At 34.3% G+C, this 57,671-nt stretch carries 52 protein-coding genes and 1 pseudogene (1 of these 53 running past the window's edge); 25 read left to right on the plus strand and 28 right to left on the minus strand.

Annotation, left to right across the window (positions count from 1 at the left end; all coding sequences use genetic code 11):
• Nucleotides 1-428, minus strand: a pseudogene (locus tag CJF42_RS28550) (transposase); the annotation flags it as partial.
• A 603-nt stretch (nt 429-1,031) separates the two neighbouring features.
• Between CJF42_RS28550 and cutA the strand changes: the two are divergent.
• The 5 genes from cutA (at nt 1,032) to tatC (ending at nt 5,993) form a co-directional block, all read left to right on the plus strand.
• The gene (cutA, locus tag CJF42_RS09560) at nt 1,032-1,343 is read left to right on the plus strand and encodes a divalent-cation tolerance protein CutA (RefSeq protein ID WP_095366473.1); all 312 of its coding nucleotides are present in this window, start codon (nt 1,032-1,034) and stop codon (nt 1,341-1,343) included.
• Between the two features lie 688 nt (nt 1,344-2,031).
• The gene (locus CJF42_RS09565; protein WP_095366474.1) at nt 2,032-4,473 is read left to right on the plus strand and encodes a hypothetical protein; all 2,442 of its coding nucleotides are present in this window, start codon (nt 2,032-2,034) and stop codon (nt 4,471-4,473) included.
• Between the two features lie 218 nt (nt 4,474-4,691).
• Nucleotides 4,692-4,922 (plus strand): twin-arginine translocase TatA/TatE family subunit, encoded by a 231-nt coding sequence (gene tatA / locus CJF42_RS09570; protein WP_095366475.1) that lies wholly within the window; start codon nt 4,692-4,694, stop codon nt 4,920-4,922.
• 2 nt (nt 4,923-4,924) lie between these two features.
• Entirely contained in the window at nt 4,925-5,242 is a 318-nt protein-coding gene (gene tatB, locus CJF42_RS09575) for a Sec-independent protein translocase protein TatB (protein ID WP_095366476.1), read from the plus strand.
• On the plus strand, nt 5,232-5,993 hold the full coding sequence (gene tatC, locus CJF42_RS09580; RefSeq protein WP_095366477.1) for a twin-arginine translocase subunit TatC: 762 nt from the start codon (nt 5,232-5,234) through the stop codon (nt 5,991-5,993). Before tatB ends, tatC begins: the two co-directional genes overlap by 11 nt.
• 283 nt (nt 5,994-6,276) lie before the next feature.
• Here tatC and CJF42_RS09585 read toward each other — a convergent pair whose 3' ends face one another.
• The gene (locus CJF42_RS09585; RefSeq protein WP_141235524.1) at nt 6,277-8,409 is read right to left on the minus strand and encodes a winged helix-turn-helix domain-containing protein; all 2,133 of its coding nucleotides are present in this window, start codon (nt 8,407-8,409) and stop codon (nt 6,277-6,279) included.
• A 182-nt stretch (nt 8,410-8,591) separates the two neighbouring features.
• On the opposite strand from CJF42_RS09585, the gene CJF42_RS09590 reads away from it, so the two are divergent.
• The 4 genes from CJF42_RS09590 to CJF42_RS09610 all read left to right on the plus strand — a co-directional run bounded on the left by CJF42_RS09590 (nt 8,592) and on the right by CJF42_RS09610 (nt 14,443).
• Nucleotides 8,592-11,219: a TonB-dependent receptor gene (locus CJF42_RS09590; protein WP_095366479.1), complete on the plus strand. Its 2,628-nt coding sequence runs from the start codon at nt 8,592-8,594 to the stop codon at nt 11,217-11,219.
• Between the two features lie 712 nt (nt 11,220-11,931).
• The gene (locus CJF42_RS09600; RefSeq protein ID WP_095366480.1) at nt 11,932-13,467 is read left to right on the plus strand and encodes a methyl-accepting chemotaxis protein; all 1,536 of its coding nucleotides are present in this window, start codon (nt 11,932-11,934) and stop codon (nt 13,465-13,467) included.
• A 228-nt stretch (nt 13,468-13,695) separates the two neighbouring features.
• Entirely contained in the window at nt 13,696-13,923 is a 228-nt protein-coding gene (locus CJF42_RS09605; RefSeq protein WP_141235525.1) for a hypothetical protein, read from the plus strand.
• Nucleotides 13,924-14,116: 193 nt separating this feature from the next.
• A complete protein-coding gene (locus CJF42_RS09610; RefSeq protein WP_212668798.1) occupies nt 14,117-14,443 on the plus strand; it encodes an AAA family ATPase in 327 nt (108 codons plus the stop codon).
• A 402-nt stretch (nt 14,444-14,845) separates the two neighbouring features.
• Here the strand turns inward: CJF42_RS09610 and CJF42_RS09615 are convergent, their stop codons facing one another.
• Nucleotides 14,846-15,367 carry a superoxide dismutase family protein gene (locus tag CJF42_RS09615; protein ID WP_095366483.1) on the minus strand — a complete coding sequence of 174 codons (522 nt, stop codon included), beginning with the start codon at nt 15,365-15,367 and terminating at the stop codon, nt 14,846-14,848.
• 199 nt (nt 15,368-15,566) lie between these two features.
• Between CJF42_RS09615 and CJF42_RS09620 the strand changes: the two genes are divergently transcribed.
• On the plus strand, nt 15,567-16,124 hold the full coding sequence (locus CJF42_RS09620; RefSeq protein WP_141235526.1) for a hypothetical protein: 558 nt from the start codon (nt 15,567-15,569) through the stop codon (nt 16,122-16,124).
• 69 nt (nt 16,125-16,193) lie between these two features.
• On the opposite strand, the gene CJF42_RS09625 is transcribed toward CJF42_RS09620, so the two are convergent.
• The 15 genes from CJF42_RS09625 to CJF42_RS09695 all read right to left on the minus strand — a co-directional run bounded on the left by CJF42_RS09625 (nt 16,194) and on the right by CJF42_RS09695 (nt 35,798).
• A complete protein-coding gene (locus CJF42_RS09625; protein ID WP_095366485.1) occupies nt 16,194-19,538 on the minus strand; it encodes a type VI secretion protein IcmF/TssM N-terminal domain-containing protein in 3,345 nt (1,114 codons plus the stop codon).
• Nucleotides 19,535-20,686, minus strand: a complete 1,152-nt coding sequence (icmH, locus tag CJF42_RS09630) for a type IVB secretion system protein IcmH/DotU (protein ID WP_095366486.1) — start codon at nt 20,684-20,686, stop codon at nt 19,535-19,537. The genes CJF42_RS09625 and icmH overlap by 4 nt, the downstream gene beginning before the upstream one ends.
• Before the next feature lie 11 nt (nt 20,687-20,697).
• Nucleotides 20,698-22,032: a type VI secretion system baseplate subunit TssK gene (gene tssK / locus CJF42_RS09635; RefSeq protein WP_170940550.1), complete on the minus strand. Its 1,335-nt coding sequence runs from the start codon at nt 22,030-22,032 to the stop codon at nt 20,698-20,700.
• 19 nt (nt 22,033-22,051) lie between these two features.
• Nucleotides 22,052-22,555 (minus strand): type VI secretion system lipoprotein TssJ, encoded by a 504-nt coding sequence (gene tssJ / locus CJF42_RS09640; protein WP_095366488.1) that lies wholly within the window; start codon nt 22,553-22,555, stop codon nt 22,052-22,054.
• Nucleotide 22,556: 1 nt separating this feature from the next.
• Nucleotides 22,557-23,615: an FHA domain-containing protein gene (locus CJF42_RS09645; protein WP_095366489.1), complete on the minus strand. Its 1,059-nt coding sequence runs from the start codon at nt 23,613-23,615 to the stop codon at nt 22,557-22,559.
• A 19-nt stretch (nt 23,616-23,634) separates the two neighbouring features.
• Entirely contained in the window at nt 23,635-24,342 is a 708-nt protein-coding gene (locus CJF42_RS09650) for a transporter substrate-binding domain-containing protein (protein ID WP_095366490.1), read from the minus strand.
• 8 nt (nt 24,343-24,350) lie between these two features.
• Entirely contained in the window at nt 24,351-26,957 is a 2,607-nt protein-coding gene (tssH, locus tag CJF42_RS09655) for a type VI secretion system ATPase TssH (RefSeq protein ID WP_095366491.1), read from the minus strand.
• 4 nt (nt 26,958-26,961) lie between these two features.
• Nucleotides 26,962-27,969, minus strand: a complete 1,008-nt coding sequence (locus CJF42_RS09660) for a type VI secretion system baseplate subunit TssG (protein ID WP_095366492.1) — start codon at nt 27,967-27,969, stop codon at nt 26,962-26,964.
• On the minus strand, nt 27,960-29,765 hold the full coding sequence (gene tssF, locus CJF42_RS09665) for a type VI secretion system baseplate subunit TssF (RefSeq protein ID WP_170940551.1): 1,806 nt from the start codon (nt 29,763-29,765) through the stop codon (nt 27,960-27,962). Before tssF ends, CJF42_RS09660 begins: the two co-directional genes overlap by 10 nt.
• Nucleotides 29,758-30,171 (minus strand): GPW/gp25 family protein, encoded by a 414-nt coding sequence (locus tag CJF42_RS09670; RefSeq protein WP_095366494.1) that lies wholly within the window; start codon nt 30,169-30,171, stop codon nt 29,758-29,760. The genes tssF and CJF42_RS09670 overlap by 8 nt, the downstream gene beginning before the upstream one ends.
• 2 nt (nt 30,172-30,173) lie before the next feature.
• A complete protein-coding gene (locus tag CJF42_RS09675; RefSeq protein WP_095366495.1) occupies nt 30,174-31,571 on the minus strand; it encodes a type VI secretion system contractile sheath domain-containing protein in 1,398 nt (465 codons plus the stop codon).
• Between the two features lie 316 nt (nt 31,572-31,887).
• Nucleotides 31,888-33,366 (minus strand): type VI secretion system contractile sheath large subunit, encoded by a 1,479-nt coding sequence (gene tssC / locus CJF42_RS09680; RefSeq protein WP_095366496.1) that lies wholly within the window; start codon nt 33,364-33,366, stop codon nt 31,888-31,890.
• Nucleotides 33,366-33,869, minus strand: coding sequence for a type VI secretion system contractile sheath small subunit (tssB, locus tag CJF42_RS09685; protein ID WP_095366497.1), 504 nt, complete (start codon nt 33,867-33,869; stop codon nt 33,366-33,368). The genes tssC and tssB overlap by 1 nt, the downstream gene beginning before the upstream one ends.
• 25 nt (nt 33,870-33,894) lie before the next feature.
• Entirely contained in the window at nt 33,895-34,425 is a 531-nt protein-coding gene (locus CJF42_RS09690) for an Hcp family type VI secretion system effector (RefSeq protein WP_095366498.1), read from the minus strand.
• A 41-nt stretch (nt 34,426-34,466) separates the two neighbouring features.
• The gene (locus tag CJF42_RS09695) at nt 34,467-35,798 is read right to left on the minus strand and encodes a type VI secretion system protein TssA (protein ID WP_095366499.1); all 1,332 of its coding nucleotides are present in this window, start codon (nt 35,796-35,798) and stop codon (nt 34,467-34,469) included.
• 565 nt (nt 35,799-36,363) lie between these two features.
• Between CJF42_RS09695 and CJF42_RS29060 the strand changes: the two genes are divergently transcribed.
• The gene (locus CJF42_RS29060) at nt 36,364-36,489 is read left to right on the plus strand and encodes a hypothetical protein (RefSeq protein WP_286203487.1); all 126 of its coding nucleotides are present in this window, start codon (nt 36,364-36,366) and stop codon (nt 36,487-36,489) included.
• A 54-nt stretch (nt 36,490-36,543) separates the two neighbouring features.
• Here CJF42_RS29060 and CJF42_RS09700 read toward each other — a convergent pair whose 3' ends face one another.
• Nucleotides 36,544-39,711, minus strand: coding sequence for an HD domain-containing phosphohydrolase (locus tag CJF42_RS09700; protein WP_095366500.1), 3,168 nt, complete (start codon nt 39,709-39,711; stop codon nt 36,544-36,546).
• Between the two features lie 291 nt (nt 39,712-40,002).
• Between CJF42_RS09700 and CJF42_RS09705 the strand changes: the two genes are divergently transcribed.
• On the plus strand, nt 40,003-41,124 hold the full coding sequence (locus CJF42_RS09705; protein ID WP_095366501.1) for a pyridoxal-phosphate-dependent aminotransferase family protein: 1,122 nt from the start codon (nt 40,003-40,005) through the stop codon (nt 41,122-41,124).
• Between the two features lie 107 nt (nt 41,125-41,231).
• Nucleotides 41,232-41,462, plus strand: coding sequence for a DUF2805 domain-containing protein (locus CJF42_RS09710; protein WP_095366502.1), 231 nt, complete (start codon nt 41,232-41,234; stop codon nt 41,460-41,462).
• Nucleotides 41,463-41,488: 26 nt separating this feature from the next.
• Here CJF42_RS09710 and CJF42_RS09715 read toward each other — a convergent pair whose 3' ends face one another.
• Together CJF42_RS09715 and CJF42_RS09720 are read right to left on the minus strand one after the other, a co-directional pair.
• Entirely contained in the window at nt 41,489-42,361 is an 873-nt protein-coding gene (locus tag CJF42_RS09715) for a TIGR01777 family oxidoreductase (RefSeq protein WP_252097576.1), read from the minus strand.
• Between the two features lie 152 nt (nt 42,362-42,513).
• Complete coding sequence (locus tag CJF42_RS09720; RefSeq protein WP_095366503.1) at nt 42,514-43,050, minus strand: peroxiredoxin family protein; 537 nt, start codon at nt 43,048-43,050, stop codon at nt 42,514-42,516.
• A gap of 195 nt (nt 43,051-43,245) precedes the next feature.
• Between CJF42_RS09720 and CJF42_RS09725 the strand changes: the two genes are divergently transcribed.
• Nucleotides 43,246-43,479, plus strand: coding sequence for a hypothetical protein (locus CJF42_RS09725; protein WP_095366504.1), 234 nt, complete (start codon nt 43,246-43,248; stop codon nt 43,477-43,479).
• On the opposite strand, the gene CJF42_RS09730 is transcribed toward CJF42_RS09725, so the two are convergent.
• The gene (locus tag CJF42_RS09730; RefSeq protein ID WP_353651678.1) at nt 43,456-44,085 is read right to left on the minus strand and encodes a MipA/OmpV family protein; all 630 of its coding nucleotides are present in this window, start codon (nt 44,083-44,085) and stop codon (nt 43,456-43,458) included. The genes CJF42_RS09725 and CJF42_RS09730 overlap by 24 nt on opposite strands.
• A complete protein-coding gene (locus CJF42_RS28555; protein ID WP_252097574.1) occupies nt 44,086-44,223 on the minus strand; it encodes a hypothetical protein in 138 nt (45 codons plus the stop codon).
• 796 nt (nt 44,224-45,019) lie between these two features.
• Here CJF42_RS28555 and CJF42_RS09735 point away from each other — a divergent pair.
• From CJF42_RS09735 to CJF42_RS09760, 7 genes are all read left to right on the plus strand, one after another.
• Nucleotides 45,020-45,301 carry a hypothetical protein gene (locus CJF42_RS09735; protein WP_095366505.1) on the plus strand — a complete coding sequence of 94 codons (282 nt, stop codon included), beginning with the start codon at nt 45,020-45,022 and terminating at the stop codon, nt 45,299-45,301.
• Between the two features lie 846 nt (nt 45,302-46,147).
• Entirely contained in the window at nt 46,148-47,425 is a 1,278-nt protein-coding gene (locus tag CJF42_RS09740; RefSeq protein WP_095366506.1) for a lipopolysaccharide biosynthesis protein, read from the plus strand.
• A 144-nt stretch (nt 47,426-47,569) separates the two neighbouring features.
• The gene (locus tag CJF42_RS09745) at nt 47,570-48,721 is read left to right on the plus strand and encodes a PQQ-dependent sugar dehydrogenase (protein ID WP_095366507.1); all 1,152 of its coding nucleotides are present in this window, start codon (nt 47,570-47,572) and stop codon (nt 48,719-48,721) included.
• A gap of 91 nt (nt 48,722-48,812) precedes the next feature.
• Nucleotides 48,813-49,013 carry a hypothetical protein gene (locus tag CJF42_RS09750; RefSeq protein ID WP_095366508.1) on the plus strand — a complete coding sequence of 67 codons (201 nt, stop codon included), beginning with the start codon at nt 48,813-48,815 and terminating at the stop codon, nt 49,011-49,013.
• 143 nt (nt 49,014-49,156) lie between these two features.
• A complete protein-coding gene (locus CJF42_RS27385; protein WP_170940552.1) occupies nt 49,157-49,321 on the plus strand; it encodes a hypothetical protein in 165 nt (54 codons plus the stop codon).
• Complete coding sequence (locus tag CJF42_RS09755) at nt 49,308-49,730, plus strand: CIA30 family protein (protein WP_095366509.1); 423 nt, start codon at nt 49,308-49,310, stop codon at nt 49,728-49,730. Before CJF42_RS27385 ends, CJF42_RS09755 begins: the two co-directional genes overlap by 14 nt.
• Nucleotides 49,711-49,926, plus strand: coding sequence for a TIGR02450 family Trp-rich protein (locus CJF42_RS09760; RefSeq protein WP_095366510.1), 216 nt, complete (start codon nt 49,711-49,713; stop codon nt 49,924-49,926). Before CJF42_RS09755 ends, CJF42_RS09760 begins: the two co-directional genes overlap by 20 nt.
• Before the next feature lie 15 nt (nt 49,927-49,941).
• On the opposite strand, the gene CJF42_RS09765 is transcribed toward CJF42_RS09760, so the two are convergent.
• Nucleotides 49,942-50,655 (minus strand): SDR family NAD(P)-dependent oxidoreductase, encoded by a 714-nt coding sequence (locus CJF42_RS09765; RefSeq protein ID WP_095366511.1) that lies wholly within the window; start codon nt 50,653-50,655, stop codon nt 49,942-49,944.
• Complete coding sequence (locus tag CJF42_RS09770; protein ID WP_095366512.1) at nt 50,630-51,055, minus strand: thiol-disulfide oxidoreductase DCC family protein; 426 nt, start codon at nt 51,053-51,055, stop codon at nt 50,630-50,632. The genes CJF42_RS09765 and CJF42_RS09770 overlap by 26 nt, the downstream gene beginning before the upstream one ends.
• 91 nt (nt 51,056-51,146) lie before the next feature.
• Here CJF42_RS09770 and CJF42_RS09775 point away from each other — a divergent pair, with 91 nt between their 5' ends.
• Nucleotides 51,147-51,467: a hypothetical protein gene (locus CJF42_RS09775; protein ID WP_141235528.1), complete on the plus strand. Its 321-nt coding sequence runs from the start codon at nt 51,147-51,149 to the stop codon at nt 51,465-51,467.
• A 197-nt stretch (nt 51,468-51,664) separates the two neighbouring features.
• Nucleotides 51,665-52,000 (plus strand): hypothetical protein, encoded by a 336-nt coding sequence (locus tag CJF42_RS09780; protein ID WP_095366514.1) that lies wholly within the window; start codon nt 51,665-51,667, stop codon nt 51,998-52,000.
• Between the two features lie 709 nt (nt 52,001-52,709).
• On the opposite strand, the gene CJF42_RS09785 is transcribed toward CJF42_RS09780, so the two are convergent.
• Nucleotides 52,710-54,170 carry a Gfo/Idh/MocA family protein gene (locus tag CJF42_RS09785; protein WP_095366515.1) on the minus strand — a complete coding sequence of 487 codons (1,461 nt, stop codon included), beginning with the start codon at nt 54,168-54,170 and terminating at the stop codon, nt 52,710-52,712.
• 443 nt (nt 54,171-54,613) lie between these two features.
• Entirely contained in the window at nt 54,614-55,201 is a 588-nt protein-coding gene (locus tag CJF42_RS09790; protein ID WP_095366516.1) for a pilus assembly FimT family protein, read from the minus strand.
• A 383-nt stretch (nt 55,202-55,584) separates the two neighbouring features.
• Between CJF42_RS09790 and CJF42_RS09795 the strand changes: the two genes are divergently transcribed.
• Together CJF42_RS09795 and CJF42_RS29280 are read left to right on the plus strand one after the other, a co-directional pair.
• The gene (locus CJF42_RS09795; protein WP_212668799.1) at nt 55,585-55,824 is read left to right on the plus strand and encodes an IS630 transposase-related protein; all 240 of its coding nucleotides are present in this window, start codon (nt 55,585-55,587) and stop codon (nt 55,822-55,824) included.
• 606 nt (nt 55,825-56,430) lie between these two features.
• Nucleotides 56,431-56,577, plus strand: coding sequence for a hypothetical protein (locus tag CJF42_RS29280; protein WP_353651679.1), 147 nt, complete (start codon nt 56,431-56,433; stop codon nt 56,575-56,577).
• A 968-nt stretch (nt 56,578-57,545) separates the two neighbouring features.
• Here CJF42_RS29280 and CJF42_RS09800 read toward each other — a convergent pair.
• Nucleotides 57,546-57,671, minus strand: partial view of a metal-dependent hydrolase family protein gene (locus CJF42_RS09800; RefSeq protein ID WP_095366517.1) — the end only. It continues 1,179 nt past the right edge of the window; only the last 126 of its 1,305 coding nucleotides appear in the window; its start codon lies off the right edge, out of view; its stop codon occupies nt 57,546-57,548.

A 57,671-nucleotide genomic window follows, 5' to 3' on the forward strand; every position in this document is an offset into this window, starting at 1 on the left:
ACGGGTTATTGAGGTGTTACGTTTATTCGCTTGACGCTTTTGATAACTATAGTAATTGTTACTTTTTACACCCAGTACATGGCACATTAAAACCACAGGCCAGATCTTCTTATGTTGGGCAATAAACGAATACTTTACTTCGCTTATTTGGCAAAGAAGACCGTCGCTTTTTTTAATATCTCGCGCTCCATTTCGAGACGTTTCACTTGAGCTTTTAGGTTGAGGGTTTCTTCTTGCTCTGGTGTTAGTTTGCCGTTACCACGAAAAGCGTGCCCATCATCATTGTCTGACCCTTTTATCCAACGACCAAGCATGTTGGGATTAACACCTAAATTTCTAGCCGCTTCAGCCTGAGAATAGTTTTGGTCAACAACTCATGCTATGGCATCGAGCTTAAATTCTTTTGAATACTTTTTGCGTTTTGTCATTTTCTATCTCCAGTTAAGTTTATTATGCGAATCTAGGTCTCTTAACTGGGGTAGTCGAATCCATTAAACCACGTCAGCCTGTTTTATTTGGCCTTCAGAAGCAAGATGCATTAAAATCGGACACTTTCGGCTAAAGTCATCCGTACACCGGAATACTCCTCTACAGCCCTTTATTTTCAACTACCATAAAGACGGTTTATGATCGGAAACGACAAAAGCAGTTGTCTTGGGTGGATATGAAAGCTTTGGTAAAATAATCGTTGAAAACCTTACAAGTATAGAAGCTATAGCTATATTTATTGTTGGTTGAAATTTAACTAAATCATCGGCTGTTGGCAAGATGCTTATGGCTGCCAAGCTTTTAGGCCTATAATCAAAAATATTATTTAAACTCACGCTATTGAGTGAGCATTATTGAATAATATCTCTGGCGGTTACGCAGAGTTTGACTAAACTCAAAAAATACATTAGTTGATAGGTTAATTTTAGATGAAAAAAATCATATTTACTAAGATTCAATGCGTTTCTTTAAAGTTAATGTGACGATACTCATAAAAGTAAGGTATTCAGATTATAACTGCTCTTAAACTGAAGGAGTTTAAAATGTATCAAGCGACTTTATGTACATGCCCAGACTTAGAAACGGCAAACAATATTTCCAAACTTATTATTGAAAATAAATTAGCTGCTTGCGTCAATATTTTACCTGACATAACTTCAATTTATTCTTGGCAAGGAAAAGTGGAAAAAGACAGTGAAGTTCTATTATTAATCAAGGGAATATCTGCTAACTTTGAAAAACTATCTTTATTGATTTCAGAATATCATCCATATGAGGTACCTGAACTTATTGCTTTAGATATTCAAAAAGGAAATGATCAATTTTTTAAATGGATTGATGAAGTGGTTAAGTAAAACTGTCAATATTAAACGTATTATAATAGCGGTAAATCGCAAACACTCAGTCATTTGAGTCTTGCTAATAATATCTTTTGTGATTAATTTAATTGCAAATATTCAATAATTACTGTGGGTAGTTACTATGATATTGCGATTTGTATCGACAGATATAATGAGCTTTGAGGTCGCGTTTGTTTTTATTTCACATTCTCTAGAGATGAAGGTGCATCTGCTTTTAAATGTTGCCTGACACATTCAAAAGCAATCAACTTTGTTAAATCATGCACCAGTCCCATCAGATAATAATAAAACTAATTTATATTTTTAAAGTTAATTGTTTGTATAGTTGGTCACTTAATCTAAGAAATTGTAATTATTGTTCTATCTTAGGCTATAAAACGCACTAAATTATTACTAGTTAACAAAACTATTTTTCAGTAGCGTAACAATGGCGATAAAACCTCAAGATTAAATTCTTTATTTTTAGTTTTAAAACAATTGCTTGAGCTTTATTTTACGGGTGATAGCACCTCATTTAATTGTTGTTGGGTTGTTAATTTATTGTAAGTAGATGTTTGCGCGTGCGTAAATGTTTGTGTACTTTTGAAATTCACGAAGTCTATTCGTTAGAAGGTATTATATGACGCCTTCATTGAGATAGAGAGAAGTGAAGCAACTTTAAATTAACAAAGGTAAACTTACAATGAGCAATAAAGAAGCAACTCGTCACTATAGTTTTACATTTAATACGTTAGATGAAGCAAACCAAGTATGTAATAAAATACAGCATATTTTTAAGCCTGATAACGGCACTATATTCGTTGATGGTTTATCTCTTTACATATTAAAAGAAAACTCCTTATCACATCAAATTCATAAACATGTTAGTGAGCTAAAGAGGAATCCTGATTTTAAAATTGAAAAGCGTATTGCACTAAAGAAAACTTTATTTACGTCAGCTATCCTTGCATCTACTGCAATAATTCCCTCCTTCCCTGTTTTTGCCAATACAGAATTATTTATCGGAGAATGGCAAACGACTTACGGTACTTTACGCATTTCTCGATTCTCAGAGGACACTGACTTACTTGTTGGTATTTACGGTGACAATGATAATAATCGCATAATTGGTTCTGTTCAAAATAATGTTTTTTCTGGTATGTGGTATAGAAGTGAAACTGATACATTGGATGGTTTAAATGAATTCGATGATGAAACCTCTGGATTATTCATTTTTGTGATAGGCAGTGAGAGACAGTTTGATGGCGGTTGGGTACGCCACGGGCGTGAAGATGAAGCGTCAACCTTATCCGAGGGGGATTACTGGAATGGTGTTCGCACAGGTGTACCACACACTAATGTGACAGATACAGTAACACCAGTAAGCATACTATTTAATTCAACTTATGGTGATATCGACTTACAGCGGCAAGGAAATTTTCCGGGATATGTTGGGACTTATGATAATGGCGATGTGATTCTGATTAAATTGGGTCTTACACTAGGTGGCCTCTGGTTACATAACACAGGTAGGTTTGGTTCATTGGCGTTGGCTAATACGACTGAAGGCACAAATTTAATTGGAAGATGGGACTATATTCAAGGCGCTATGCGAGGTGGAGAATGGAGATTTGAACCAAGAGATGAAATTTTGGAGACTTCCTATTCGCCTTATGCATCAGTAGCAGCCAATGCTCAATGGTTAAAAGGAGAAGGCCATACCCATGCAATAAATTATACCGGAACAAATAGAGATACGGGAAGTACTGGTGGAAAATTAGATCATAGTCAATTAATGAGCGTATTAAATGAACAAGGACATGCATTTGTTGGATTAACTGGCCATGAATGTTACCCAGGAGAACATCGTATACCTGGATATAGAAACTCCCCTGAAATTGATTCAAATGATATACCTGATGGCTTTACCCCATTTAAAGTACTTGAAAACCAGGTGAGAGCTACTGAGCCTAATTGGCCTGAAAATAATCCACACAGCGCACGGTGGGCACCTATAACAAACGGTGATGTTCATCGTATCTATCTTGATACTGATCGTGATGTAGGTTTTATAATGGGCCACCCTGATTATTACCCTGGTATAGTTGTAAATGGCCAAGTAGATCAAGCAACCAGTCGTGGACAAAGAATGTTAGGTGTTGAAGTCTATAACCGCTATGGTGATGATCGTTGTCCTGCAGATATTGAATCTTTGGGCAGTAAAGGTGCTAATCCGTATGGATTTGAATTTTGGGACAATCAACTCAGTTCAGACTCTCGTGACTACCCAATTTGGGCATTTGCTGGTGATGATAGTTTTTTACATAAACACGGTCGTCAAACTAGTGAAACTTCACTTAGTACTGCACTTGATGCTGCCCCAGCGGTTAAATACCGTAATGATAAAGGGTTTCTTATTACTGCATTGCCTGATGATTTTAATGAACAGGATTTAGAAAACAGGCAAAATGAAGTTACCAACAGTCTTACCTCTGGAAAATTTTATGCTTCAGGTGGAAAAAACATTCGCTTCAGTAATATTTACTACGACACTAATAACCATACATTGAGCGTCACCGCTGAGAGACCTGTTAATTGGTATGTTTATTGTAATAATCAACAGCTAAGATTAGGTATTAATAATGAATCAGGCCATACTTCGATAGATTATAGCGCAGGGAGTTTTACTCAAAGTACAACATCGGCTGATATTATCACTCAGCCTAGAGGATATACGCGACTAGAAGCGAGAATTTCGGAGCAGGTAACAATATCTAACAGACTTTCTGTGACTACTTCCTATCGAGGTATATCTTGTCTCCCAGTTGTGGTATCAGGAGATGTCAGTGATTTGGCAACCGAGGGAGAGTTTTTATACTTTGTTAATGAGAGGCACCAACCCGCAGTTATTGTACAAAGTGAATTTTCGGAGGCAAATAATGAAACAACAATCTATATATTAAATGATGGTGGTGGCCAAACAGATAGTAGGATGAATCCTAATAGATATCTGAATTATCTAACGGTTGGTGATACGATGAAATTTGTACAGCGAGCATGGTTGCAACCTGCATGGGCAAACCCAAGTGATGACTTTAATAGTGTTGTTGAGCAATTAGAGGCTGCAACAGTCGGTAGTCGCTAAGACATTTATTTTGTTAAATCGAGTCTATCTTATGATAGATTCGATTTATATCATAGCTAGTAATGGTGTTATGTATAGGGGTTATCGTTTCAAAGTAATAAGTGACATAATCATTACTGGTTTTAGTGTGGCTAGGCGTAAACTTTAACGTATAAACAGCAAGTTTTGCGTAGAGCAGTCTAAATAGATTAAGTTTTAAATCTTAAGAGGAGTATTTCATGGGTATTAGCGGTGTTGGAATTTGGAATTTATTAATAATATTAGCCATTATTTTGCTTTTATTTGGTACTAAGAAGCTAAAAAATATTGGCGGTGATTTAGGTGGTGCTATAAAAGGCTTTAAAAAAGCAGTTTCAGATGAAGATAAAAAAACTGAATCAATTAATCATCATGAAAAACAAATTCTTACAAGTTCTGATGTAAAAACGAAAGAAAAAGATAAGGCTTAACTATGGGCGCTTGGGAACTGGTTATTGTTTTTATCGTGGGTCTAATCGTTTTAGGCCCTGAGCGCTTACCTGTAGCAATACGCACAGTAAGTAGATGGCTCAAAACAGCCAAACAATTTGGTCAATCTGTCCAGTCTGAAATAAATGAAGAGCTTAGAGTCCACGAGTTTCATAATAATTTAAAAAAGGCTGAAGAAAAAAGTATGAAAAATTTATCGCCGGATCTTCAAAGTTCGCTAGGCGAACTAAATCAAGCAGCCCAATCTATCACCCATAGTGACAAACAAACAAATGTAAAAGAACCTAAAAATGACAAATGAGAAAAACGCTTCACAAAGCCAGTCAGGGTTTATTGGTTATCTAGTTGAATTAAGAAACAGACTTGTTCACGCAATTTTGTCAATTTTAGTCATATTTATTGGCTTAGTATATTTTGCCAATGATATTTATAGCTTTGTTGCTGCACCTTTAATTTCAACTTTGCCGCAAGGCACTAGCATGATAGCAACAGATGTGACTTCTCCATTTTTTGCCCCTTTTAAACTAACATTATTTGTTTCGTTGTTTTTGGCTTTCCCGTTCATTCTACATCAAATTTGGGGCTTTATTGCACCTAGTTTATACAAAAATGAAAAACGTATGCTAATACCGGTTTTAATTTCAAGCATTTTACTTTTTTACTCGGGAATCGCTTTTTGTTATTTCATCGTATTACCAATTATTCTCGGGTTTTTCACTGGTGTAGGCCCTGATATGATGACGCTAAGCCCAGATATCAGTAGTTATTTAGGTTTTGTATTAAAATTATTTTTTGCTTTTGGCATAACGTTCGAAATTCCTGTAGCAATTATGCTACTGTGTTGGAGTGGTGCAACAGATGTACAAAGCTTAAAAGAAAAGCGTCCATATATAGTTGTGGCAGCTTTTGTTATCGCTATGTTTTTAACACCGCCAGATATTTTATCTCAGACATTATTAGCTATTCCAATGCTAGCATTATTTGAGTTAGGGTTACTTTTGGCATCATTTAAGAGTAAAAATAAACAGCAACTGAATAGGGAAATTGAATGAAAAAATTCACCTTATCTTTATTGGTGCTATTATCCGCTAACAGTTTTGCTCAAAAGGTTAATACTCAAGCATTAAAAGCCTGTCTATGATAGTTAAAAAACTTGTTCGTTACGACCAAATAAAAGCGGAATAAAAAAACTGAAAAATCAGTGAACGCTCAACGAATTTTAAAAGTGGCTGGATAAATCTGTGATTCATACGCCCCCACAACTGCCGTAGACAAACTAATTAATTTACACCTCGAATCAATGGGCAAAGTTGATCTACTATGGATATAACAGAGTTAATGTTCTGCTTTTTTTTTGTGAAGTATAATATCCATTTCAACGCCTTCAACACGAGAATAAACAACGTATTTAGCGTCTTTTGAGCTGGAAACAGTTAAAGGTACATTGATATCGTGCTCGTAAAACCCTAATTGATTAATTTTTATATTTTCTCTGCTTTCAAATAAGTAAAGATATAAAAATAACTTATGCCCTTGCTGTAAAACATAATAGATCCCAATATCTGTTATTGCTGGCCTATACAAATGTAGTGAAGAAGGTAAGGCATTTAATATAATAAAGTCATCAATGTTTTTGGCTAAAAACTCATGTATTGATTTTCTATAAAGGGTAAAAGATGGGTTCAATTTTTTTATATCTTTTAACGTTAAATTAGTGATAGGTGCTATCGATATTTTTTCTTCTTTTAAGTAGCTGCTTGCCAGCTGTAAGTCATATGCCCATTGTAGCCAGTTTTGTCCGGGCTGTTTTGTATTATAATAGATTTCACGTCCATTATCTGACCATAAAACTTGTTCTAAATCTTTAAAACCAGAAATAATAGGTACCAATTTACGAGAAAACGTATTGATTAGATATATGTTATGATCCGTATCAGCAACTAATAAGTTCTCTCCACTCGGTGACCATAATAAATAACTGACTGTTATATTTTCAGGTAAATTAGCAAGTACAGTAGCCGTTTTTTTTTGTTTGTTCTTCAACCAGATTTCAATATAACGAAAACCATCTAACCCTCGCCTTTGATATGATACAAATGCTGTTTGTAATCCGTTATCTGATATTGCCGGTAGTACATCTAAGCGTGCTGAAGAAGATAGTTGTAATTGGTTATTGTTAATTTGCTTTTCAAACTTTTGCAGTGTTAAATCATACAAGTTAACGCTTGCCATACCCTCACTGTGAGCAACATCACCTGTTATTGGGTTTATGGCTAAATCAGCTATAAACCCCACAGGTTGATGCACTAAATTCATATTGTTGAAGTTTTTGTAATGTCTTAATGCTTCATTTCCAATCCAAAATCCAGTTTGTTGTAAGTCCCAATTAACGCCCCAAAATACTTGTTTCGATTCTAATAAAGGCTCTGAACTATGTGTCTTTAAATCAACTCGACTTAGTTCAAATGCTTGGTTGTTCTTTTGAACTATCAGCATGTTTTGTTTCGCATTAATATCCATCTCAATAGGTTGATATTGATTTAATAATCGACGACTTTTTTCTTTGGGATAGGTTTTATTATCTAAAGTGATTTCCACTAACTTTGGGGCACCTTGATGCCATTCAGTACTATATAAAGTAGATTGAATAGGCCAGTGAATTTTACTTCTTCTAAAGCCCGGTTGGCAGTCAGCCATATGAAAATCAGGGCTCAAGCGCCAAGTTTCTACAGGGGTACTTACCGACATAATACGAACTGTGCAGCTAATTGGGTTATGACGATAATACGCAAGCCATTTACCATCAGGCGACCATACAGGGGCTTGTTCACTGTAACCTGAACTTTTTATTGAGTGTAATGCTTTGCTTTGAGCATCAAATACTACCAAATCCATTTGGCTTCGATTACTTGCTGTTTGGCTAAAAGCTAAATATCTCCCGTTTGGAGAATAACGTAAAAACACTTCAGCACCAGGAACTGATGTTAGCCTGCTTTGATAATCATAATTATTTTTTGGTGGCGTTTCTTTAGTTAGTAGGTGCCACGTAAAGCTAATAGCTAAACCTAGGCACAAACCGATAGACATGAAAATGCCTAAGGTCGATTTTCTAATTACAGATGAGTTGTCTGTTTTTTTTGTGGTGATTTTTGCTATCAGTTGATAACCAGTTCGAGGCACTGTCTTGATGAATTTAGGGCTATCTTTCTCATCATGTAATGTTTTGCGTAACTGAGTGATAAGCTGGCTAACAGAGTTGTCACTTACTATGACATTAGGCCAAATTTCTTGCATTATTTTATCACGAGAAATAGCCTGACCATAATTGTTTAATAATAGTTTTAATAATGCGATTTGTTTTGCTTCTACCCCATACCAAACTTTGTCGATTCGCACTTTTAAAGCAGCAAAATCAACCTTAATGTCATTTAGTTCGACTTGGTTTGATAAGTTAATAGGTATACCCAACAATATTTACATTCGTTATCGACTGGTTAATTAGCTAAACACAGAGTATTATGGTCAAGCGTTTATTTTATGCTTGTTCTGTTTTCATATCAATGAATTCTAACATTAAAAACAAGCACTTATAATTAATAGAAATAATAACGCCTAAGTTAAGTGTAAATGATAATAATAGAGGCGATACAATGACAAATCTTTCAAAGTACTTATCTGTATTTACCTATTTGATTTTTATATCTTTTTCATTTGAATTGTTTGCTGAAAAAAAAATGACAACATCTAAAAATAAAGAATTAAAAAATACCTTAGAAACAATTCAAATTAGGGGCGTTCATGACAGCGTTGTCAAATCTTTAGGTGGTAAACGTATTTCGGCTTCTATTTCGGATGTGATCAGTGCTGAAGATATTGGTAAATTTCCAGATAAAAATGTTGCCGAATCATTACAAAGAGTCACAGGTATTTCATTAACACGTGTAATGGGGGAAGGTGAGCGTATTGGTGTTAGAGGTACAACACCTGGGCAAAATAAAACTTATTTAAACAATCAAAATATAGCCTCTGCAGATTGGTGGATTTCTTCACAGCCAAATCGCGGATTCAATTTTACTATGTTACCGTCTGAATTGGTATCGACTTTAGAAGTTATAAAAACGCCACAAGCTGATCAAGATGAAGGCTCATTAGGTGGCTCAATTAATATCAAAACGCATCAGCCTTTAAGCACTGATGATGGTCAATTTATTTCAACATTACAATATCAATACAACGATTTATCCGATAAATTTGATCCTCAATTATCTACATTATATAACTGGCATAATGATGCCCATGATTTAGGTATTTTAGTCACTTTTACCCACCAAGAACGTAGTTTACGCCGTGATGGTTTGGAGTCTTGGGGTTGGCATGACGAAAACTATAATATTAACGAACAAGGTAATTTAATACCTACAGATGATAAAATAGCCGATTTAACCAATATATGGACACCAAGTGGTGGTGGCTCTGCTATTTTTAAACAACAACGCAAACGTACTAGTGCCACTATTAGCTTCGAATATCAACCTTCAGTAGAGTGGCATTTTAAAGTCGACGCGCTTTATTCTGTTTTAGATGCTGACAATACCAATCAAAATTTTTTATGGCAGCCTAATAATGTATATGCCCGAGGTGGCTATGTAAGTGATTATGAAATAGTTGACAATACATTAGCTTCGGCAACTTATTCTCAAGTTCCTTCTGAACATGCAAAACCTTTTAACACTTCAATGGAAGCTATTTGGCGTAAATCGAACATAGATACTTTAAATATCGCTTTACAATTAAGTCATCAAAATACCTTTTGGCACAACCAGTATCAAATTGGTTTTACAAAAGCGACCGGTGGTACAAGCGAAGATAATACTTCACAATGGTCCGCTAATACTGCTTTTTCGGTTGATACGCGAGATTTTAAAAATATTCAAACCGACTATGAAGTTTCGCCAACAGATCCCTCTATGTGGTTTATATCTCAAGTAAGAAGAGATTCATTAGATTCGCAAGATCAAGAGTGGTATTTTCAAGGTGACTTTGAACGTCCTGTTGATCATAGTGTGATCAGTGCCATTAAATTTGGTGGTAAATTACGTATGCATCAAAGAGAGTTCATTCGATATCGCTCTATTAATGGTAACTATAATAATATTAAAGATAAATTGAATTGGACTTTAGCTGATTTTTCCGCGCGGATGCCTGCGGATTATTTATCTGGGATTGGCAATGAAAATACGTTAAAAAACTATGCTTATGCAAATACAACACAGTTAAACTCAGCATATCAAAATATTAACTTTATTAGTATAGATGAAAAAGTCAGTCGATTTGATATTAAAGAAAATACCAGTGCTTTTTACAGCAAAATTAACTTGGAAGGTGAGCTTTATAACGCCAATTTAGGTTTTAGATTGGTAAACACTTACCAAGTAGCTGCGGCTTATAAAAGAACGGCTTCACCAGGAGACATGAACGATAACTTTATTTGGCAAGAAACCGATAAAAATTATAATGATTTTTTACCGAGCATTAATTTTAATTTTGATTTAACATCAGATATACAATTACGGTTTTCTGCTGCAAGTGTAATGGCTCGCGCCCAATATCATCACTTAATGCCCTCTACTAATTACAATGTTACTCAAGCTCATGGCCAAGGTGGTAACCCCCTTCTTGAGCCATATCGCGCTAATCAATATGATGCTTCTTTTGAATGGTACTTTGAAGATGCAGGTTTATTTTCTGTAGCTATTTTTAATAAAGATGTTACTTCATTTATTGAAATTGTACGACATAAAGAAATACATGAAGGTATTTTGATGACAATTGACCGTCCTCAAAATGGAGCCGGTGGTATGCTTAGAGGCTTAGAGCTTAGTTTTCAAAAAGAGTTTTTATATGGTTTAGGATTTATAACTAATTATACTTTAGTTGATGGTACTCGCCATGCCAGTAGCTTAAATAATTATGTTCCAGGGACGTCAAAACATACCTTTAATATTACAGGCTATTACGAGAATGAATCTTTTAGCTCTCGTTTGTCATATAATTATAGAACTGAATTTTCGACTGGTGTCGGAGAGCAAATAACTGATAATTTTGGTCAATTAGATGCCAATATTTCTTATAGTCTCAATGAGCATTTTTCTTTAGTATTAGAAGGCATAAATCTAAATAATGAAATAACTTATATTTATGAAAGAAATCACTATGCGCCAGTCGGTTTGTATCAAAATGGCCGTCGTTTTTATGTCGGTGTAAGGGTTAAGTATTAATTAAATACAAATCATAATGCGGTTCTAATAGGTTTAAAAAATCATATTCAATCTGTTAGGCTGATTTGCATTTAATTTATAAATGCGATTATGCCCATCTCTTTTTACTTTTATTATCACTCTCATCATTTTTTAACTTTTCATCTATTTATACCCAAGCCACTTCAAGATGTGAGGTTCAGGACTGCTGAGCAATTCATGATCTAGGCGCATCTTTGCATTAATGGTTACTCCCTTAAAAAAAGATGGAACAACGAGCATGATTTGCTCAGAAGTCCCTGTAAGGTTGGTTTATAAATACTTTATGCAGCGTTATTGATTTTGAAAAGGGAATAACCATGTTCTTCAATCAATGCCTTGCCTAAAGCATTTCTAATTCCAACTGAATCCTGCATCTTGAAGTGGTTTGGGTATATATGTTTATTCTGCATTCAGTTTACTGATATAAAAAAATGATAATAAAAAATAAGTTTAATGTGTATAAAATCTATAAATTCAGTACTTTAGTGCTATGTACTGCACTATCACCAATATGTAGTATATATTTTTTATCAATAAGTTAGTTATTTTCTTTTTTTAATTATCAGTTGCTTAATATTTACGAGAGAGCCTAACTTAAATGTAATTAACTCATATGCAATCAAAAATAGCGTCGTTGATTGTGGTTTGCTATACGGGATAGTAAATCATTTCTAATAGGAAATTTGATAATATGGCTATGTCATCACAACAGGAAGTAACATTTTTAGAAAGTGAACAGCTTATTTCGGTTACGGATGTAAGCGGTATTATTACATATGTGAATGATCATTTTTGTAAAGTATCAGGGTATTTAAGAGAAGAACTGATAGGGCAGCATCACAATATTGTACGTCACCCAGATATGCCAAAGGCAGCATTTGCTGATTTATGGAGCAAACTAAAACGCGACGACTCTTGGCGTGGTATGGTTAAAAATAGATGTAAAAATGGTGCTTATTACTGGGTTGATGCTTATGTTACCCCTGTTTACGAAGCAAATCGAGTTATCGGTTACCAATCTGTTAGAAATAAACCGACTCAAAAGCATATTAGCTTAGCCACAAACCTATATGATAAATTAAACAATGATAAATCATCAGGTTTTTCATTAACGACAAAACATAGAGTCGCTATTTCAGCTGTTCTTACTGTACTCTTTGGTTTTTTTATATTTTCACTTTCGCAAAGTTTTATTACGACAGCTTTATTTTTTGTTTTTACAGCATGTATTTTTGCATTATTCGCCAATTTATCTTTACCTTTAAGTACTTTTACAAAACAAGTATCAAAAGAGTTTGATAGTCCATCTAGGTTGGTTTTTTCAGGCAAAGGTCTAACGGGTTTACTTGATTATCCAAGACATTTATTACAAGCAAAAATAACCACTATTTTAGGGCGTTCACAAGATCAAAGTGATCAACTTAAAGGGATTGCAGACGAATTAATAATCAATTCTTCAACGGCGCTAAATGGCCTTCAAGACGAGAATTCACACTTAGATCAATTGGCTACAGCCATCAAGCAAATGAGTGCTACCATAGAAGAAGTGAGTAAAAATACAACAATGGCATTTGAAAATGTAAACGATGTTCAAAACCGATGCAATACGGCAATTAGCGTGATTGAAAATACACACCAAAGTGCGACTTCCTTGGCTCAAGAAGTAGGAGAAGCGGCAGGCAAAGCGGACTCTTTAGTAACAGATGTAACCCAAATATCAAGTATTATGACTGAAATACAAGGTATTGCAGATCAAACAAATTTATTAGCACTAAACGCGGCCATTGAAGCTGCTCGTGCTGGTGAACAAGGTCGAGGTTTTGCTGTTGTAGCTGATGAAGTAAGATCTTTAGCGAGTCGTACTCAAGAGGCAACTCAACAAATCCAAGACTCTGTTGTTGGTTTACAAACAACGTTATCTCAATGGCAGCAATTAATGTTGGCAAGCCAAAATAAAGCGAAGCAATCTCAAGCGCAATCAACAAATGCTAATGAAGAAATGCAAGGTGTGATAAAGGTTATGAATAATCTTAACGACTTAACATCTCAAATAGCGACAGCAGCTGAAGAGCAAAGCGTGGTTGCTGAACAAATAAATCGGAGTGTGCATGTGATCAGAGATATTTCTTATCAAAATACTGAAATCGTATCTCAAGTTAATATATTAGGTGAACAAGTTACTTGTAGTGTGAGTGAATTACATAACCTATCGACAACATTTCGGTAAATAGATATGATTTATTATTTTAGCCATTTATATAAAAAGCAGTTAGGTTATGAGCGTTATATTTGTGCTTTATAAAGTATACCCAAACCACTCAAGATGCAGGATTCAGTTGGAATTAGAAGCACTTTAGGCAAGGCATTGATTGCAGAGAATGGTTATTCCTTTTCAAGATCAATAATGCAGCTAAAGCGCTTCTAAACCAAACCATAGGGGAGTTCTGAGCAAATTATGTTCGTTGTTGCCTGCATGGATGTAGGTACTAGAGCAATGCAGGAGCATATTGCCGGTCCATCATATTTTAAGGGAGTAACCATTAATACAAAGATGCGCCTAGAACATGATTTTATCAGCAGTCTTGAAACTCGCATATTGAAGTGGCTTGGGTATATCAACAAAGCTAATCAGCTGCTTTTAAACTATTGTTGTTATAAGACTAAAGTGAAGATGTCTTGTTGATGAAAGTACCTTTTAGGGTAAATAATGAATATTTGCATTTATTTACCATATCAGAGCCTTACGCCCTGATTTGTCAAAAATCATTTCAGAAAAATGCGTTGTATCGGGTAGAAAATGGTGAGATTTAAACTTACCAGATGTAGCAATGCAGTAATTAAAAAATATTAAAGGTTGGATTAAACACGGTCATACTTTGGCACAAGATAGGGGTTTAGCTAATAAAATTCGCCCTAGTTATCGTGCCTTGTTTCATGGTCCTCCAGAAACAGATAAAACCATGACAGCTTGTTTGTTAGGAGAATCAACTGGATCAGATTTTTACCAAGTTAATTTGTCTTTGATCATTTTTAAGTATGTTGGTGAGACGGAGAACAATGTCGAAAAAGTCTTTTCAATGGCAGAGCATAAATCGTGGATTTTATTTTTTGATGAAGCCGATGCGTTGTTTGGTAAACGTGCCCAAACCAAGAGTGAAAATGATCAATTTTCTAATCAAAACGTTGCCTATCCAATGTACTGATCTTTGATGCAACTTCTGATTTATTGGTTTTATATTTTATCATCCACTAAGTGAGGGTAATATGTTGGCACATATACCCATGCTACTTTATGAATAGATTTTTTTCATAGTGATATCACTTAAAAAGAGATTGACGCTCAAAGAATAATAAATGTGAATAATACTTATCCATATGCTTTCTCCTAGATTTAACTAGTAAAAGTATAGGTGGTGTACTTCTATTTTGAGTGTGGGCCTTTTCAAATCAAAGAGAAATTTATGCCTGATGTCTATTTTTAATTTTCTAAATGGATAGCCCTTTATTATATACAGTATAGCAACAATTTAAGGGACATAGCCATTTTAAAAACTTTTCATGATTTTGCCCTAGGCATTCATAACGCGGCTAATAGCGTTGTACAATTAATGTATGGTACCGCAGGTGATTCTCGCCCCACCGCCACCCAGAGGAGTTGGAGAATCTGAGTGATTATCACCACCTTCATGTAGCATTAAAGCGCGCCCCGGTAAATCGATCACCTTAAGGCGAGGAGCAAGTACAAATTGCCTGATTGAGCCTGATTTATCTGCATATACTGGTGGAAGGTCACCCAGATGGCCATCACCCCAAGGCATACCGTGTTTATTTGATTTTAATGGATCGTAATGACCGCCTGCCGCTAAACCAGGAATGATGTTACCTTTTTTTCGTTTAGCTTCGCAGCTGGCATACTGGTGCAGATGAAAACCATGCATACCTGGACTAACCCCATCTGATGAAATACTAAACACGAGCCCGTAAGGCGACTCTGATACAACAATATCACCTAATTGCTGGCCAATCCCTTGTTTATTAACAGCATGAATTTTAGTTGTAACACGCTTAGTATTAGCCGTGGCCGTACTGACTAATAAGGTGAATAAAATTACAAGAATATATTTCATATTAACGTCTCTCGTTTATTGTGTGTTTTCGTTTATATCATGCACTGGTCGGCATCACAGTTGATGTTATCAACGTTTTTATTAGCCGGTTGTTGCCAGGGCAATCGCATTAAAATATTTGTAGCACTTTAAGTAAGTAGTCATTATCCCAACCTGCCATTTGCCGCTTAATTTTGATTTAGCTTTATATGGTAATCAGTTGCTCAATGAGCAAAGTAAAACGCGCTTATTTAATCCCGAAAATTCATACAGCTGGCGTGTTGGCAAGGTACCCGTTACTAAAGAAAAAAATATAAACGTTCATATGTATGATGGTCAGTTTGATGGTTATAGCTCGATGATGACACGTTTTATAGGTGATAAGCATAGTATTATCATCTTAAGTAATGTGGGAATAAGCTATTTCTTAAAGCAACAACTTACTTTTGATATTGCTGATGTATTGTACAATGAACCACTCAAAAGCCGTGAAAATGATGTATCTCTGATTTTAATAAATAGCCTGATATCAGGAACTTTTGAGCAGACCCTGGCTGGTTTAGAAGCTAAGAAAGGTGAGTATAGTTTTAATGAGACAAGTTTATCTGTGCTGGCTTATCAAGTACTTTGGAGCGGCATTGGCAATGAATCTCTTCAATTATTTTCTTTTATTAGCAATACCTTTGGTGATTCCTTGAAAGCGAAAAGTAATCTTCAACTCGCATGTAATCACCGTATAACGAATGATTCATTAAATAAACAACACTTTTGTAAATAACCTTAATCAATATCTCTATTAATCTCAGAGCTTAACTGACACCGAGGTTAATAGAGGCTTAAGTTGATTTTAAAGTAGCTTCTTAGGAAGTTTTATCTTACTAAAAAAACTTGGTTCAAATGGATTATTCTCCCCTTCCACTAATAAGGATAATGTTACTTGAGATTGGTCTTCAATAATTTTTATTTGGGTATTTTCATTATCCGCTTGATAAAACTTGTAAACTAAACGCAGCCATGCCCAATCACTTTGATATTCTTTCGTCACTTTATTATTTTGTGTATCAGTAAAAATGGTTAAAAGTGGATTTTTAGCGGTAAAATCAGGCCAAATGTAATTTTCCCAAAGCTTTGGGCCATGCTCATAATTAAATAAAGTTCTTTGTGAGAATAGCTCAAAGTTTAATAAACTAGATGACATTGAGCTGGTCTTTAACTGAAAGGCGATAGCTGCTTGGTTGCCATTTTCTTGGTAAAGTGTATGTTGAATGACCTTTAGGTCGCTAAATTTTTCATTTATATTCGAAGAAATATTTAACTGACTATCGAGTGTAAAGCCATTTAAAGTTAAACCACTTTCTGTTTGAGTAAATTTATTTAAAATTAGATTATTAAACTCATCAAATGCGCCTTCAGGTTTAAAGTATTTATTAAACAGTTTAAAACTTACATTACTTTGACTACTTAAATTAAATGGGAACTTATTAGCAAACTGTAAGCTAAATGGACCTTTAATTTTCGTTTGCCAAATTTGATTAACGTGCCCAGCAACAGATGTATTTACTTCTTGGTTTATAGTGTTAATTATGTCAGAAATATGTAAATTAATTTTAGGAACAGATAACTGCATTTGTGCTAATCGATATAAGCTTTGATCTTTATTATTTGAAGTCAGTTGATTAAATAAATAAGAACCGATATCTTTATTATCTTGAATATCTTTATACCAAGAAGCAACTTCAGTGATGTTATCGTGTAAATGGACTAACTCACTTAATCCTTTATCATCTTTTTTGACAAATCTATGGTAAACAGCAAACTCAGTTTTTATATTGTTTGCCATAATAGTTTGTTCATTAGTAGGAGCTAATAATACTGTAACGGCTTCTTTTTCGGATTTATCTTCTTTTTTAGTAAAAATTTGAGGGGAAGTGTAATAGCTTAAGGTTTCATATAAGCGATTTTGCGGTGCATTCGTTTTAGATGACATTAAAGATAATGCATGTATTAAGTTTTCATTTGAAATTGGTTTGAGTGTAATCTTATCCATAAAACCCACCCAGTATCGCACATACTCTCTTTGGTAATATCTTTGTAAACTTTTAGCGATATTATCAATTTCAAAATCATTTAATGAATGGCCCAACAATGATTTGTTATTATCAATAACACTTTTCATTAAGTCAGAGTTGGCAGATAAATTCATGCCAGCAAAGCCTAGAGGAGTAAAAATAACCGGCACAAATTGATTGGGTGCATTATTTTTAAACTCATACAAACTAGAGAAGTTATTGCCCAGCTCACTGCTAATATCTACCATAGATGAAAACTCAGATAAATCATTTATATATTCAAACAATACTTTAGTAGTATTTATTTTATTGATACTGGCTTTAGATTGACTGATCAGTGCTCGGTTCAAGTTAACTTTAGGTACGCCAAGTTCGTGTAAATCATCCATTAAAACTATCAAGTTTTTTAAAGAATTTTCTTCTGAGTGTCCTTCTTTAATAAAGGATTGAGTATAATAATACTTTAAATGCTCCCATGATTTCTTATCATGAAGTTGTAGTTCTTCATTTAAGTTTAATAATTTCGCTGTTTTTAGGCTGTCGCCTAATGTTTCATAGACAAACAGTTCATCCTCTAAATAATGTATTAAAGAAGGGAGTAAAATGTCTTTAAGTTCATTGTGATAAGCGTCTTTCACCGACTGTGATAGCTGCGGATTTGGGATCAGATCAGAAATATAAAAAGGAGTAGGCTTATTGTATGCTAAGTAGATATTGCGGATCATCTGTAAGTTATTTACATTTATAGCCAGTTCTTCAATATCGTATGGCGACTTTCTAACGACATTTTTATATCGTTTTAGCTGTTGTATTGCTTTTTCATTTAATGGTTGGTAATAATCAAAGTTGACTTTTAAAAGTGCTATGGCTGATATAATGATAGCTAAAATAGTGAAGCTATAACTGATTTGAAAACCCCAAAAAAGACGCTTACTATTAATATTAATGCTTGCTAAGCCTGCTTCAGGGCGGATCAACTTATCAAATAAGTGGTTGATAAAAATACTATGTGGTAATTTTATATTATCACTTTGCAGCATTTCATTAAAACCTAGCTGATAGGCGACTTGTTTGGTTAATGGATCTGTTGCTTGAGACACTTGTTGTGTATTGGTAAAAAAGAAGCCTCTAAACTCATAGCTTTTAGCATTACTTTTTACTACAAAAAGTTGTTCTAAAAAATAGCCAATATCAGGTTGGATTTGCTTCAACTGCACCGGCGCAGCTACAACGGAACGTCTAAACTGCTCACTTAGTTGGCTATCTAATGCTGTTAAAACCGTTTGCCCCATTCGTTTACAAATACTGTCATAGGCTTTTTCAAACCAGTTCACAGAGAACTTACCTAAATTAGCATTTTTTACATTTAATGCGCCAAAACTACCATTTAGTTGCTCTTCATCTAAAGATGCAAAAAATTGACAAAAATCGGACAAACCGGCCATTTGATTAAATAAAACATAAATAGGTAGTTTTTGACCACATAAGCTTTGTGTTTCATCAATAACTAAGCGTAAATCACTGGTGATTTGTTGTGCGTTATTTTTATTGTTACTGATTAAATTGTCTACTGATTGGCTTACCATAATGCCATTTAAGGTTTGACGAGATCGAAATTTTTTTGTTTGTTTTAATAGCAGCTTTAGGCAATTTAATGAACGTCTGTCTTGATCTGATATTTCAACAGTTAATACTACAGCATCATTTTTCAACCAAATTTTAATGGGTAATTGTTTACTAATGGCTACGTTTGTATTATTCCTAAAGCCCATTTGTGTTAAAACGGCATCATCACTTTTGAGGTTATTTGTGACAAATAAATACCAAGGTAAATGGTATTTTCTTTTGTTCATTCCTCTGTCTTTAAGCCCTGTCATAAATAGCGAAAACATGGTTTTAACTAGTTTTCCGTCTTGCTTTTCTAAATTTTTCTGCTGCTTTATAGTGGTGCTATCACGGTTTAAAAACCATAAAATACTGCCCGAGATTAAAATTAAAATAGCTGTTGAAGCGAATATCCAACCAAGGTTAGAAGTAAACCACCAAGCCAGAGACACCCCTGTGAATAAAGAAAGTAAAATACCACCGATAAGGTGTTTTTTTGTAAGCGTAAAAGTCATCATTTTTGGTTACCATTATCTGAAACCTCAACTCTGATAGTTGATATTTGGTAATTATCCTTAAAGTATTTTTGCTGCGCTTTAGCATTGCTTAATGTTTGTGCTGTGCTATAAACAATGAAATATGAGCCAATAGGCATGATTGAGAGTGAATAATTGCTTCCGACCAATTTAATGAGATATTTGTTAGCATTGGCTTGTGATGAAAAAGAAGCGAGTTGCACTCTAAATTTATCAGACTGACTTTGTTTGATATCAGTTAAATCTAGAGCATTATATTTATGAGCAGTTTTAATGTTTGAAATAGCGAGTGATTCTTCATGTTGGGTTAAGTTTTTAACTGCGTGAATGTCTTCATCGGTACTAATATAAATGATCTCTTTGGCTTGTGTATTTAAAATGTGGTTTTCGGTCACTTTTTGTAATTCATTAAACTCTTTTGAGCGTAGATCGTAGGTTTCTTTAAACCAATAATCTAAAAAGGTAAAAACTAAGGTTAAAGTGAATAATATAACAACAGTAAATGAAAAATATCGAGCGCCATTTTTTAAAAAGAGAGACTTTGTAATGGGCGCATCTTTTATTAATATACCTATATCCAGCTCTTGATTATCGATAGATTGATGAATTTGTTTGGTAATAACACCTAATTGCTCAGATTGCCTAGAGCGGTATCTGCCTTTAAAACCCATTTGTAAAAATACATAACTCAATTCAAGGATATTTTTCATTTTTATCGATTGTTTCAATGCTTTATCTGTAATGGTGAAAAATAGGTCCCCACCATTTTTCAACCCAAAGAGTTCACTTAATAAAGTGTTATTTTCCCAACCTGCATCAGCGCCCCAGGCACCATGAATGATAAATTCATCTAATACAATACAATGTAAACAACACAGTTTATCTATTACAGCTGACGGGTAATCAAGGTTTTTACCTTGCTCACTCAAATCAACAATATGCTGTTTTAATAAGCTTTTAAATAGCGATAAATTCTCCGGTTTAGGTAAGCGAGATAAAGTTAAAATGATAGATAAAAGCGGTACACTTAAGTTATAGAGTACATTATTATTATAATTAAACAATAACGTCTCTTTTTGTACTTTATCGCTAAAGTTTATGGGAATTGTTGGGTAATCTATATCAGGCATATTTTTCTACTTTAACCTAATGACAATGCAAATAAGGTCACTTTTAAATCAGGTATGCGATTATCAATATGCATATTCAGTGTTTCGCCTTTTTTGAGCATATCTTGCCATAAATTATTTTGGGTATTCACTTCAAAATAGGTTGCGGTTGATTTTGGTTTTAGTTCGTTGGGGGCAACCATAAGGTGCATCAACTCAATCCCTGACATAGCGTTCCTAACTAACTCAACAATATTGCTATTACCCGCTAAGGTTGCGGCCTGTGGCATATTTTTCGCTATTTCATCATTCGAAAGAGATGATTCTATACTCATTACAAAACGACGGTTACCCATGTTATCTGGTTCATTGATTATAGTACGTAATAACCTGCGCTTTTCAAATAATTGATCGTCCCATTTAAATTCAATAACTGAATCTTGCTGTACCATGCTTAACTGACTACGTAATTTCATAAATATAGGACTAAATACACTATATAAGTCATCATAGTTAAGAACTGGGAATGAATGTGGTAGTTCAGGTGTTAGTCCTGAAAGTTCAGCTGACATAGTTGTAAGATCGCGATAAAGTTGATGGGTAGTATATTGCGTATCTTGCTCAACCCAATCGCTCCAAGGTAGCCATCTATTTAATGTTTGCAGCCATAAGAAGTCTTTATATAAAGTTTGCTCGCTTTTACTTTCTTGGCCAACAGCAATGCGCTTATGAACTTCTTTTGCTCTGATCTGCAACAGGCTTTGTAACATTTTGATTTTATCAAACAAATAAATAGATGCTTGAAAATGAATACAAGCGGGAATAAAACTACTATCAAATACTACTTCACCAGTTTCGCGGGTTTCTAATATGCGTGCAATAGGAAACGATACATAGCCTGCCATATCGGTTTTACCAATAGATAAACATACGTTATCTTTGGCAACTTCTAATTCTACAGAGTCACTTTGTGCTGAAGTATTGTTATAACTTGTTATGGTTTGACATAAATATCGCGTTACTTCAGTACTTGTCTCACCGTATGCCAGTGCACCTTTTAATGCTAATGGTATTGAGATATATACCGTCTTTTTTACGGCGTCTTCTGGTACATCAATAACGATTTCCTCATCAAGTAAAAAGTAATGTCCATCAGGAAATAAGCCATTACAAAAGGTAACGGCTATTTTGCCAGTTTTAAGTAAATCTGTATTTACTGTGATATCACTTAAACCATAATGACCAGAATAACCAATAGTACCTGCATAATTTTGCATATAGGATTTAATATGTAATGTTTGTTGCTGAAAGTGCTGTGGGCAAATAAAACTCCCTTCTTTCCATACAACTTGTTTAACTAGATCCAAGTTTAATCTCCTAAATTTGTTACCACGACCAAAAGCTTTCTTGTTCAATTGATTGTATATTTACGGTTAATGAGTCGATAGAGATAGTGATGTTTTTTATATCATCTAAATTAGATACATCTAACCAAGCTCTGGTTTTTGCTTGTGAGTAATTTGAAAATTGTACAAAAACAGCCAAATATTTGGTACCTGAAAGTAACTCTATATTTAATTTCCTTTTTTCTTTAGGTATCAAACTTGTGAGCGTTTTCTTTTTTATTAAGCTATCGGCTAACACTCTTGTATCTTGTTGATATAAATCAAGTGCTTGAGCTGACTTGAAAGTATCAATTGAATTTAATTGATATAACTTTATTACAACAGGGTTTGCAGTACTCAATTTTGATGGGTTTGCATGTTCCCCTGCACTTAATATAGTCGAAATATAGATAGGTTCAGGCTCATCTAAACCAGAAAAAACACTACAACCAGTTATAAAAAATACACTGCAGCATAATACAGTGGTAAAAAAGAACTTAATCATATCAATCCTTACTCTGCATATTTTCAAGTAATAATGCCTTAAAAAGTCGGTGGTATTCACCTTTATCTAATCGTCTATTAAATGATTTACGATATAATCGCCAATATTGTTTTTCTTTAGAGGCAAATAACGGCGTACCAAAATCACTAAAAATATCTTCAAGGTGCGCTGGTGAAAACTCTTCGATAAAAGTAGTTAAAGTTTTATCTAATGCCTTAAATAATTTAGATTGTTGTTCACTGGCACTCACTATTTGTGTATCTAATAGTCTAACCAAATGATCTATCTGGTTATTGTTTACGGAATTATTACTTACAGTACTGTTAACTGAATTATTAGTTACTGTATTACTGTGTTCTTTTTTTTCATTTTGCTTTTGAATACTATGATTCTCAAAAATGGCACTATTGTCTTCTTCGAACTCAGGTGTTATTTTTGTGAATTGTCCCGATTCTTGTTCACTGCTTATTTTAGCTGTGGCGGGTATTTCAGATTTTAAGCTGATCTCTTCATCTTTAAATGGGTCTTCATCAAAAGGATCATCAACAAATACACCATTATTCATAAAATGAGGTAGCTGATCTTCTTCGTGAGGCATTTGTGCTCCTTGGTTGATATGAAGCTCACTGGTTTTCATTTTTATATTTTCATCAAAGTCATCATTATTCAACCCTGCTAATGAAAAATGAACATCTTTCATTTTAGTGTTTATATTTGTATCACTGTCTTCTTCAGCTTCAATGTTTCTAACTAGGCTAACTAACATCGTGTAATCAGCAACTTCTATTATAGAACCATCTTCAATAGGAAAAAGTCTGCCGGGCGCAAGAGATGAACCATTTATTGTAATTTTGTGGTTATTTAAAACTTCTATCATCATGTTACTTTTATCAGCAACAAAGCGTCCGTGTGTTGCTGCTACTTGACCACTTCTATCCGGTAACTCAATAATACAGTCAAATGAAGATCCAAAAGTACCGCCTTGCTTTGGTAAAGAAAACACTCGGTTTGTTACATGCTCATTTTGTGGTATTTCGGTTAATTGTATCGTTATTGCCATATTTTTTATCAATATTACCTTATTGCAAACAATCTGTAATCGCTCGATTAAATTCATTTAAAAAATTTGGATAGTTATTTATGAAATCTTTATTAAAATAAACACCTAAAGGTTTTGTTGCCACTTCTTTACTTCTCAATCCGCTTGCTAACATCCCTTTCTTTTTCAGCGCAACTTGCATGGCAAGCTCATCAACTAAAACAGCATCAACCTCGTTATGCATTAACATGTCTAATAATGTTTTAATATTTCTCGGCTTTTTTACAACCTCATATTCCGAATTATGTAAATGAAACCATTTATTTGTGCCAAATTTGGCACTGACTTTCCATTGTTTTTTATTACTTTCATTCAAAGTGGTATCGGATAGTGAATTGGAAAAATACCAATACCAGTGATGATTAATGATAGGTTTAGAGAAAACCGCATACTTATCTCTTAAAGATGTTTTCTCTGCGACAAAAAAACCGTGTTGTTCATTATCTTGTACTTTGAGCTGTGCGTTTTCCCAGCTTGTCATTGTTAACTGATAGGGTTGCTCTAGTTGTCTCAATGCACATTTAACCCGAGTAACAGTAAGGCCAGCGATGGTATCAGATGAGTAAGTTTGATACGGCGGCCATTCCTGAGTTGTTAATAATAATCTTTTTGGACCGATACTTGCCATAGACAAGTGTGATATCAGGCATAAAATTAACACCAGAGATTTAATTAAATATTGAGACACAACGACTCCTAAGATTCTATGATGACTTCAAAATCATCTTTATCTGCGCATTTTACCGTCACTTTATTAATCTCTTTGCCTTCACTTAATAAAGTGATGCATTGTTCTGCCAGTCTTGGCATCAAAGAGCGATTAATTATTTGTTCTATACCGCGAGCACCCGTTGTTGGGTCTGTGTTTTTAGTTACCACATATTGCACAAAGGTATCATCATAAGTAAAGCAGGCTTTATATTGCTCAACCAGTTTCTTACGAATACGGTTAAGGGCAATATCACAAATTTTACCTAGTTCTTCATCGTTTAACGGGTAATAAGGTACAACTGTGGCACGACCTAAAAATGCTGGTTTGAAATATTGCTGAAGTGCAGGGCGTATTTCTTCTACAAGTTCTTCGTTTGGTAAGCGCTCTTCATGAATGTCACAGACATCACATATAGCTTGATCGGCTGCATTTGAAGTCATAATGATAATGGTATTTCTAAAATCAATATGACGCCCTTCGCTGTCTGCGATAGATCCTTTATCAAATATTTGATAGAACAAGTCATGTACACCTGGATGTGCTTTTTCCATCTCATCTAATAAAATCACCGAGTATGGATTACGACGTACAGCTTCAGTTAAAACACCACCTTTACCAAAACCAACATAACCTGCTGGTGCACCTAATAACATTGAAATCTTATGCTCTTCTTTAAACTCAGTCATATTGATAACAGTCATATCATTACTGCCACCATATAATAAATCAGTTAAAGCGATAGCAGTTTCTGTTTTACCCACGCCGCTTGGACCACACATTAAAAATACGCCAATAGGCTTTCTACTATCGTTTAATCCTGCACGAGATATACGAATGCTTTTTGCTAGTTCACTAATTGCGGTACTTTGACCAATGACGCGTTTATGTAGGTTTTCTTCAATAGATAATAGCTTTTTAACTTCATCACTGAGCATATTACCAATTGGAATACCTGTCCACGATGCAATTACTTGGGCGATTGTAATATCATCAACCATGGCATTTACTAATGGTTCACCTGCTTGTAAGGTTTCAAGTTCAGCGAGTTTGGTATTAAGCGCTTTATGGCTTTCATCATCGATTATATCATTTGCTAAGTTGTCAGTTACTGTTGATTGTAACGCAATCACACTTTGTACTAAGGCTAATTCATTTTGCCAGCGTGTATTTAAATTAACTAGTTGAGACTCTGATTCAGTTATTTTTTGCTCTAACTCTGCTATTTCAAAAGAAATATTATCAAATATTGATGATTCTCTTTGCATCACTTCAAGTTCATTACGTGAATATAATAGAGTTTGCTCTAAACTTTCGATAGATTCAGGTTTTGCACCTTGAGTTAATGCGATTCGCGCACAGCTGGTGTCTAATAAGCTAATTGCTTTGTCGGGTAACATGCGAGCAGGTAAATATCTAATAGATAAATTTACTGCTGCTTCTACTGCTGATTCACGAATATATACACTATGATGTTTTTGCAGCGACTCGGCTACGCCACGTAACATTTGCAATGCATCCGTCGCATTAGGTTCTTCAATTTTCACAACTTGAAAACGACGGGTTAAAGCGGGGTCTTTTTCAAAATATTTTTTGTATTCATCCCAAGTTGTTGCGGCTAATGTTCTAAACTCACCTCTTGCAAGAGCTGGCTTTAATAAATTAGCTGCATCATTTTGTCCTTCAGCACCACCTGCACCAATTAAAGTATGAGCTTCATCAATAAATACCACGATTGGTTTTTCAGATGTTTTAACTTCATTGATCACATCTTTTAGCCTGTTCTCAAATTCACCTTTTACACTTGCTCCAGCTTGAAGTAACCCTAAATCTAGGCTATGGATTTCAACATCTTTTATTGCACCTGGCACTTCACCTTGAGCTATTTTTATTGCTAAACCTTCTACAACTGCGGTTTTACCTACACCTGGTTCACCCACAAAAATTGGATTGTTTTGCCTTTTCCGGCACAAAATATCAATAGCTGTTCTTACTTCTTTATTTCGACCTAGAACATTATCTAATTGACCATCTCTGGCTGCTTGCGTTAAGTTGGTGGTATATTTCTCTAGTGCATCACCTGAACTCACACCTGTCGTACTTGCTCCAGTAGATTTAGTGCCAATATGAGTTACTTTTAATTTTGAAATTTGATTACGTAGCGCGGATTCTGAGAAATTTTCGAAGCACTTTAACGATAAGGCTCTGGTACCTAAGTCACCGACTTGTTGAGTCGCTAATATGATGTGTAATGTGGTTAATTGATTATGAGAAAAATCGACCGTTGCACATAACCAAGCTGATTTAATAAGTTCAGTTAAATTACCACTTAAACTGGGTTGTCCTTCAAAGCCTTTGCTTAATTTTGTTAGTTTACTCGAAAGCTCATTGATTACTTTTTCAGGTTCAATCTTTTGAGTTGTAAAAAATTGACTAACTTCAGGGTCTGGTTTATAAATTAATTGCATTAACCAATGTTCAAGTTCAATTGCAGGACAATGAGTGTTCATCGCATCGCCAGCAGCTAATTCCAAAGCACGTTTTGCTTTTGTGTCTAGTTTTGCAATTAAATTAGGTAAATTTACTTGTGTCATAGTATCAATCCTTTACTAGGTGGATTAGGTAAACTACAGGTTTATCCTGTTGTGTGCTTTTTATATGAAAACCTCGGCCTAAACAAAGCGTTTCATTTTGTTTTGCTGATAGTTTAGTTCTTTCAAACCAGATATCCGGTGCTTTTAAAAAAATTCCAATTTCAGTTTTATCTCGTAAATAATAACGCGTGATATCTGCGAGCTCTTTATACCAAGAGTCATCACTGGTAAGTTTCTTTAGTTCTTCTTGGTCTTTAGCTTCCACTGTAATGTTAATTTTTTGTTTCGACAACCAACACCTTTGCCCTAATAAGAAACCTTGACCTAATTGGTTATTTTGACCGCAAGTAGATTCATTATCAGTGTTTCTTTTTGGGCCCAATCGGGTCAAACTTTCTTGTGTAAGTTGATGCTTACTTAAAAAAGTGCAATAAGTAGTTATTTTTACAGAAAAATAATCAGAGAGGATTTGCTGTAAGTTTTTTTGTGAGCGATTTGGCAGACCTAACATTAAGCTATAACCTAGCCAGTTTTTTGTTTTTGGGCTGTTGGGCAGACCCGTGAGTTGTGCTATGCAATTGGTCAGTTGAGATACTGAACTATGTGATCGTCGACCACTTTTAAAGTAGCGATCAACTTCATCGGTTAGTAATAAGTGTGTTTTTTCTTGTGTTCGTGCACATAATTTAAAATATCTATCATTAAAAATATTTAAAAAATCAAATAAAGCATAGTCTTCACCATGAAAAGCTTGTAATAGCGCTTCATAAATATATACAGGAACAACGGTATAACCAGAGGTTAAAGATGTTTTGCTACTTGAAATAATCGCTTTTTTACCAATAAATTTGAACTCACTGATCTCTGAGTTCAAATTATCAGGCATAGGATCTGCTTCGATAATTAATTCAAATGGATTTGTCGATTGTGCAAGGTGGCGGTTGATAATTCGGATCAGCTGTACTAATTCGAATTTATCAGGCTGTGCCTGGGCTTGTTGAATTAAAGACATTGCTGCGCACCGTGAACTTTATCAAAGCTGATATATTCTTTACCTTTATCTGTTGAGAGTGTTACTTCTAATTGTACGAAGCGATCAAAGCTGCAAAAACCTGCAAAAAACTCATTTAACAAATGAATAAATAACCAAATATTCATCGAGTTCTTTTTATCAAATACCGACATTTCAATACTGATCAAGGTACCAGATGTAAATATGTTCACGCCATCAATATACATACGTGCAACTCTTTGTTGATAATTTACTTTTTCAATTGCAGATGTTAAAACTTGTTGCTGTGAAGAACGGCTAAATACAGATAATAAATTACGAAGTTTCTCTGTAGGCTGATCCACATTTGTTAGTGCACTGAAATTAGTACTTAGTAACTCAATTAACTTCCAATGTAGCTGCTGAGATTCGTTAGGATAATAAGGTACTGTAGGCACATTATGCGTGATTAATTCGCCTGGTAATTCTATTGAACCTGAAAATTTTAAAGTACTGCCAGTATTAATAGTACAGGGGCTACGACCATTGCAACATATCAATTGCGTTGTCAATAAATGATCTTTCGCATTATTAACTTCATGTTTTGAATTTGGATCAAAACTAACTGCTAAATGATGTTGAAATTTTTTATCTCGATTAATATGCGTTTCACTAAACCATAATAAACCATTATTTTTATCAAAATAGCGTTTCGCAAATAACGGTTGTAATAAATATTCACCATCAGGTTTTACTTCTTTAACACTCTCAACACTGATGATTTCAATTTCAGATGTCTGATTTGAAGCATCAGCATTAAGGGGGACAGATAATTGCTGATGATTATAATAAATAGGTTCAGCACGACTGTTGAATTGATTGATCACCAGAGTTGTATTTAGCTGAAATACACTGGTATCAAATAAGCCTATAAATTCAGAAGGGATATCTTCAACAAAAAAGCTTATTATAAGTTCGTTACCTTTAAGTTTTTTGATTGCATCTTGTAGCCCTTCAAGCTGAAAGTATTTTCTTTTCTCAGAGTAATTAAAATACTCCAGCATCATTTGATAAGCTGAGAACTGACTGCCTTTTTTATCTAAAACATTAAAGTCACTTTCAATACATCTAGGTTTAAATTGCTTTTTATCTAATATTGTTAGGTGTTCAAAGTTAGCATCAGATAATGTAATGAATTTAAGCTGTGATAATAATAAAGCAATTAATCCAGCAGAGCCTTGGCCAAACCCATGCAAATATAATCCCAATACCTCTGGAATACTTTGTGCAATTAATGCCTCAGAATCATTCGTATTTATATGTAATTGAATAACTGAATTAGCATCATGCTTTATTGGTAAATCAAAAGGGAAGGGTGCATATCTTGCAGAAACTGCATTTAAAGTAATTGGAGAAAAAACGCTATTATTACAAAATTTAAATTGGCATAACTGGCCTGAGTCATTTTTTGTTTTTAATACTTCGCCTCTGGCTATTTTTATTTCTTCAACAAAAGTGTCTGTATCAGGTTTAAGCTTTACACTCATAACTGACGGTAAAAGTTGGTTAAATGAAGGGTACAATACCGAGCATAGCGCATTAGATATATGCGGTAATTGCTGATCTAACTTCATTTCGTTTTTAGCACAAAGCAAGGCAACTGACTCAAGTAAACGCGTTATATTGGGGTCTTCATAACGTTTATCATTGAGATGCATAGTGTTTGCCACACCTGCATGTTTCGTTTTGAATTCACTGGCTGAACGTCTAATTAACGATAGTTCTCTTTCGAAATAACGATTTAATAAGTCAGACAATTTCATTCTCCATTGTTAAACTAAAATCACTGATATTAAGTTTGCTATTTAATTGAAATTCATAACCATCAACTAAGTCACCTGAAATGATAAAGTTGATTGAATTTGATTTATCTTCATTAACTAAAATGCTGATATCAACATTGTCTATTCGGTACTCAAAGTCATTGATCAGGCTTTTGATCCTTGAAGTGAAAATATTTTTTCCTAATTGATAATTTAAACTTTGAATGTCCTCTACGCCATAGGCATAAATTGATCTTTTACATTCAGTTAATCCTGAATCTAAAACAATTAATGGTGCTTCACTTTCAAGCAATTGCTTTAAATTATATTTTACCGATGTCAATAAGTGAGATTCATCATTTGTTATCAGTTTTTTTAAAAATGAGCGGATAAAAACCATTATTATCCCTCAGTTAAATCGGTAGTTAGTAGAATTTGCCCAGCAAACATATCAAATTGATATTGCGGTTGAAGCGATATTTCACAAAAATACTCACCTGTGCTATTGGGTATTTCTTTTACTGATATTTTTGCGCTCCTAAGTGGATATTTAGCTAAAGTTTCATCGTTAGCTGAAGAGACGTTAGAAACGTATTTACTTAACCATTTTGATAAGTGTTGCTCACATTCGTTTGCAGAAAAAAAACTACCTAGTAACTCTCTTATTTGTACTTTTAAATAATGGGCTACGCGACAACAGATTAGTGTTGTTTGAATAAGCGATAAAACTTTATCATCTTGATGATTTTGACCTGCCCATACAGAGTGATTATCCATAAAATAATATTTAGTGGTTAATGGACTATGCGCTAATGGGATAAAACCTTGTTTTGCGTAAAACTTACCTATACTGCCAAATATCCTCACTTTAGGGCTAGGTTGATACCATAAATGGTTTTTACAGGTATCGGGTAAGTTGAGTACTGCGCCTTGTAATCTATCATTCCATCGTGATTTCATAAAACCAAACCAGCTAATGCGATTAAATTCTCTGATTATAGTTGATGCAAAAGCAAAATGAGCACTACCGTATAAACCTTGGTGTTTCTTTAATGATTTTTCGTTTAATACAAAACCGCAAGAGTGGTTTTTATATTGTTCTCTGAGTTTTAATTTAGGTAAGGTTAAACCGATAAACCGACTAGAAGCGACATTCCTTAACTTTTGCCAGCTGGAATAATCAGGGCCTTCAATGATTTTTTTAACACGCTTAATATCGCTGAACCAGCTCCCATCAGATTCTCCAAAAAAAAATTCATCGGGAGACATTATAAAAGGGCATAAACAATATTGCCCTAAGGCACCGAGTAACTCTAAAGTATAAATATCATCATATTCGCTAAAATCGTTGAGTTCAGCTGATACATTATGATCAACTAAAACCAAGCCAAAAGGTTCGCCACCTAAGGTATTAAGTTCATTATTTCCGATTTTATTATAAAGCTGACAGCGCTTTAACTCGCTAGATAAATTGACATCATTTGAAACAGTTTGCCAATCATAATCTAAGCATTTTATTTTGATTCTTTGCTTATTGAATGGGACTGAAACTAAATTATTGAGTCCTCGCCATCGTGCTTCTAATTCTTCAAAGCGTGGCTGTTGTAATATAAGTGACATTTGATCACTTAAAGATTTATCTATACTGGCGATAAGTTGTACAATTAAAGCTTTAAATTGGTCGGCCGTTTTTAATTGATCAGAATACTCCTGAGCAATGATCTTAATTGCTTTTTTTAAAAAAAATTCGTCATCACTTTTGATTGATAAAAGTGCGTGTAAAGCATCAGTATTATTCATTCATCACATTATTTTTGTATATACCCGTAGTCTTCCAAAATGCGGGTTCAGAGTTTGAGGGAAAAATCAGATCAAGGCATCACTTACAGCCAATGGTATTCCCTTAGCAAAAGTGACAACACTGAGCTGTTTTTCTTCTCAAACTCCCAGAGAGCAAGCTAAATCTAAGTCATCTTCGTTGTTGTGAAAGCTTAAAGGGGAATAACCACTTCTTCACTTTCACGCCTAGAATTTAACTTGGATTTGACTTGCTAAAATCCCGTATTATGAATGGTTACGGGTATAAGCACTCATAAAGTGAGTGCCTTTGCAGGTATTAACCTGGTATTTTTGCAACCATACGTACTGAAGTTGTTAAAGACTCCATTTGTAACCATGGTTTTAAGTGTGCAATTGCTGAATATGAACCAGGCTTACCTGGTTGCTCAACAACTTGAATCGACGATTCAGCTAATGGTGTTTTAGCTCGTTGCTCATTACCGATTGCCCCTGGATTAGTAAATTGGCTGATCCAAGTATTTAGGTCACGCGCAACATCAGTGGCTTCAAGGTTAGAACCTAATTTATCGCGGCCCATTATTTTTAGGTAATGTGCAATACGACTGCTTGCCATAATGAAAGGTAAACGCGCAGAAATAGCTGCATTTGCCGTTGCATCTGGATCAACATAAGTTTTAGGTTTTTGCGTTGTTTGACCACCGATGAATACCGCGTAATCAGAGTTTTTATAGTGAACTAATGGCAAGAAACCAAGATCACTTAATTCTTTCTCACGCTCATCAGTTAAGTTAACTTCAGTAGGACATTGCTGTTGAATATCACCTGCATCTGATTTAAAAGTAAGGTTTGGTAATGCTTCAACTTTACCGCCATTTTCTAAACCACGGATAGAAGTACACCAACCACTTGCAGTATAAGCTTGCGTCATCTTCAAACCCATATCATATGCTGCATTTGACCAAACGATTTGCTCATTACCAGTTGGTCTTGGATTACCTTCAGCATCAAGTGCTAATTCTTCGTAATCGAATGATTTAGTTGTTGCCCCTTTTTTACCGTAAGGTAGGCGAGCAATTGTTTGTGGCAGCGTTAGCGTAACGTAACGAGCATCATCGCTTTCACGGAATGAATTCCAAGACGCATATGCTGGAGAGTCAAATGCTGGTGCAACGGGCTTTCCTTCGTTAAATACTTCATAGTTGTCTAATTCAAACATATTTGCAGAAGCTGCTGCTATAAATGGTGCGTGACATGCTGCTGCAGTCTCACCCATGTAACGTAATAAAGATACGCTTTCATCGCTTGCATCAAATTGGTAATCACCTAATAATAAACCGTAAGGTTCGCCACCGGCTGTACCGTATTCTGATTGATATAGCGTATTGAATAATGGGCTACGATCAATCGCAGGGGCATCTTCAAATTGCTCTAAAATATCGTCTCGATTAAAATCAGCAATTTTGATCTTTAAGTCTGTCCCCACTTCACTTTCACGAACAAGTTTATTAAGACCACGCCATGAACCTTCAAGTTTTTTAAACTTATCTTGTTGCATTACTGCTGATAATTGCTTAGATAGTTTTTCATCAATTGAAGAAATTGCATTTTCAATTGTTTTAGTGAGGTTTTTATCCCAACTAATTGTGCCAGCAGTTGCTTGTTCCATTAAAACAGAAACAAGTTCTTTTGTTGCATCCGGTGCCGTTTGTGTTGTTGCAGCTATTGCTCTGTCAAGAAAACTAACTTCTTGTGCTTCGCCTTGTGCTGCTGCACCTTGCTCTTGTTCAGTACTCATTAAGACTCTCCCTCAGAACTTAAACCTAGCTCATCAGAAAGTGCCTTAATTGTATCTGCACTCGTGAGTACTTCTTTGAGTAATTTTTCAAGATCACGAGATCTATCAGCTTTACTTAAAAGTATTTTTAGCTGGTTACGTGTTTCAACTAATTGCTTTAATGCATCGACTTTGTCAACAATTGCTTCTGGAGTGAAGTCTTTCATTGCATCAAAAGTTAAGTTAGCCTCGATTTGACTATTATCATCTACCAGAACGTTATCAACCTTCATTTTAAGTTCTGGTCCAACACGTTTCATTACTGTATCGAAGTTATCTTTATCAATTTGAAAGAACTCACGATCAGCAACATCTGGTTTATTATCATTATCAGCTGAAAAATCACCTAATACACCAACAACAAAAGGAAGTTCTTTTGTTTCTAATGCACCATTTGTTTCAACATCGTATGTGATGCTAACGCGGTTTTTACTGACGCGTTTATGTTGAGAATTTAATGCCATTTTAATTATCCTAAATTCTTATTAATTACTTAAGATCAGCTTGTGAAGTAATTTCTGCTGAAGTTGTATCGAAGGTAACTTCTGCTGACTTTTCTATTTTACCGCCTTCAGCTTCTACGAAATAAGTTTGTGAATGCGTTGTATATGTCATCGCAAAATTTTCACCTGGTTGGCTGCCATCGCTACCTGAAACGCTGTAACTTGAAATACGTGCATTCTCTAATGTAACAATTAAATATGGAACTAGGCCTTTACCTGCACGGTTTGGTTTAGTGAAAACGATTTCAACTTTTTTACCAGCTTCACCTGGTGCGTATAAGAATGTTGTAATATATGGGCTTGCACCATCTAATTGCTTCGAACAGTTTATTTCACCTAACGCGACCATACCGCCATCATTATTATCTGCGTTACCAATATCTACTGATACGTTACGCATTGCGCTCCACGACATAGAATCAAGCGCAAAAAAGCCTTTTTTTCCACCGATGTCAGTTACTGTCGCTGAACCTTTGATTGTGTCGTTTCCGTCAATTCTCATGTAAATAGAAGCCATAATCTTTCTCCAAATATAAAAGTTAAAAATCTACAGCCAGTTTACCAACTGAAATCAGAATCTGTAGATGTGTTTGATGTTTCTTTAGTACTAGGTGTTATATTCTCACTGCTGTTTTGAACTAGGGAAGTTGCTACAACAGTTGTTGATTCTTTAATTTGTTTTTGTGCTACTTCCTGAAATATTTCCGGTTCTGGTTTATATGCGCTGATATCTGCTTTTTCACTGTCGATACCTGTTACTAAGTTAATTTGCTCTAAAATTTTGTCATTGCCAGAGACTAATTCTTGCATTAGTTCAGGTAAGGACATGTATCCCCAACGTATTGCTTTTTCTAATAAAAAAGATATAGGACTATGCGGTTCTGTTTTTGCAAAATAATCAGCTATTTTTCTTAACTCTTGAAATGCGAGATCTCTATTTGCTAGCTGACTTGATACATTTGTTACTTGAATCGAATTCTGTTGTGCTGTTGTATTGAATGAAGTAGTAGTTGCTGCACTTGGTTCTGACGACTGCTTTGTTTCTTCAACAGTTTTGACACTAGATTCTTCTACCGTTTTGTCTAAAGGCCAAACCGAATAGCTTTCCAAAACTAAATATTTGATTGCTTGCAAACAGTCATTTAAATTTTCTTTAATAAATTGCGCACTGATCGCAGTAATAGAAAGCTTAGTTGTGGTGGCTTTTAGCCATGCATCAAGTTTAGTTACAGCGTTTAATGCGCAATCAAGTGCTACAATAGTTGTTGTTATATCATCTTTATGTGATGAAAAATCTTTTTTTGCTTGAACTTTTAGCTCTGCGAGTTTACCTGATTTAGATGCAGAAAAGTATTGCGCGTGATCTATTTCACCCACTAATGATAACATTTGTAGTGGCATATATAATAAACCACTGTTTGCGCTTTCACCTAATAATTGAATTAAAGGTCTAAGCTGTAATTCTGCTCTTTGTGTTGTTTGCTCTAAAGTATCTTCAGATTTGAGCTTATTATCTGGTAAATAAGGTTGTACATCAGGCCAAAAACTATCAATAAACTCATTTAGTGTATCTAGTGCAGCTGCAATTTTAGTGATGGAATCTCTTTGAAAAGCCAAAGACATTACCCACCAACAATAAATTTCTACATCTTTACTTTTTTCAGTTAATGTTTCCCAGCAGGCATTACTAACTGTTTGCCAGTTTTTTTCATTTTCTTCAAATAAAGTTTCATCTGTAGTGGAATCTGGTGTCTCTATTAAACGCCTAAAAGATGATTGAGCCGCATTGAAGTTATTTCTTAATGCGCGATAAGCTGATCTGTCATTTTTTAGATAACAGCCAGTTGCTGATTCACCTTTAATAGGTTGTAATAATTGTTTGTAATCCACTAATAATTAATCCGTATATTTGTTCTTGTTCTTAATCACATAGTAAAATGTAAGGTAAAAAAAATATTAATGCAAATCCATTGGAGGTATTTATCGCCTTAAATGGTTGAACATGAATTTGTATTTTATTATTCGGTGTTATTTTAAGTATTTAACTAGTTCAAAAGGTATAATCATTAATTCTACCGTGAATTTTATTTTTAATATACGATTCTAGGTAGTATAAATTAAAATTATGGATTTAATGTAAAAGAAATAAAATTTTTTAATTTTATTATATGTAGGTGGGTATTGTTGAGGAATAAATGACCTGGTATATAGCCATGTTACTTCAAAATGCATGTTTCAGAGCTATCTGAGCGAGCCCAATTCAAGGCGTGTTGATGTAAGAATGTAGGCACTCTTTCAAACTAACGCAACGATGAAGTGGCTTTGCTCAGAAGCGCCGTCTCGGCGAGTTTAAACAGGGTTTATGCTGCGTTATTAATTTTGATAAGGGAACAACTATTATTTTTAATTAATGCCTTATCTAAATTCTGTTTAATTCTCGCTGAAATCGCGCATTTTGAGGTATCATGCTCGTTGTTCCATCTTTTTTAAGGGAGTAACCATTAATGCAAAGATGCGCCTAGATCATGAATTGCTCAGCAGTCCTGAACCTCACATCTTGAAGTGGCTTGGGTATAATTGATAGTCAGTATCATGTTCCAGAACGTAAAGCACAGAATTTATTATTTTAAACTCTTCATGCAACTTGTTTTACTTTTATATATTTATCAATATCTACAGAATCTAACTGTTCTACAGGAAGGTATTTTTTAGCGTATGTAATATAAACACCGGATGTTAAAAATAGCTCAAATACATTTTTGTCTATGTGCTGGTCAAGTACCATCTTATACATAATATCTATGGCGATACTGAGAGGTTTGGCTTTTTTGTATGGTCTGTCTGCCGCAGTTAAGGCTTCAAAAATATCAGCTAAAACTAAAATTCGTTCGGGGATAGATAAATCATCAGCTGTTAGCTTTCTTGGATAGCCAGTACCAATTAAAGTCTCATGATGGGTAGAAGCATAACGAGGTACATTTTTAAGTTCCTCTGGAAAAGGAAGATTATCTAACATCTTGATCGTACTTATGACATGTTCATTTATTTTATATCTGTCCTCAGTGGTTAAAGTGCCTCGAGAGATAGATAAGTTATATAATTCGCCGCGATTATAAAGCCTTTCAGGTATCGTCATTTTTATACCAAAGTTAGGATCATAATTTGTATTGTTTGTACGCAATTCAATATGTTGCTCAGTATCTAATAATAGTTTTTCTGTTGCTGGGAGTTTTCTTTTGCTTTCTTTTGAGTGTTTTTCAAATTCAATTGGAGATAAACCTAAGCTATCATCAAAGTACCTCTGCCAAGTTTGATTTGAAATTTTAGTGAGCTGTTCAACTTTATTTTTCCCCATATATTCTCCACCAATATTTGTTTGAGCTATAAACGTAAATTCTTCTTGCAGTTTGGCATGTTTGCGTTTTAGCTCTTGTTGATAAAAAGAGCCAGAGTCGGGCTCTAACAATAGTTGTTTGTAGTATTGTATTTCAGCATCTCTATGTAATACTTCAAAGCGCATCCTAACTTCATGAATACGATTATAAATAGTTTCAAGTTTAGTGCCTTTATCAACGATATGTTCTGGTGTAGTTATTTTTCCGCAATCATGAAGCCAGGCCGCGATTCTAAATTCTCTTTGTTCATTCTCAGTCTTTAAAGCAAAATCAGAAAAACAGTCTTTTTCACTTTTGCTGGCTTCATCAACTAGCATAATGCCAATTTCAGGTACTCGTTCACAATGACCAGCTGTATAAGGAGATTTATCATCTATCGCTTGTGCTATGAGCTTAATAAATGATTCCATTAGTTTTTTTTGGTTTTCTTCATGTTGATATAATGAACTGGCCATGTCAGTCAAAGATTCAGCTAATTCATCAAGCTCTTTAATATGGCTAAGTGAGGTTTGTACTTCATTGTACTTTCGGTGTTTAATTAAATTATTTTGCGTTACTAATCGTTTTACTGGGTTTGCTATAAATCGTGCAAAATAAAATGAAATTGGCAACATGCATAAAAGACATAAAGCAGTGAGCAACATTGATAATTTTACTTTTTCTAAACTCTTGCCAATGATAGTATTGTAAGGTGTGACAACTGCAAAATATGTTTTGACTTTGTCTCGCATATTTACCGGACTAATGAACATATAATATTCGGTATTAGAGAGCGTTTTTTTAATAAGATTATTATGAACACTTGATTTTTTAGCCTCCGTAATAAGAGATTTATAAGGCACATTGATAGACTGAAAAATAGCGTCATTAACGTTACTTTCTAACCATTTGCTATGTAAAGCTGCTTTTTGTTTAGCAGTTATATGATTTAAAGCCTTATTTATAATTGGCAGTAAATCACTATGTTCTTTATGCAGTAAAATATGTAATGTTTCAGGGATTTTTAGAGGTTTAAAACTAATTGAAGGCTGGAGTGTAAGATCATCTATAAAGTTTTGAGACATAATATTTTTTAAAATAATATAACTATCAAGCGCTGCATATGCTTGTCCCGTTTTTACTGCATTAATGGCTTCTAAAGGAGTTTCAAATTCAATAATATTTATCAAAGGCAGTTTATCTTTTAGCAATGGTGTAATTGACCACCCCTGAGCAATGGCTAAGGTTTTATTATTAATAGCTTGCATTTGTGTTATGGGCACATCGCTAGGCTGTGTGACTAAAGCGAATGGCATGCTTAAAAAAGGGTCACTAATAATACCTAACTTTTGGTTGAGTGGTGTATCGTATACGGCTTGTAAGGCATCTAATTCATTGTGTTTAAACATAGTCACTAATTGTGACCAAGTGAACCCGTTAACATAATCAAACTTAATGTAAGTCAGTTGTGAAATGAGTTTCATAATATCTACGGAATACCCTTGAGGTTGACCTGAGATAGCGAAGTCGATGGGCACCCAATCTTTTGAATTTGAAATTGTTAAAGCGGGTGTTTTTGCAATAAATTGCTTCTCTTGTTCAGTTAAATTAAGAGGTTGAGAATCAGGTACTTTAAGCTGAGAAATTTGATTGTTACTTGTTGCAATAAGTTCTCCATTTTCTTGGTAGAGGTACACCTCACTTCCTACAGGTAATTGATGCTCTTGTAATTGGCTTGATAAACTTGAAAGTGCAATATCCAATGCTAATACATGTTTGGTATTAGGTAATATTGTTGAAAAGGTTAGGCCTGGTGCCTGTAAAGAATTAAACTGATAAGGCTCAGACTTATATATCTCGCCATTTTTTGATTGTTGAAACCATACCCGCTGTGTGGGATCAAAATCAGTTTTATTTTGTTGAATATGTCTTACTTTAAAGTTCTTATCTAAGTATTGAACAGTTTCAAGTTTTGATTGTGCGCTAGAACTAACCTTTAACCACCTATCTTTGATAGAGGCTGAAAATTTCTTTCGTATCAGCGGAGATGCAGCTAAATTAATTAACTGATCAAAGTCGCCATTGTTTTGGCCTATATATATGGAATAAAAAATCGGATTGGTTGCCATTATTTGCGCGAAGGATTGGTAACTTGATGGTGTTAAAATATTTCCTTTCAATAAAGATGGGTTTTGCGCTAATATTTTTGTTACTTTAGTGGCACTATCATCAATATTTGATAGGTAATCACGGGTATATTTTGCTGTCATTTGAAAGCTGTTTCGAGCGGATTCACTGGCAATAGACATACTAAAGTAGTAATTTAACCCTATTGCAATGGTGGCAGTTAAGCCTGTTGCAATGATAAATATACTAAGCAAAGTCAGATGAATAGATATACGAAATCGTTTGAAACTACCTTGTAACATGAATATCCTTATTTTAAAGTCTTAAACTTCACTAAAGGTAATAAATTACTCGAATCTAAAGCTAGTACAAAAAATAGCAGTTTAATAGTGAATATTTTTATTATTCGCATTGTGAAAGATTGTATTTTATTGTTTAAAATTAAAAATGTTACTTTAGTCGTTCAGTATTAATATTTAATGAAATTACAGAATAAACCAACAACTTGACACTTGTGTCAAGTTAGTGTCTACTGAAAGCACTTCTGTTGCGTAAACTTACAACTAATAAAATTGAAAATAGGTTACAATACTATGACATATAAATCTTTTACTCCGCCACGTAGAATTTTAATGGGGCCAGGCCCTTCAGACATCAGCTCTGAAGTATTAAGTGCATTATCTCGTCCTATAATTGGCCATTTAGATCCACTTTTTGTGGGTATGATGGATGAAGTTAAGTCACTTCTTCAATATGCTTTTCAAACAAAAAATGAATTCACCATTGCACTTTCTGCGCCAGGCTCTGCAGGTATGGAAGCTTGCTTTGTTAATTTAGTCGAAGCGGGTGATAAAGTTATTGTATGTCGTAATGGCGTATTTGGTGATCGTATGATCCAAAATGTGACACGTATTGGAGCCGAAGCTATTGTTGTTGATTCTCCTTGGGGGCGTGCTGTAGAAACGGACAAAGTAGAGCAAGCTTTAATTGATAATCCAGATGCGAAATTGTTGGCTTTTGTTCATGCTGAAACTTCTACGGGGGCGTTATCTGATGCTAAAACTTTATGCAAAATGGCGCAAAAGCATGGCTGTGTCACTATTGTTGATGCGGTAACTTCACTTGGTGGTGTGGAATTAAAAGTAGATGAATGGGGTATTGATGCTATTTATTCAGGTTCTCAAAAATGTTTGTCTTGTGTGCCGGGTTTATCCCCTATTTCATTTAGTGAAAAAGCGGTAGAAATTATTAAAAATCGTAAAACCCCCATTCAAAGTTGGTTTTTAGATCAATCTCTTGTAATGAGCTATTGGTCAGGGGAGGGGAAACGCAGCTATCATCATACTGCACCTGTTAATTCGTTATATGCGTTGCATGAGTCATTATTGCATTTACATAATGAAGGTTTAGAAAATGCTTGGGCACGTCATAAACAGCAACACGATAATTTAGCCAAAGGATTAGAGAAATTAGGTATTGAATTTATCGTACCTGAAGATGAAAGGTTACCGCAACTTAATACGATATCAATTCCAAGTGGTGTTGATGATGCGAAAGTAAGAAGTTACATGTTAAATCATTATAACTTAGAGATAGGCGCAGGTTTAGGTGACTTTACTGGTAAAGCATGGCGTATCGGTTTAATGGGGTATGCGGCTAGAAATGAAAATGTAGCATTATGCTTAACTGCTTTAGAAGATGCATTAGCGCAATAACGTAAAGCAATCGATATAAGAGCCTGTAGTTCGGCTGTTAAATCGATTGTTAAACTCTTTTATTGCTTGATACGTATATTTCCAATTAAAAGCGATGGAATAACGATATGAATCAATTAGAGCATGAAACATCAAGAATTATTGAAATGGCATGGGAAGATAGAACTCCATTTGAAATCATTGAAAGCCAATTTGGATTAGATGAAAAAGCAACAATCAAGCGCCTTGCTCTTGAAAATTTATCCTTATTAAAATTTGATCACTCACTTACTCGTATTGGTATAAGAACAAATAGGGTCATCCGAGGATATTGCCCGACACAATATAAAAATCGGTAGTTTACTAATCCTAGGCGATAGAATGCTTATGATGGCGCTTTTAATAAAGATTGTAGAGCGCTATCTATTGTCGAGTATTTAAAGTTAAACTTACTTGATAGCAGTTTTTTAGGATATACATTCTGACCATAATTTAATAGTTCTGACATTTCACTAAATAGTAACTTTAAGAAGAATCCGGGGCTTGTAAACAAGCAGGGTCTTTTTAGTGTTTTAGATAATTTAGTAGAAAACTCCGCATTAGTAACTGCGTTTTCAGCAGTTATATTTATCGGACCACTTAAATTTTCGTTCTCAACAATATAAATGATCGCATTGACCATATCTTCAATGTGTATCCAAGACATTACTTGTCTTCCAGAACCAATCTTACCACCTAATCCAAACTTAAATAGAGGCAACATTTTAGATAATACGCCATGATTTTTAGATAAAACAATACCCGTTCTTAGCAAGGCAACACGTGTCCACTTACTGCTCGATTTTGATGTAATTAACTCCCAATTTTCACATATTGTGTTGGTAAATTCTTTGTTATAAGCGGTAAATTGCTCATCAATAGCTGTGATACCTTGCCTGCCATAAATGCCTATTGCACTACCCGAGATAAAAAGTTTAGGCTTATTGATAGCCTGTTTAATGAGTTCGGTTAAAGTTTGAGTTGTAGACCAACGGCTTTGACAAATAATATCTTTTTGTTTTTGTGACCATCTCTTATCAGCAATAGGCTCGCCAGCTAAATTGATGACAATATCGGCATTTTCGATACTTTCTAAAGTTAATCTACTGATTATAATCACTTTCGAGTTAAATTGCTTTTGGGCTTTTTCGATATTTCTGCTCAATACAGTAATATTTGCATTGTGAGTGTACAGTTGATTAATTAGTGCTTGACCTATGCAGCCTGACCGCCTGTAATTAAATAGTTCATAAGACGCTTTAAATGCTCCGGATTTATCTGTTAATTTAGCTTCGTATAAAAAGTATCGATATCTAACATTTAATTTTAGGTATATTTAATTGTTTGAAATATATCTATTTTTAAAATGAATTAAAGAGATAGGCTGTTTTCTATTTTTAATAGCTCTAAGTTATTTGCTATATCTTCAGCAGCCGTTAAAGGATTAATATTTTTATCTATTTTCATGATCTTACCGGCTTTGGAAATGTAAAAGGTGATTCTGTTTGCCACTTTAAACGTGTTGAGAACGTCATATGCTTTAGCTGTATTTTTTGTCGGATCACTCAACATAGGGAAGTCTGCGCCCGTCTTTTTTGCAAAATCTCTGTTGGCATCTAGTGGGTCGACACTTGCCATAAAATAACTTGTGTTAAACGCTCTAATCAAATGTCCTTTCTCAACCAATGATTTACATTCTATAGTACATCCTCTGGTATTGGCCATTGGATACCAGGCAAGTATCACTGCTTGTTTATTTTTGTAATCGCTCAGCTGATAAAAATCGCCATTGGTTGCTTGTAATTTAAAATTAGGCGCTTGATCTCCTACGTTTAAATCATTTGCTATTAAATTAAAGCTAATGATTGTAATAAACAAAGTACTAATTAATTTGGATAGGGTTTTCATTATATTACCTTTTTAAGTGTTGTTTAATTATTTCATACTTATATACCCAAACCACTTCAAGATGCAGGATTCAGTTGGAATTAGAAATGCTTTAGGCAAGGCATTGATTGAAGAACATGGTTATTCCCTTTTCAAAATCAATAACGCTGCATAAAGTATTTATAAAGCAACCTTACAGGGACTTCTGAGCAAATCATGCTCGTTGTTGCCTGCATGGATGTAGGTACTAGAGCAATGCAGGAGCATATTGCCGGTCCATCTTTTTTTAAGGGAGTAACCATTAATGCAAAGATGCGCCTAGATCATGAATTGCTCAGCAGTCCTGAACCTCACATCTTGAAGTGGCTTGGGTATATACGCTTGGTGATAATAAAAAGTTTGATTATTTTACTACTTTATGAATATTCATTCAAAAAACTTACTAAATAAAAATCGAACGTTGAGATTATTATCATTTTCAACTAATGGGCTTTGAGTGATCCCTGAATCAAACTTGGCGTATTCAAGAGATAAACTGGTGAATCCATCAAAAAATACAGGAGTTGATAGCGAAAGACCAATAGTGGCATTAATAGCCGATTGTCCTTGATATGTCCAAATAAATGCATTTATTTCATTTGGTTTAACACCATAATAATAATCAACATGTGTATCATTCAAATAACTGATACTCAATTTAGGTTCAAAAAATAAAGACCCATAATTAAACACTCTAGAGATATTTGCTTTTGCTTCATAACCATTTGAATTTCCAAGGACATCAAACATATTTGATAAATTGATTTTCCAGTTTTGCTTTTCATATGACAAACCAATGCCTGTATCTATTGATACTTTTCTTTTTTCCATATTCTCAAAGATATAGCTATCGGATTTATTAAATCCTTGAAAACGCGGTGCGGCTTGAATAGAGAGCGTTATATCGGATACATTTAAAGCATCGTATTTAATAAAAGGCCCTAAAACACTCCATTTTTCGTTTCTATATCCAATGATAGGTAAAGGTATAATGCGATAGTCATATCCTTTATAAATTTATTGACTAACACCTAAACCTAATCCATATAAGAATCCATGAGGTTCAATTTTCTCTCTCGCTGTTCCTCTATTATGTGCTGCATGAACAGTTGAGCTAAGTAATAGTAAAGCTAAAAGTAAAATCCAACACCTCATTGTTATTCCTTATTAGTTAGTGTGCATTGGTTTTACGAAGTAAGCTGTACTTTAGATCAATTTATTGAAACATAATGATATTTGCTATAAATATTCAGGGAAAGTTATTTTAGACATAACAATAGAGATTATGAATTGCCAAAATATGCTGATATGCTTAATCGTGGCTATCAAGTTGTTTATAAAAGTGCTTAACATCACAGAACAACACTTTTAATCATCTTATATTTCTATTAGAAAGGTAAAGAGATGCTAATTGAAAGGGTAGAATGTCTGGGAATTTGTACTCTTTTTTATATGTTGAATAGTTTTTATTATACTCTAACTCTTGAATTGTTTGAGAGCCATAAATATTAAACGCTTTAATATAAATGTTTGTATCAATTCCCATTAATTGTGTTTAATAATCAACGCGATGATAATTTTTATCTTGTTCTGCGTTAAAATATCCATACTCAGGCACATAAAATAAAGGAGTGGATGCTGTTTCATAATAAGAGGTTGCCTGTTTTACTTGGGTATAATGCTAGCTTGCTAATTTGAACGATTTGCATTTAAATTTGGATTCACTGGGCTTATTGTTAATAAGCGATAGTCATCTACCAATGAATAGCATAATAGAGAATAAAAACTTTAACATAGCAAGCATATTATGGCTTATTATTGCTGCTAGTATGTCTGTTCATATTATTGTATTACAGCTCGGACAAACTCTGTTAACTCACTGGAGATGAACAGCTCTAATGGTACATACTGCCGCTGAGATTAGTGGTACGATTTCGCTTTATTTGTTGCCATGTTTTTACTGCGTTATAAACATTTTGGTCGTGGCACACATTATAATATTCGAATTGCAGCAGCACTAATCGCTATGGGCGTTTTTGATGGGGTTCATGCGGTTGTTGCTGTCGGTGATCTTTTTGTCTGGTTACATAGCCTTGCCATTTTTAGCGGTGGATTGCTTTTCATTTTAATATATGTGCCAAAAAGCTGGTCTTTTTTTGACTCTCACCTTTGGTGGCAGATGATAATGTTGCTATCTTGCTTTATTGGCCTAACTTCTATGATTTACCCATAAATCGTTTCGGTCATGGTTTTTAAGACCGTCAAGAAGATAATATATCAATTTTTATTAGAGATAATAATGGTTATTTAACTTTAGATTATAAGGATAACGGCAAAGGAATAGCTCAAAATGTTAAGTCTAATCTTTTTGATCTCTTTGTTACCACTAGAGCACCGATGAGTTTAAAATATGAACACCATAATGGTCCAAAAATCACACAGGCAAGGCGTATTAGTGAATGGAATAGTGGGCTATTTCGAGCTGATACAACGTAGCATGTGTGATTTTTGGTCATTCCCTGCGGGCGAAGCTAAAATTTCCGTATACTGCGTTAAATTTTCTTGATGGAGAATAACTAGACCTACAAAAATTTTGGCTCTCGCTGGTGACTATATTTTAAACTGATCGGTGCTCTAGGAGGGGACAAGGTAGCTCAGGATTAGGAATGAATATCGTATTAATTTAATTAACAGTAAATTAGCAGGAACAATTAAGTGCCTTGAATGTAAACAGGGGGGCCATTTTAAAATCGAACTTCCTATTTTATATTCAAGTTAAAATAAATCACATTGCGGGATTTATTACTTCTGCATCGCTATTTTTGTTAATGTTTTACTTGATCATTACGATAAAACTTACCTGAGTGAATTCGATTTAAGGCGAATAACCTGGCCTAAATGCACTTACCCCTAAAAAAAACTGAATCCTTCACCTTTTTACAGTAGTACTAACTCGATTAAGCCCCTTTTATTATTAGAGTGATTTTCCGTGAACGATGTTTAAACTTTAAATGATAATTATTTTCAAGTAGAATAAATTTACATAAACTATATTATCTTACATAGGCATTATAATCTTATGCAAAGTGAGTCATTAGAGCGTCTTAAGAAAGTATTTATCTCTGGTATTTGGGCTACGCTAGCCAGTATTTGTGTGGGCTTCGCCTTTAAAATTTGGTTGGCTCAATGGGTGGATAAAAACGATTTAGCTTTGTATCATACCGTAGTTGATATCATTTCACTGTCACTGATTCTAATGACTGGTTTTCGCTCTTCTATGGTGGTTAGTTATTCTCAAACACACAACGACCGCGATATTATCAATATCTTCCGATTTAGTTTAATTTCGATGGTACTTATTACTTGGGGTGCCATCATCCCCTATATTAAACATTCGCTGAATATTAATGTTGGTTACTTACAGTTGGTTGGCATCATCTTGGGGATGGGCTTAAAGGTCTACTTTACAAACCTTGTCGCTATGTATCGTTTATACGATGTGTCCAATAAAGTCACGAGGCTAGAACCTATCAGCAATGTGGTTATGTTTGTATTATGTTATTACTTTTTAGGACTAGACACACTGTCGTCTCTATTTTACGGGTTGACGTTATCTTCGCTTTCTATTGCTATTTATATGTTTATTCGCCGTAAAAAATCGGTCAGTGCATGTCCTCTAGGCATAGTGAAACTCGATCCACCTCTTATTAGCTATGTGAAAAAAAGTTTTACTGCATCTGTGGAAGCAGGAACCAGTATCTTAATGATTTACATCACAGTGCTCCTGACGATCACCCATTTTAGTGTCGATGAACTTGGTGATTTTCAGGTAGTCGTTCGCCCTGTCTTTACCTATATGACAATGTTATTCGTATTCCCTATTTATCGTTTTGTCCTACCTGAATTAGCTGTAAATATAAGCAAGTACGACCATGAACAAGTGAAGAACATTCGTAGGTGGGTATTTAAATTATCAGCCTTAGTTGGAATCTCTTTTTTCTCAATCATGTATTTTGCAGGAGCGTCGATTATTGCTTGGGTATTCCCACCCGAATATAGTGGTGCGCTACCCGTGTTATTACATTTCTCAATCTTCTTTGTATTTATGATGTTAAATGCTTATCAACTTGCCTATATCAAAGCTCACGGGCGATTTACCCTCAGTCTGTTAATCCGGATTATGGGCATTGTTACTTTAGTTGCAGCGTATTATCTATTATCACAGATGACTGACAATGTTGTGGCTATCATAGCAGCCTTATGCTCTGGATATGTCGTCATGTTCATTCTATCAAGTATCGCAGAACGAAAAATTTTAAATGAACAGACAAATAAACTCGTGTCCATTACAGCTTAATCCTACATTACGCAGCACTTTTAGGAGTGAATTTTTTGATAGGTATTGATCATATATTATATTTGAATTGATATAAATACTATAAAACATAAATGATATTGATTATGATAATCGTATTACTTCTAAGCAGTTCGGTATTGTCATATGTCTAATAAAAGTATCATTTTTAAACAGATTGATTTTATAAAAAACTATTTTAAAGTGTTCATTTTATGTTTTATCACTTCTGTAACTGTTCATGCAGAATCCTCAAAAATATCTGCTCAAAGTCAATTTATTACACAGTCTGTATTAGTTGATTATGGTATTCCTTGGGGAATGGTCTGGTTACCAAATGGTGATATGTTGATTACTATGCGCTCTGGTGAGTTGAAAATTCTTAAAAAAGGAACGGATAAAGCGATTAATATAAGTGGCTTACCAAAAATTGCTGCAGGTGGCCAAGGTGGTTTGCTTGATATCATATTGCATCCTGAGTATGAAAATAAATCTTGGGTATATTTTTCATTTTCTAAAGAAGATAATAAAAAAAATAGAAATATCGCTATTATGCGTGCCAAATTAAAAGGCAATGCATTAATTGAGCAAAATATTATTTATGAAGCGCAAGCATATAATTCTGGCGGTAGACATTTTGGTGGTAGGTTAGCTTTTGATAATAAAGATTTTTTATATTTTTCAATCGGTGATAGAGGGAAAAGAGATATCAATCCGCAAAATATACAACGTGACGCAGGAAAGATATACCGATTACATGATGATGGACGTATTCCAGATAGTAATCCTTTTATAAATGATAAGTTAGCTAAACAGGCCATTTTTTCGCTGGGTCACCGTAACCCTCAAGGTATGGCAAAACATCCTATTACAGGTGAAATTTGGACTCATGAACATGGTCCTAAAGGTGGCGATGAAGTTAATTTAATAATTAAAGGCAAAAATTATGGATGGCCTTTAGTGAGTTATGGCGTGAATTATTCTGGTTCTCAATTTACCAAGTTAACTAAAAAGCAGGGCATGGAACAGCCTCTATGGCATTGGACCCCGTCGATTGCACCTTCTGGCATGGTATTTGTAACTAGTGATAAATACCCTAGTTTAAAAGGCAGTTTATTAGTTGGATCATTGAAGTTCGGCCACATAACCCAGTTAATGTTAGAGGGTAATAGTGTGACAGGACAAAAAATAATAAAAGATGAGTTGTCGCGTGTTCGCAATATTCAGCAAGGCCCTGATGGATATTTATATATAGGTATAGATGGACAAGGTATTTTTAAATTAGTTGAGAATAATTAGCACTCCCCAAAAGTAAAACTTTGATAAAAAATAACCCAAATGTGTTTTTGATTCGTATTACTCAATAGTTTTTCAATTTAAGGAAGCAATGGTGGCATATCAAACAACTATTCTAAGTACCTTAGACGGTAGTCATTATTTAGTGGGTATGACTGATGAACAAGGCAATTTTGGTGCAATGCCTGAGCTTAACACAATTCAAGTGTGCCTTTCTTTATCTAGTGCAAAAGATATTTTGCGTAAACATAATATTTCTTCAGCGCAATTAATTTTACAATCAGCATACGATTAAATGTGCGGTATGTCAGATTCAATGGCGTCTAATCAAGTCGTTTCTATCGAATTATAAATCACTGGTTCTATTTTATAATAAAGTGAACAGATATGTCGCTTTGTTGTTCTTATTAAAGTGATAACTTATGAGGCTGATAACATATGATAAGACAATTAATTTTATTAGGATTATTGTGTAACATGTTAGGTCAGGCTAAAGCACAAACACATGATATAGTTGATTTAGATTCTTTACATAATCAATCTTGGCAAGTGATTAATGATGGAGTAATGGGGGGGGCTGTCACGTGGCATGGTGTCGTCTGAAAGTGATAATTTACACTTTTTCGGACAAATATCTACCGCAAATAATGGCGGTTTTAGTAGTGCTTATTTTCCATATACTACCGAATCATTTTTTGACTTTGTACGTATCATGACAAAAGGTGATGGTAAAACCTATCAAATACGTTTAATTAAAAATGTTAACGGATATAGAGTGTCCTATAAAACAAGCTTTGAAACCAAAGTGGGCAAAGTACAGACTCATACATTTAACTTGTCAGATTTTAAAGCCAGCTTTAGAGGTCGAATTATTACGTCCGCATCACCTGTATATTCTAATGAAATAGAGCTAGTGGGTTTTTTAGTGACACATAAAACGAATGCAGCTTTTTCTTTAAATGTTTATCAAGTTGAATTTGGAGATTTCACAGATGAATCATATAAGCCCTAAATCTTTACTTCATAGTAAATGGACCAGTACTCAAGTTAAAAATAAAGAAAAGCACTTTTTGATCACCAAAGTACTTTTTGATGAAGACCAAAAAATTATAGAGTGTGTTATTCAGGCCGTTATGAATCTAAATGAATACTATATTGATTGGCGTAATTTAAAAGATAAAACTTTATGGAAAATAGGCTGGCAATAGCTGAAGCCTTGATCACTACCAATCAATTTTTTCACCTTGCCAATCAATAAAACTAAGCTCGCCATCTATTTGAGTTTTATTGGTGATGTCAATTAGCGCATCGGCGACAAAGTCTCGCGTAAAAAGCTTTCCCTTAGGTACATTTTTTTGAAATGGCTTAGATAAAGGTGAGTCAGTTGTACCTGGATGAAAAGCAATTAACTTAACATTTTTAAACGTTCTCTTTAGTTCTATCGCAGCTGATTTAAGCAACATATTAAGCGCCGCTTTAGAGCTGCGATAGCTATACCAACCGCCTAATTTATTATCACTAATACTGCCAACACGGGCACTGAGAAAAACAAATTTACATTCATTTTTGTGATTCATTTGCGTTGTTATATGTTTTAACCACAGTAATGGAGTAAGCGTATTGGCATTTAAAATATTTAAAAAACTCGTTGGGTCAAACTCAGAGAGCTTTTTTTCTGGATATGACGTGTCGTCATGTAGTAATCCGTGGCAAATAAATACCCGTGAGAGCTCATCAACATTTAATTCTTTCACTGCAGCCTCTCTATGATTTTCATTATAACTACTGGTCTCTATGATTTTAATATTTTTAAATATGTTGTCATTATAAAATTCAATATTACGTGAGATAATAATTAAACGCTCATTGGTTTGATTGACACTTATAGCGATACCTTTGGCAATCTCACTATTAGCGCCTATGATCAGTGTTGTCATAACAGACTCCTTTTTCGCAATGTGCTGAACCAACGACAAAAAATTTATGAATAAAACTAGAAATAGGTTGTCGGTATTTCGCGATAACTAAATAGCATAAGTGTGATGCTTGTTTTAATACTGGCCATTGTAATGGTGCAACATATAATCCTTTACCTACAATTGTCCAAGCTCTATGAGTAACGTCTAATCCTTTTAAAATACCTCCTTGGTACTCACCGTGAAGAATTTTCAAAGCTGCTTGTTTATCTATATGTTGATACTGTTGTTCAAAATCGCTGTTATGTAGGTTGATAAGGCTTATTTGATTATTAATGTCATCACGCTTGAGTTTATCCATTTCAGCGCAACATAAAGGACATGTACCGTCGTAAAAAATAGTTAATTTATCTGAAGTCATAACAACTCACTTTAAAAATAGAACAACAAACTATACGGGTGAAAAAATGAGAAAGATCAATTTATAAAAATATACTGGGCAGTAAAGTCATATGAATAACAGAATAAAACACATGATGCAATCAACTACATTTAAGGTTGCGCTGTATGCTGGGATCATCGCTGTTATTATAGGTTTGATTGCATTTACCCTCAGTTGGAATTTATGGGATCTATGGGGCGGCCCTTTACCTGGCTATAAAGTGTATCTATTTCCTGGTAATTTAACGTTAATTTATATTTGGCATCCGCTTTTTACTGAAGAAGTTAACTTTTGGCCTAAGCTTGGCCTTTTGATGTTAGGACAGTTCACTGTTGTGACTTGTTTTAGTGCAATTGTTATCACTTTAATTAAAAAATGCCTTAAATCTTAGTCTGATAAATATTTTTAAATTGTCGTATTTTAAATAAAAGTGTTGTTTTTAGACAACACTCCAGGCACATTACCCACCTCACATTAAATATATTAAATAAAAACAATGAATTAAATCTATTCTAATGTGTTTTTTGCTACTGGCATTACCTTTGCAAAACCAAAGTGAATATAAAATAAAAAATAGGAATAGATAAAATGGAAATACGCACTTTGGCGTTTAAGTACTTAGTCGGGATTTTTTTATTACTCACAATACCTTTCAATAGCACTCAGGTTCAAGCCAGCGAAGCTGAGCCGCCAAAATTAATTATTGATGATATTAAATGTACTGGAAATAGCACAACAGACTGTGATTTTATTACAAAAAAATATTATCAAAAAGTGGGTGATGTATTAAACCCTGATGAAATTGAAGATGCTAAATTACGCCTCGGCACTTTAATTCAGTCTTGTCATACTATGAAACGAGAGTTATTAATCAAAAAATTAAAGCAATATAAAGGCAATATTACACATGTCGCAAAATCTTAGTGATAGATCGTACTTATTTATATAAAAAATTGACTCAATATAATATTAAAAGAAATCAGAATTTTGATTAAATATGAATATTTTTTTACGTATTTAATCTTTTAGTATTAAGTAACCAAATGATAATAGCCAGTACTATTAATAACTGCCAGATGCCCACTCCTTTAATACCTATAATTTTTCTTTTTTTATTAAAAAGTCCTGTGATTTTGATAATACCAATTCCATCAAATATGCGTTCATTCTCAATGGTCTAAATATTACAATAACTTTATTGCCTACATGGATGTAGGTACTTAGGTTTAGTGTGGAACTATAAACCTGTACTTTTATTCCCAATAGCAGATTCTCGGTCAATCAAGCGCCTTGTTATTGAAAATTTATCCTTATATACCCAGCTACTTTAAAATGCATGATTTCAGCGGGAGTTTAAATGGTCAATTACAAGACATTTATTGCAGGTAATGCTTATTCCTTTATCAAAATAAATAACGCGGTAGTTGACCATTTAAAGCCTGCCCGTAGGGAATTTATCAAGTAAGTAATCACTACGTTACATCAGTTTGAAAGGCAATAAGCATTCTTAACATGATGTGCCTTGTGCTAACTCACCTGATAAATTCTGAAACAAGCATTATCAAGTGGTTTGGGTATAGATATTTGAACTATAATTCAATAGGATTGGTATGAAACAACTAAATTATTTAGCTTAAGAAACAATACCTAAAGGTTTACCTGTTTTCCAAACATCACGTGTAAAATCAGGTATATTTTTAGAGTTACTACGGTCTTCAACTGAAGCTACGCTCAGTGGGAAAATGGCAGACCATGCAGCAGCGTCGTATACATCTTGATCAAGTGGCTCACCATTACGTAAACAGTACACCATACGCCATAACATTAAGAAGTCCATGCCGCCATGTCCGCCGTTACGTTTTGCTTCTTCACCCATGCGAACATACATCGGATGATCAAATTGTGCACGCCATTTTTCCATATCACGATCCCAACCATGGAAGCTTGGTTTTCTTGGTTTGCGACCTTTACTGCCGTCTTTTTCCCAAAGTGCTAGTGTTGTGGCATATTCATTTTCATAAATAGCTTTAATGGCAGGTGGTGGTGTTTCAACTGCAATGCGGTTAGGGAAACCGGCAAAAGTACCGTTAGTACCTTGAATCAAATTGTGACGGGAATAAGGGCGAGGACTCGTTGTATCATGTTGTACAACAATACTGCGGCCTTGTACTGTTTTGATGATACTGGTATTCATATCACCAGTAATATAATCAAGTTGGTTTCTTTCGTGATCTGCAGGGAATTCACGCTTTGCGTAAGCTGCACGGCCTAGCGCTGGTGAACTTACCGAAGTAACATAATCAAAGCGGTCTCCACGGTTAATATTCATATATTGTGATACGGGGCCTAAACCATGGGTTGGATATAAGTTACCATTTTTCTTGGTATGCCAATGTGTACGCCATGAGCCTGTGCTTTCATCAATTTCTTTCATTTGCCAGCGAAGTTCGTGAATGTAAGCGGCTTCTCCGTGAAGTAGGTCACCAAATAAGCCCTGACGAACCATGTTTAAAACCATTAGCTCATCACGGCCATAGTTTACATTCTCCATCATCATACAGTTCTTTTGCGTTCGCTCTGCAGTATCAACTAACTGCCAACATTCTTCAATAGTTGTAGCTGCTGGTACTTCAACAAAAGCATGTTTGCCACTTTCCATAGTTTCAATAGACATAGGTGTATGCCATTGCCAAGGTGTCGATATAATCACCATATCAATATCTTGGCGAGTTAGCATCTCACGATAAGCATGCTCTGAACCAGTATAACGAGCAGGTTTAGGTAGGTCTTTGTTAACGACAAAATCAATAGACTTATCTAACATTTCAACATGTATATCACAAATAGCTTTGATCTCTACACCTTCTATATTAGTGTAATGTTTTACATGACCACTACCACGTTGACCAACACCAATAAAACCAATACGAACAACATCCATTTTAGGCACTACGAGGCCCATCACAGATTTTCCTTTTGCCTTTGGTGTTAAAATTGCACTTGTATTGTTAGTTGAAGAACAACCCGCTACAGCACTTGCAGCAGATAAAGCGGCAACTGATTTTAAAAAACTGCGACGGTCTAGAGTACTCATAAAATTATCTACCTGCTTTAATTTGGAGTTTATTTTTATTTTATAGGGAATATATAACTGATTCAATATTTAAATACAAAGCTTATTTCATTATGTTTCATTTTAATTGTGAAAGATTCTTAAGGTTACTTTTGTTATTTTATTTGTTAGGTAATCATGATTTTTTTTAGAAAATAAATTTTAAAATTAATCACTTAGGCAATTAATGAAAGAAATCACTTAAACCAACCGTAAAGGGGCTTTACAAGGAAGGGTATTGTATTTTTATTGTAACTTTTAGAAATTGAATCTGCTATTATGCTGGCTAAGCACAATGTTAATGAGAGTTTTACTGACTATGTTCGTGCTTACTGGAGAATAGAGAGTGTGCCGCAGGCACACAAACTAGTGGAATAGCTGAACAATGATACGGCATTTTAATTGACGTATGAATATTTTTTAAGTTAACAGCCAGAACTTATCGAGCCAGTCTCTTTATTGATTAATAGCCCTACTGAATCAATTTCAAAATGGTAAAATGCAAAGCAATTTTTTTCGGAAAGTTTATGCCCGTCAGCAATAAAAAAAATGCCATAACCTCCTTTACTTGGAAATACAGTATTCGCAGTGAGGTTGTCTATAATACAATAATCTGCACCGCTACAGGTTGTTGTTATGTGACTTGATCCGCTGCCTAGGTAATTAAAATCCCCACTAATTAATTGCTCAAAGCCATTGTGCCATATTTCTCGTGGAATACCTTGGTTATAAATTGTAAATGTCAAACCGTCAAAAGCAAGTTCTGTTCCCGTTTCATTTACACCTAAGTTATTGTATTTTCCATGTATAATAGCTTTTGCTTGTATCAATTTTATTCCAGTGTTTAGACTGCTTTGAACACCTTTCAGTACTGCGGTTTTCGCGTCTCCTGTTAGATTTACGTATTTGGGCGCGACTGTGGTAGCCAAAACCCCCAATAAAACGATAATAAAGATAAGTTCTATTAAAGTGAAGCCCTTTGAATACAGCTTAAAAGGTAGCACTTTATTCATTGTTTATTTCCAAAATACTTAATAATTGCCATCATAATAACTGTTTTTGGCTGCGCTTCCAAATAGATTGAGTGTTACTTATAAAATTTTGTCTCAGCGTTTAATTAAAGTGATTAGTTAAAAATAACTATTATTATTCAAAGTATTAATAGCAAATTTTCTGGTGGGGTTACTCATATAATTAATAATAATTCATTTAAAATTGTAAAAATATACTGATTAAGCTTTTAACTCTCTTTTGATTTTATTTCAATACAGCATAAGCTATTAAGCAGTACGTCAAAAATATCAGTAGAGCTTCAATGCTTTTTTACTTTTCCAAATAAAGTCAGAATGTTAAAAAGCCAGAACTATAACTAAATAAAAATAATATGGCATAATGTATGGGATATAGTTTAGATTTTCGCCAACGTGTTTTGGCTTACAAAGAAATAAATGAGTTCACTTTTGAAAAAACCAGTGAGCATTTTAATGCTAGCCTCAGAACGCTATTTCTTTGGGCTAATAACATTACGCCTTGTATTAATCGGCAAAAAGCTACAACAAAAGTGGATATGCAAGCTTTAGAAAAAGATGTGCAATCTCTCGAGATGATTATCAATGGGAGAGAGCTAAACGCTTAGGAGTTTCCAACCTGCTATTCATTACGCTCTGAAACGAACTAACATCACCTTTAAAATAAACACTAAAACACCCAAAAACTGACGAAGAAGAGCAATTAAATTTTTAGCGTCGGATTGCGTGTTATGAAGAGGATAGAAAAGACATTGTTTATCTTGATGAGAGTGGTTTTACACAATGTATGCCGCGCACTCATGGCGATTCAAAAAAAGGTTTTCGTTGTTATGGCATGCATGATTGGCAAGTAAAAGACCGAGTGACTATCATTGGTGCTATTGTCGGTGGTCTATTCTTAACTTTGAGTGTTTTTGCATGCTATGTCAATTTCGAAGTGTTCTATGCTTGATTGACTCAATACTTACTGCCAAAGGTGCCTAAAGACGCTGTTATTATTATGGATAATGCCTCTTTTCATAAACGCAACGATATGCTTGATGCAATTAACGAATATGGATTTATACCAATACAAATAAATATTACTCAATTTAAATGAACTAAATATTCCAATAACATCGTTGCTTTCAATCCTAATAGCCTCCTATTACTCAATCAAGCGCCTTGTTCTTGAAAATTTATCCTTATTAAAATTTGTTCTCTAACTTATTGGTATTACTTGCGAATTTTTACCTCCCTATAACCCTGACTTAAATCCAATTGAGCAAAAATGGGCGCATGTAAAATCAATTAGAAGAACTAAGTGTTGCGAGCTTGACGAACTATTTTTTGAGCTCCTTGACTATGCCATTTTATATTGAACCGGCTATATTGAGAAATCTAAAACATTTTCTGCACTTTGCTGTGATTTATTTAGGCTTAGCACTTTTCCATCATTATTGTTTTGTTCAAGTCATTGGTGGCCAACATAAACACCCCTTTTAAACAATGTTCTTGTACTTATTTATAAAACTCGCTGTTTTATACTAGTTATACAAAAGTTACCCACCGTTTCTGTGCATAAGTTTTTTATATAGGTGCTTTATACCTAATAAAAATATCGATTTGGCAATTTATGAGAGATGATCAATAGTAATAAAAGTCATAGGCTGAAAAACATTTAATTTACCTCAATGCATTTAAATTTAACGCTGCGGTATATTAAATATAACATGACACCTATTGAGATAAGTGACATTGACAACCAAACAAATATAAACTGTATTTTTATTGAGAACCCCATCTCCCGGCAATCTTTAACTAATCAAATGCAAAACAGCAGAACCATAATATAGATATTCACTATAATATGAAATTGCAAGCTGGAAACTTCAGTTATCATTGGTTGTGCCTCGAGCCATATTGGATTTTCTGCAGTTAGGAGCGATATAAATAGTAAAAAATATAAAAGCGATTAATAGCCCAACTAGGCCTTTTATTGAATAATTCATTTTATGATCCTTTTAAATATCTCAATTAAGCATCTTAGTTTTTTCGAAAACGGCAGGTCTAAGCCTAGTAAATATATGGTCATGCGACTTTGTGTAACTTTATCTATGCCTCTTAAATCGCAAAATTTATCTCAGTTTATATTAGATCACTTAATTAATATAATTGATATTACTGCGCAATGGTTTCGCAATAATTAAAGGGATTGGATATAGTAATAATTCTATACCTAAGCTCTGAATCCTGCATCTTGAAGTGGCTTGGGTATATAGAAGGCTTTTACTCATCTCACTAATCTACTTTGTATGAAGACTCAGTTTAATTGAGTTTTTCATTAAAGTTATTTATTTTTAATAATTAGTCCTGACTTCATTACAAAATCCACGTCTAACAAGGCCTCAATATTTTCAAGTGGGCTATTATCTACGGCAATAATATCGGCAATTTTACCTGTTTCTAATGTACC

Source organism: Pseudoalteromonas sp. NBT06-2, from assembly GCF_002276045.1.
Taxonomy (GTDB): Bacteria; Pseudomonadota; Gammaproteobacteria; order Enterobacterales; family Alteromonadaceae; genus Pseudoalteromonas.

Bases quoted from the DNA above. Each gene is read 5' to 3' on its own strand.
- cutA (WP_095366473.1), top strand. From the start codon at position 1,032: ATGTATCAAGCGACTTTATGTACATGCCCAGACTTAGAAACGGCAAAC.
- CJF42_RS09565 (WP_095366474.1), top strand. From the start codon at position 2,032: ATGAGCAATAAAGAAGCAACTCGTCACTATAGTTTTACATTTAATACG.
- tatA (WP_095366475.1), top strand. From the start codon at position 4,692: ATGGGTATTAGCGGTGTTGGAATTTGGAATTTATTAATAATATTAGCC.
- tatB (WP_095366476.1), top strand. From the start codon at position 4,925: ATGGGCGCTTGGGAACTGGTTATTGTTTTTATCGTGGGTCTAATCGTT.
- tatC (WP_095366477.1), top strand. From the start codon at position 5,232: ATGACAAATGAGAAAAACGCTTCACAAAGCCAGTCAGGGTTTATTGGT.
- CJF42_RS09590 (WP_095366479.1), top strand. From the start codon at position 8,592: ATGACAAATCTTTCAAAGTACTTATCTGTATTTACCTATTTGATTTTT.
- CJF42_RS09600 (WP_095366480.1), top strand. From the start codon at position 11,932: ATGGCTATGTCATCACAACAGGAAGTAACATTTTTAGAAAGTGAACAG.
- CJF42_RS09605 (WP_141235525.1), top strand. From the start codon at position 13,696: ATGTTCGTTGTTGCCTGCATGGATGTAGGTACTAGAGCAATGCAGGAG.
- CJF42_RS09615 (WP_095366483.1), bottom strand. From the start codon at position 15,367: ATGAAATATATTCTTGTAATTTTATTCACCTTATTAGTCAGTACGGCC.
- CJF42_RS09625 (WP_095366485.1), bottom strand. From the start codon at position 19,538: ATGATGACTTTTACGCTTACAAAAAAACACCTTATCGGTGGTATTTTA.
- icmH (WP_095366486.1), bottom strand. From the start codon at position 20,686: ATGCCTGATATAGATTACCCAACAATTCCCATAAACTTTAGCGATAAA.
- tssJ (WP_095366488.1), bottom strand. From the start codon at position 22,555: ATGATTAAGTTCTTTTTTACCACTGTATTATGCTGCAGTGTATTTTTT.
- CJF42_RS09645 (WP_095366489.1), bottom strand. From the start codon at position 23,615: ATGGCAATAACGATACAATTAACCGAAATACCACAAAATGAGCATGTA.
- tssH (WP_095366491.1), bottom strand. From the start codon at position 26,957: ATGACACAAGTAAATTTACCTAATTTAATTGCAAAACTAGACACAAAA.
- CJF42_RS09660 (WP_095366492.1), bottom strand. From the start codon at position 27,969: ATGTCTTTAATTCAACAAGCCCAGGCACAGCCTGATAAATTCGAATTA.
- CJF42_RS09670 (WP_095366494.1), bottom strand. From the start codon at position 30,171: ATGGTTTTTATCCGCTCATTTTTAAAAAAACTGATAACAAATGATGAA.
- CJF42_RS09675 (WP_095366495.1), bottom strand. From the start codon at position 31,571: ATGAATAATACTGATGCTTTACACGCACTTTTATCAATCAAAAGTGAT.
- tssC (WP_095366496.1), bottom strand. From the start codon at position 33,366: ATGAGTACTGAACAAGAGCAAGGTGCAGCAGCACAAGGCGAAGCACAA.
- tssB (WP_095366497.1), bottom strand. From the start codon at position 33,869: ATGGCATTAAATTCTCAACATAAACGCGTCAGTAAAAACCGCGTTAGC.
- CJF42_RS09690 (WP_095366498.1), bottom strand. From the start codon at position 34,425: ATGGCTTCTATTTACATGAGAATTGACGGAAACGACACAATCAAAGGT.
- CJF42_RS09700 (WP_095366500.1), bottom strand. From the start codon at position 39,711: ATGTTACAAGGTAGTTTCAAACGATTTCGTATATCTATTCATCTGACT.
- CJF42_RS09705 (WP_095366501.1), top strand. From the start codon at position 40,003: ATGACATATAAATCTTTTACTCCGCCACGTAGAATTTTAATGGGGCCA.
- CJF42_RS09710 (WP_095366502.1), top strand. From the start codon at position 41,232: ATGAATCAATTAGAGCATGAAACATCAAGAATTATTGAAATGGCATGG.
- CJF42_RS09720 (WP_095366503.1), bottom strand. From the start codon at position 43,050: ATGAAAACCCTATCCAAATTAATTAGTACTTTGTTTATTACAATCATT.
- CJF42_RS09725 (WP_095366504.1), top strand. From the start codon at position 43,246: ATGCTCGTTGTTGCCTGCATGGATGTAGGTACTAGAGCAATGCAGGAG.
- CJF42_RS28555 (WP_252097574.1), bottom strand. From the start codon at position 44,223: ATGAGGTGTTGGATTTTACTTTTAGCTTTACTATTACTTAGCTCAACT.
- CJF42_RS09735 (WP_095366505.1), top strand. From the start codon at position 45,020: ATGTTTTTACTGCGTTATAAACATTTTGGTCGTGGCACACATTATAAT.
- CJF42_RS09740 (WP_095366506.1), top strand. From the start codon at position 46,148: ATGCAAAGTGAGTCATTAGAGCGTCTTAAGAAAGTATTTATCTCTGGT.
- CJF42_RS09745 (WP_095366507.1), top strand. From the start codon at position 47,570: ATGTCTAATAAAAGTATCATTTTTAAACAGATTGATTTTATAAAAAAC.
- CJF42_RS27385 (WP_170940552.1), top strand. From the start codon at position 49,157: ATGATAAGACAATTAATTTTATTAGGATTATTGTGTAACATGTTAGGT.
- CJF42_RS09755 (WP_095366509.1), top strand. From the start codon at position 49,308: ATGGTGTCGTCTGAAAGTGATAATTTACACTTTTTCGGACAAATATCT.
- CJF42_RS09760 (WP_095366510.1), top strand. From the start codon at position 49,711: ATGAATCATATAAGCCCTAAATCTTTACTTCATAGTAAATGGACCAGT.
- CJF42_RS09765 (WP_095366511.1), bottom strand. From the start codon at position 50,655: ATGACAACACTGATCATAGGCGCTAATAGTGAGATTGCCAAAGGTATC.
- CJF42_RS09770 (WP_095366512.1), bottom strand. From the start codon at position 51,055: ATGACTTCAGATAAATTAACTATTTTTTACGACGGTACATGTCCTTTA.
- CJF42_RS09775 (WP_141235528.1), top strand. From the start codon at position 51,147: ATGAATAACAGAATAAAACACATGATGCAATCAACTACATTTAAGGTT.
- CJF42_RS09780 (WP_095366514.1), top strand. From the start codon at position 51,665: ATGGAAATACGCACTTTGGCGTTTAAGTACTTAGTCGGGATTTTTTTA.
- CJF42_RS09785 (WP_095366515.1), bottom strand. From the start codon at position 54,170: ATGAGTACTCTAGACCGTCGCAGTTTTTTAAAATCAGTTGCCGCTTTA.
- CJF42_RS09790 (WP_095366516.1), bottom strand. From the start codon at position 55,201: ATGAATAAAGTGCTACCTTTTAAGCTGTATTCAAAGGGCTTCACTTTA.
- CJF42_RS09795 (WP_212668799.1), top strand. From the start codon at position 55,585: ATGGGATATAGTTTAGATTTTCGCCAACGTGTTTTGGCTTACAAAGAA.